The sequence below is a fragment of the Plantibacter sp. MDV22-iso1 genome, assembly GCF_058408345.1.
This window is the reverse complement of the sequence record NZ_JBZVDY010000003.1, coordinates 199,613-257,283: the sequence shown is the minus strand read 5'-3', so window position 1 is coordinate 257,283 and position 57,671 is coordinate 199,613. Positions and strand designations below refer to the sequence as shown.

At 70.7% G+C, this 57,671-nt stretch carries 48 protein-coding genes and 1 tRNA gene (1 of these 49 cut by a window edge); 30 read left to right on the top strand and 19 right to left on the bottom strand.

All coding sequences use genetic code 11. The features are described 5' to 3' along the window. The 3 genes from AC4PMY_RS16055 to AC4PMY_RS16045 form a co-directional block, all read left to right on the top strand. Window positions 1-828 carry the 3' portion of a glycosyltransferase 87 family protein gene (locus tag AC4PMY_RS16055; protein WP_491623188.1) on the top strand. It extends 402 nt beyond the left edge of the window, so only the last 828 of its 1,230 coding nucleotides appear in the window; its start codon lies beyond the left edge, outside the window; it ends in the stop codon at window positions 826-828. 2 nt (window positions 829-830) lie between these two features. Further along, entirely contained in the window at window positions 831-1,139 is a 309-nt protein-coding gene (locus AC4PMY_RS16050; RefSeq protein ID WP_064295260.1) for a thiamine-binding protein, read from the top strand. A 75-nt stretch (window positions 1,140-1,214) separates the two neighbouring features. After that, complete coding sequence (locus tag AC4PMY_RS16045; protein WP_491623187.1) at window positions 1,215-2,516, top strand: MFS transporter; 1,302 nt, start codon at window positions 1,215-1,217, stop codon at window positions 2,514-2,516. Between the two features lie 213 nt (window positions 2,517-2,729). On the opposite strand, the gene AC4PMY_RS16040 is transcribed toward AC4PMY_RS16045, so the two are convergent. From AC4PMY_RS16040 to AC4PMY_RS16020, 5 genes are all read right to left on the bottom strand, one after another. Then, window positions 2,730-3,380: a response regulator transcription factor gene (locus tag AC4PMY_RS16040; RefSeq protein ID WP_056012577.1), complete on the bottom strand. Its 651-nt coding sequence runs from the start codon at window positions 3,378-3,380 to the stop codon at window positions 2,730-2,732. Further along, complete coding sequence (locus tag AC4PMY_RS16035; RefSeq protein ID WP_064295262.1) at window positions 3,377-4,609, bottom strand: hypothetical protein; 1,233 nt, start codon at window positions 4,607-4,609, stop codon at window positions 3,377-3,379. The genes AC4PMY_RS16040 and AC4PMY_RS16035 overlap by 4 nt, the downstream gene beginning before the upstream one ends. Next, entirely contained in the window at window positions 4,606-5,763 is a 1,158-nt protein-coding gene (locus AC4PMY_RS16030) for a sensor histidine kinase (protein WP_139205503.1), read from the bottom strand. The genes AC4PMY_RS16035 and AC4PMY_RS16030 overlap by 4 nt, the downstream gene beginning before the upstream one ends. Window positions 5,764-5,852: 89 nt before the next feature. After that, window positions 5,853-7,058: a homoserine O-acetyltransferase MetX gene (metX, locus tag AC4PMY_RS16025; RefSeq protein ID WP_064295264.1), complete on the bottom strand. Its 1,206-nt coding sequence runs from the start codon at window positions 7,056-7,058 to the stop codon at window positions 5,853-5,855. 285 nt (window positions 7,059-7,343) lie between these two features. Next, the gene (locus AC4PMY_RS16020; RefSeq protein ID WP_064295265.1) at window positions 7,344-8,669 is read right to left on the bottom strand and encodes a bifunctional o-acetylhomoserine/o-acetylserine sulfhydrylase; all 1,326 of its coding nucleotides are present in this window, start codon (window positions 8,667-8,669) and stop codon (window positions 7,344-7,346) included. A 204-nt stretch (window positions 8,670-8,873) separates the two neighbouring features. Here AC4PMY_RS16020 and AC4PMY_RS16015 point away from each other — a divergent pair, with 204 nt between their 5' ends. Next, window positions 8,874-9,650: an SDR family oxidoreductase gene (locus AC4PMY_RS16015; protein ID WP_491623186.1), complete on the top strand. Its 777-nt coding sequence runs from the start codon at window positions 8,874-8,876 to the stop codon at window positions 9,648-9,650. A gap of 51 nt (window positions 9,651-9,701) precedes the next feature. Here the strand turns inward: AC4PMY_RS16015 and AC4PMY_RS16010 are convergent, their stop codons facing one another. Further along, a complete protein-coding gene (locus AC4PMY_RS16010) occupies window positions 9,702-11,240 on the bottom strand; it encodes an MFS transporter (protein ID WP_064295266.1) in 1,539 nt (512 codons plus the stop codon). A 45-nt stretch (window positions 11,241-11,285) separates the two neighbouring features. On the opposite strand from AC4PMY_RS16010, the gene AC4PMY_RS16005 reads away from it, so the two are divergent. From AC4PMY_RS16005 to AC4PMY_RS15950, 12 genes are all read left to right on the top strand, one after another. After that, on the top strand, window positions 11,286-11,783 hold the full coding sequence (locus AC4PMY_RS16005) for a phosphoribosyltransferase (RefSeq protein WP_071262460.1): 498 nt from the start codon (window positions 11,286-11,288) through the stop codon (window positions 11,781-11,783). A 40-nt stretch (window positions 11,784-11,823) separates the two neighbouring features. Beyond that, window positions 11,824-12,561 (top strand): Type 1 glutamine amidotransferase-like domain-containing protein, encoded by a 738-nt coding sequence (locus AC4PMY_RS16000; RefSeq protein WP_064295268.1) that lies wholly within the window; start codon window positions 11,824-11,826, stop codon window positions 12,559-12,561. Window positions 12,562-12,564: 3 nt separating this feature from the next. After that, window positions 12,565-13,284, top strand: coding sequence for a uracil-DNA glycosylase (locus tag AC4PMY_RS15995; protein ID WP_071262459.1), 720 nt, complete (start codon window positions 12,565-12,567; stop codon window positions 13,282-13,284). Window positions 13,285-13,349: 65 nt separating this feature from the next. Next, window positions 13,350-13,931, top strand: coding sequence for a GNAT family N-acetyltransferase (locus tag AC4PMY_RS15990; protein WP_064295270.1), 582 nt, complete (start codon window positions 13,350-13,352; stop codon window positions 13,929-13,931). A 109-nt stretch (window positions 13,932-14,040) separates the two neighbouring features. Next, entirely contained in the window at window positions 14,041-15,471 is a 1,431-nt protein-coding gene (locus tag AC4PMY_RS15985) for an amidase (RefSeq protein WP_121291836.1), read from the top strand. Between the two features lie 117 nt (window positions 15,472-15,588). After that, window positions 15,589-17,106 carry an NtaA/DmoA family FMN-dependent monooxygenase gene (locus tag AC4PMY_RS15980; RefSeq protein WP_491623185.1) on the top strand — a complete coding sequence of 506 codons (1,518 nt, stop codon included), beginning with the start codon at window positions 15,589-15,591 and terminating at the stop codon, window positions 17,104-17,106. A gap of 90 nt (window positions 17,107-17,196) precedes the next feature. Further along, window positions 17,197-18,819 (top strand): ABC transporter substrate-binding protein, encoded by a 1,623-nt coding sequence (locus AC4PMY_RS15975; RefSeq protein WP_491623184.1) that lies wholly within the window; start codon window positions 17,197-17,199, stop codon window positions 18,817-18,819. Between the two features lie 72 nt (window positions 18,820-18,891). Further along, a complete protein-coding gene (locus AC4PMY_RS15970) occupies window positions 18,892-19,983 on the top strand; it encodes an ABC transporter permease (protein ID WP_491623183.1) in 1,092 nt (363 codons plus the stop codon). Further along, on the top strand, window positions 19,980-20,852 hold the full coding sequence (locus AC4PMY_RS15965) for an ABC transporter permease (protein ID WP_285039456.1): 873 nt from the start codon (window positions 19,980-19,982) through the stop codon (window positions 20,850-20,852). The genes AC4PMY_RS15970 and AC4PMY_RS15965 overlap by 4 nt, the downstream gene beginning before the upstream one ends. Next, window positions 20,849-22,567 carry a dipeptide ABC transporter ATP-binding protein gene (locus tag AC4PMY_RS15960; protein ID WP_491623182.1) on the top strand — a complete coding sequence of 573 codons (1,719 nt, stop codon included), beginning with the start codon at window positions 20,849-20,851 and terminating at the stop codon, window positions 22,565-22,567. The genes AC4PMY_RS15965 and AC4PMY_RS15960 overlap by 4 nt, the downstream gene beginning before the upstream one ends. Window positions 22,568-22,602: 35 nt before the next feature. Further along, window positions 22,603-23,367, top strand: a complete 765-nt coding sequence (locus AC4PMY_RS15955; RefSeq protein ID WP_491623181.1) for a class I SAM-dependent methyltransferase — start codon at window positions 22,603-22,605, stop codon at window positions 23,365-23,367. 129 nt (window positions 23,368-23,496) lie between these two features. Continuing rightward, complete coding sequence (locus AC4PMY_RS15950) at window positions 23,497-24,450, top strand: oxygenase MpaB family protein (protein WP_491623180.1); 954 nt, start codon at window positions 23,497-23,499, stop codon at window positions 24,448-24,450. A 133-nt stretch (window positions 24,451-24,583) separates the two neighbouring features. Here AC4PMY_RS15950 and AC4PMY_RS15945 read toward each other — a convergent pair whose 3' ends face one another. The 5 genes from AC4PMY_RS15945 to AC4PMY_RS15925 are packed head-to-tail and all read right to left on the bottom strand — an operon-like array spanning window position 24,584 to window position 29,519. Continuing rightward, complete coding sequence (locus AC4PMY_RS15945) at window positions 24,584-25,369, bottom strand: ABC transporter ATP-binding protein (RefSeq protein ID WP_491623179.1); 786 nt, start codon at window positions 25,367-25,369, stop codon at window positions 24,584-24,586. After that, window positions 25,362-26,150, bottom strand: coding sequence for an ATP-binding cassette domain-containing protein (locus tag AC4PMY_RS15940; RefSeq protein ID WP_491623178.1), 789 nt, complete (start codon window positions 26,148-26,150; stop codon window positions 25,362-25,364). Before AC4PMY_RS15940 ends, AC4PMY_RS15945 begins: the two co-directional genes overlap by 8 nt. After that, window positions 26,147-27,058, bottom strand: coding sequence for an ABC transporter permease (locus AC4PMY_RS15935; protein WP_491623177.1), 912 nt, complete (start codon window positions 27,056-27,058; stop codon window positions 26,147-26,149). The genes AC4PMY_RS15940 and AC4PMY_RS15935 overlap by 4 nt, the downstream gene beginning before the upstream one ends. Further along, window positions 27,055-28,014 (bottom strand): ABC transporter permease, encoded by a 960-nt coding sequence (locus tag AC4PMY_RS15930; protein WP_079002777.1) that lies wholly within the window; start codon window positions 28,012-28,014, stop codon window positions 27,055-27,057. The genes AC4PMY_RS15935 and AC4PMY_RS15930 overlap by 4 nt, the downstream gene beginning before the upstream one ends. After that, window positions 28,011-29,519, bottom strand: coding sequence for an ABC transporter substrate-binding protein (locus AC4PMY_RS15925; protein ID WP_491623176.1), 1,509 nt, complete (start codon window positions 29,517-29,519; stop codon window positions 28,011-28,013). The genes AC4PMY_RS15930 and AC4PMY_RS15925 overlap by 4 nt, the downstream gene beginning before the upstream one ends. A gap of 273 nt (window positions 29,520-29,792) precedes the next feature. Between AC4PMY_RS15925 and AC4PMY_RS15920 the strand changes: the two genes are divergently transcribed. Further along, window positions 29,793-30,248, top strand: a complete 456-nt coding sequence (locus tag AC4PMY_RS15920) for an SIP domain-containing protein (RefSeq protein ID WP_159453431.1) — start codon at window positions 29,793-29,795, stop codon at window positions 30,246-30,248. Between the two features lie 46 nt (window positions 30,249-30,294). Here AC4PMY_RS15920 and AC4PMY_RS15915 read toward each other — a convergent pair whose 3' ends face one another. The 5 genes from AC4PMY_RS15915 to AC4PMY_RS15895 all read right to left on the bottom strand — a co-directional run bounded on the left by AC4PMY_RS15915 (window position 30,295) and on the right by AC4PMY_RS15895 (window position 35,932). Then, window positions 30,295-30,705 (bottom strand): Fe-S oxidoreductase, encoded by a 411-nt coding sequence (locus AC4PMY_RS15915; protein ID WP_491623175.1) that lies wholly within the window; start codon window positions 30,703-30,705, stop codon window positions 30,295-30,297. Next, complete coding sequence (locus AC4PMY_RS15910) at window positions 30,702-32,117, bottom strand: dihydrolipoyl dehydrogenase family protein (RefSeq protein ID WP_491623174.1); 1,416 nt, start codon at window positions 32,115-32,117, stop codon at window positions 30,702-30,704. The genes AC4PMY_RS15915 and AC4PMY_RS15910 overlap by 4 nt, the downstream gene beginning before the upstream one ends. Further along, window positions 32,114-32,974 carry an arginase family protein gene (locus AC4PMY_RS15905; RefSeq protein ID WP_064295283.1) on the bottom strand — a complete coding sequence of 287 codons (861 nt, stop codon included), beginning with the start codon at window positions 32,972-32,974 and terminating at the stop codon, window positions 32,114-32,116. Before AC4PMY_RS15905 ends, AC4PMY_RS15910 begins: the two co-directional genes overlap by 4 nt. Before the next feature lie 79 nt (window positions 32,975-33,053). Continuing rightward, window positions 33,054-33,827, bottom strand: coding sequence for a PspA/IM30 family protein (locus AC4PMY_RS15900; protein ID WP_491623173.1), 774 nt, complete (start codon window positions 33,825-33,827; stop codon window positions 33,054-33,056). Window positions 33,828-33,901: 74 nt separating this feature from the next. After that, entirely contained in the window at window positions 33,902-35,932 is a 2,031-nt protein-coding gene (locus AC4PMY_RS15895; RefSeq protein ID WP_491623172.1) for a TPM domain-containing protein, read from the bottom strand. Between the two features lie 294 nt (window positions 35,933-36,226). On the opposite strand from AC4PMY_RS15895, the gene AC4PMY_RS15890 reads away from it, so the two are divergent. Beyond that, on the top strand, window positions 36,227-36,973 hold the full coding sequence (locus AC4PMY_RS15890; RefSeq protein WP_064295286.1) for a gamma-glutamyl-gamma-aminobutyrate hydrolase family protein: 747 nt from the start codon (window positions 36,227-36,229) through the stop codon (window positions 36,971-36,973). A 119-nt stretch (window positions 36,974-37,092) separates the two neighbouring features. Next, on the top strand, window positions 37,093-37,923 hold the full coding sequence (locus AC4PMY_RS15885) for a DUF3097 domain-containing protein (RefSeq protein ID WP_064295287.1): 831 nt from the start codon (window positions 37,093-37,095) through the stop codon (window positions 37,921-37,923). A gap of 230 nt (window positions 37,924-38,153) precedes the next feature. On the opposite strand, the gene AC4PMY_RS15880 is transcribed toward AC4PMY_RS15885, so the two are convergent. Continuing rightward, a complete protein-coding gene (locus tag AC4PMY_RS15880; protein WP_491623171.1) occupies window positions 38,154-39,497 on the bottom strand; it encodes an aminotransferase class III-fold pyridoxal phosphate-dependent enzyme in 1,344 nt (447 codons plus the stop codon). 159 nt (window positions 39,498-39,656) lie between these two features. On the opposite strand from AC4PMY_RS15880, the gene AC4PMY_RS15875 reads away from it, so the two are divergent. Then, window positions 39,657-43,661, top strand: coding sequence for a Pls/PosA family non-ribosomal peptide synthetase (locus AC4PMY_RS15875; protein WP_491623170.1), 4,005 nt, complete (start codon window positions 39,657-39,659; stop codon window positions 43,659-43,661). Continuing rightward, the gene (locus AC4PMY_RS15870; protein WP_064295290.1) at window positions 43,661-44,995 is read left to right on the top strand and encodes a M1 family metallopeptidase; all 1,335 of its coding nucleotides are present in this window, start codon (window positions 43,661-43,663) and stop codon (window positions 44,993-44,995) included. Before AC4PMY_RS15875 ends, AC4PMY_RS15870 begins: the two co-directional genes overlap by 1 nt. Window positions 44,996-45,001: 6 nt before the next feature. On the opposite strand, the gene AC4PMY_RS15865 is transcribed toward AC4PMY_RS15870, so the two are convergent. After that, window positions 45,002-45,670, bottom strand: coding sequence for a 4'-phosphopantetheinyl transferase family protein (locus tag AC4PMY_RS15865; protein WP_491623169.1), 669 nt, complete (start codon window positions 45,668-45,670; stop codon window positions 45,002-45,004). A gap of 55 nt (window positions 45,671-45,725) precedes the next feature. Further along, window positions 45,726-45,800: transfer RNA gene (locus tag AC4PMY_RS15860), tRNA-Arg, on the bottom strand. 90 nt (window positions 45,801-45,890) lie between these two features. On the opposite strand from AC4PMY_RS15860, the gene AC4PMY_RS15855 reads away from it, so the two are divergent. From AC4PMY_RS15855 to prfA, 9 genes are all read left to right on the top strand, one after another. Then, window positions 45,891-46,724: a transglutaminase-like domain-containing protein gene (locus AC4PMY_RS15855; protein ID WP_491623168.1), complete on the top strand. Its 834-nt coding sequence runs from the start codon at window positions 45,891-45,893 to the stop codon at window positions 46,722-46,724. Window positions 46,725-46,784: 60 nt separating this feature from the next. Next, window positions 46,785-48,455, top strand: a complete 1,671-nt coding sequence (locus AC4PMY_RS15850) for an arginine--tRNA ligase (RefSeq protein ID WP_079003965.1) — start codon at window positions 46,785-46,787, stop codon at window positions 48,453-48,455. A gap of 118 nt (window positions 48,456-48,573) precedes the next feature. Beyond that, on the top strand, window positions 48,574-49,155 hold the full coding sequence (locus tag AC4PMY_RS15845; protein WP_071262440.1) for a hypothetical protein: 582 nt from the start codon (window positions 48,574-48,576) through the stop codon (window positions 49,153-49,155). Window positions 49,156-49,192: 37 nt separating this feature from the next. After that, the gene (locus tag AC4PMY_RS15840) at window positions 49,193-49,960 is read left to right on the top strand and encodes an LmeA family phospholipid-binding protein (RefSeq protein WP_491623167.1); all 768 of its coding nucleotides are present in this window, start codon (window positions 49,193-49,195) and stop codon (window positions 49,958-49,960) included. Window positions 49,961-50,282: 322 nt separating this feature from the next. After that, the gene (gene lysA, locus AC4PMY_RS15835; protein WP_491623166.1) at window positions 50,283-51,689 is read left to right on the top strand and encodes a diaminopimelate decarboxylase; all 1,407 of its coding nucleotides are present in this window, start codon (window positions 50,283-50,285) and stop codon (window positions 51,687-51,689) included. Beyond that, window positions 51,686-53,005 carry a homoserine dehydrogenase gene (locus AC4PMY_RS15830; protein ID WP_079002763.1) on the top strand — a complete coding sequence of 440 codons (1,320 nt, stop codon included), beginning with the start codon at window positions 51,686-51,688 and terminating at the stop codon, window positions 53,003-53,005. Before lysA ends, AC4PMY_RS15830 begins: the two co-directional genes overlap by 4 nt. Window positions 53,006-53,070: 65 nt before the next feature. Further along, window positions 53,071-54,027: a homoserine kinase gene (thrB, locus tag AC4PMY_RS15825; protein WP_064295297.1), complete on the top strand. Its 957-nt coding sequence runs from the start codon at window positions 53,071-53,073 to the stop codon at window positions 54,025-54,027. A 232-nt stretch (window positions 54,028-54,259) separates the two neighbouring features. Then, window positions 54,260-56,464 carry a transcription termination factor Rho gene (gene rho, locus AC4PMY_RS15820; RefSeq protein ID WP_064295298.1) on the top strand — a complete coding sequence of 735 codons (2,205 nt, stop codon included), beginning with the start codon at window positions 54,260-54,262 and terminating at the stop codon, window positions 56,462-56,464. A gap of 109 nt (window positions 56,465-56,573) precedes the next feature. Beyond that, window positions 56,574-57,653 (top strand): peptide chain release factor 1, encoded by a 1,080-nt coding sequence (prfA, locus tag AC4PMY_RS15815; protein WP_071262434.1) that lies wholly within the window; start codon window positions 56,574-56,576, stop codon window positions 57,651-57,653. Window positions 57,654-57,671 lie beyond the last annotated feature (18 nt).

The following is a 57,671-nucleotide window of genomic DNA, read 5'->3' as shown; positions in this document are numbered from 1 at the left end:
GCGATCGTCGGGCTCCTCTGGGTCGCCGGCCGCCCGCGGGTCGCCGCCGTCCTCCTGACGCTCGCCGCCTGGATGAAGATCTGGCCGGCGGCCCTGATCGGCGCGATCGTCCTGGCGCACCGCCACCGCGGACAGGTGCTGATCGCGGCGGCGGCGACGTCGGTCGTGGTCCTCGGGGTCGGCCTCGTGCTCGGCGGCGCGAACGCGGTCAGCTTCGTGACGGAGCAGACCGGACGCGGTCTCCAGATCGAGTCGCCCATCGGCAACGCCTACCTGTGGCTCGCCGTCCTGGGGGTCCCGCAGAGCTTCGTCTACTACGACCGCGACATCCTGACCTTCCAGGTGACGGGCCCGGGCGTCGACACGGCGATCGCCGTCATGACGCCGCTCCTCGGTCTCGCCGTCGCCGGCGCGGTGCTCCTCGGGGTACTCGCAGTGCGGTCCGGGCGCCCACTCGTGCAGGTGCTCGCGCCGTTGTCGCTCCTCTTCGTCCTCACGCTCATCATCTTCAACAAGGTCGGGTCGCCGCAGTTCGCGATGTGGTTGGCTGCACCGGTGATCCTCGGGATCGTCCTGCAGCGTCGGCGTTTCCTCGCGCCGGCCGTCCTCGCGTTGATGATCGCCGCGCTCACGCAGCTCGTCTACCCCTACTTGTACCTGTGGTTGCTCAACGTCGACCCGGTCCTCGTGACGGTGCTGACGGTCCGTAACCTCGCCTATCTGGTCCTCGCCGGCTGGGCCGTCCATGCGTTGTTCTCGCCGCACCACCACGACGAGGACGTCTCCTCGGTCTCCATCCCCGTCCCCGCTCGAACCCACAAGGAGTGACCATGCTCGTCGCCTTCTCCGTCGCCCCCAGCGGCACCGGCAACTCGGACGGTTCCGTCCACGACGCGGTCGCCGCGGCTGTGCGGATCGTCCGCGAGTCCGGCTTGCCGAATCGGACCGACTCCATGTTCACGACCATCGAGGGGGAGTGGGACGAGGTGTTCGCGGTCATCAAGGACGCCACCGAGGCGGTCGGCGCCTACGGCAGCCGGGTCTCGCTTGTGCTGAAGGCCGACATCCGTCCCGGCTACACGGGTGAGCTGACCGCAAAGCTCGACCGGCTTGACGCCGCGCTCGAAAACGACGGCTGAGCCCATCGGGCAGCGGTCGTCGGGTTTCGTCCGTCGGGACTCGAATCGATTCGAGGATTCCCGTACACTCGATCCATGCCCACCATCCTGGACGGGTCGACGCAGCTGTCGCCGACCCGTGTTCGTCTTGCCATCCTCGCGCTCGCCGTCGGGGCCTTCGGCATCGGCACGACCGAGTTCGTGGCGATGGGTCTGCTGCCGAACATCGCGACCGACCTCCTGCCCGAGCTGGCCGCTCGCAGCCAGGAGCAGGCGAACGCGCAGGCTGCGTGGTTGATCACGGCGTACGCGCTCGGCGTCGTCGTCGGTGCGCCGACGATCGCCGCGCTCGTCGCGCGGTACCGGCGCAAGACCGTCCTGCTCTGGTTGGGCGTCGCGTTCACCGTCGGCACGCTCGCGTCGGCGGTCCTGCCGAGCTTCGGCCTCGTCCTGCTCGCCCGGTTCGTCGCGGCGCTGCCGCACGGCGCCTACTTCGGCATGGCCGCCCTCGTCGCCGCGAGTCTCATGGGGCCGGGGAAGCGCGGCAAGGGCGTCGCGCTCGTCATGACCGGGCTGACGATCGCGAACGTCGTGGGCGTGCCGTTCGCGACCTGGGTGGGCCAGGAGTTCGGGTGGCGCTCCGCCTACCTCATCGTCACCGGCATCTTCGCGCTCGCGACCGTGACCATCTGGTTCGCCGTGCCGGTGCAGGCGGGCAATCCGCAGCAGACGATGCGTCGTGAACTCCGCGTCTTCCGGCGCGGCCAGGTGTGGTTCGTGCTCGGGTTCGGGTCGATCGGGTTCGGCGGGCTCTTCGCCGTGTACAGCTATCTCGCGCCCCTCGTGACCGAGGTCGCGGGGGAGTCGGCGACACTCGTCCCATGGGCGCTCGCGACCATGGGGGTCGGCATGACGATCGGCAACCTGGTCGGTGGGCATCTCGCGGACCGTGGGGTGAGGCGGGCCCTGATCGTCTTCTTCGCGCTCATGATCGTGGTCCTGACGGCCCTGGCACTCACCGCGACGTGGACTCCGACGATGTTCCTGTTCGTCTTCGCCGTCGGCTTCGCGTCGCAGGGCCTCGGCCCGGCCATCCAGACGAGGCTCATGGACGTCGCCGGCGACAGCCAGTCCCTCGCTGCAGCGCTCAACCACTCGGCGCTCAACATCGGCAACGCGCTCGGGGCCTTCCTCGGCGGTGTGGTCATCGCCGGTGGCCTCGGCTACCTCGCTCCGGTCTGGACCGGTGTGGTGCTGACCGTGATCGGCCTCGGGATCGTCATCACGAGCTTCACGGTCGAACGTCGGCAGCTTCGTCGCGAACTCCTGCGGGCGAACGTCGCCGAGGAACGCCGGATCGCGGACCGCAACCCGCCGACGGCTCCGATCCCCGTCTGACCGATACCCGTCGCCCATCCCGGCCCGTGGGGTGCGGTCTGGCGTAGTGCCAGCGCGGTGCGCTCACGCGAGCGCGCCCCATACGCGTGAGCGCGGGTCTCCGGAGACCCGCGCTCACGTATCCGAGTGGCGCTCACGCCGCACCGTGCGGTCTCGCGTCAGCGCACCGCGCTGACGCCGACACCCGCGCGCTCGCGTCAGCGCACCGCGCTGCTAGTCGACGATGATGCCGTCGAGGATCGCCCGCTTGCGCAGGGCGACCTTGGTACCGACGTCGATGCCGGCGTTGCGGTACTTCTCGCGGATGCGCTTGAGGTAGCTCTTCGCGGTCTCGTCGGAGATGCCGAGGCTCTCGGCGACCATCTTCACGGGCTCACCGGCGGCGTACAGCGCCATGACACGACGCTCCTGCGCGCTGAGGCGGGGGCCGGTCCCGGAGGCTCCGCTCGCGAGGGCGAGGTCGAGCTCGGGGGAGATGTAGGACTCGCCGCGTGACGCCGCACGCAGGGCGTGCACGATGGTCTCGGCGTCCTCGCTCTTCGCGAGGTAGCCCAGAGCGCCCGCGGCCAGGGCTTCACGGACCACTGCCGGGTCGCTGTAGGTGCTCATGAGGACGGTCGTGACGCCCGTGGTCTTCAGCGTCGCGAGCTTCACGGCGACCGGCACATTGTCCTTGAGGTCGACGTCGAGCAGCAGGACGTCGACGGGGAAGGCGGGGTGCGTCAGCAGCTCCGGCCAGGACGGGGTCACGACGACGAGTTCGATGTCGTCGGCGACGCTCCTGATCCACTCGGTGAGCGCACCGAGCAGCATCCGGTGGTCATCGACGATGCCGACCCTGATGCGAGACTCCTGTGACGTCATTGACGTTCCCCTTTCCGCTGGCCCGCAGCAGGATTGTCGACGGTGCTGTCGATCTCGATCCTGATCCGGGATTTCTGGTACGTGTCCGTAGAGCTGCCCACTCGTCCGAGCGCTTCCCACACCGCGGGATCCACCTTGGCGCGTTGCACTCCGACCGCTTCGAGGACGATCGGGATGACGAGCGCACCTGATCGGCCCGGTCGTTCGGAGCGGTCGACCGGTCCGAGCGTCAGCACAGCTCTGGCACTCTGCGCATCTGCTTCCCCGAGGAGCAACCATACTGCAGAGAGCAGTCCATCCCGCTGATCCGTTGCGAGATACGTCGCGAGTCGCTCGGGGTCGCGGAGGGTGGCGCTGTCCGACAACACGGACGACTCCTGGAACGCGTGCTCGAGCCAGGACTCCTTGCCCTCGGACATGAGGTGACGCCGGAGCTCGGTCGCAAGGCGGGAGGCGCGCGCCGCGAGCTCGGGGCTGAGCGGGAGGTCGACCGAGCCGTCGGCGACACCGACGAACAGCTCCTCCGCTTCGAGGTCGAGGGTCACGAGTTCCTCCGAGTCGAAGAACCCGAGTGCGTCCCGGACGCTCGCGACGGTGGAGGCGACCATGACCCGGTCGAGTTCGAGGCGGACGATCCGGCGGTACTGGGAGACGATCGCGCAGGCGATGAGTGGTGGGACGACGGCGACCGCGGCGAAGAGCAGCTCCGCACCGAGGGTCGCGGTCTGGGTCCGCGTGACGGTGAGGATCGAGCCCACGAGCATCAGCCCGAGCACCACGGTCGCGGCGGCGACGTCGCGCACCGGGCGGAGGGTGACGACCGCGAGCAGGACGCCGCCGACCGCCGCGGCCGCCGTCGGATAGACGCCCACGGCGTCGCGACTCCAGACGCTCGCCAGGTCGAGCGCGGCGACCACCACCAGCTGGATCAGCAGCGCGACGAACAGCCGATCCGAGAGGTGGAACGCGGAGCGGCGGAGGAGGAGGAAGGTCGACACGATCGCCGCGGTGAGCAGCAGCCAGGCGACGACGCTGAGCAGTGGTCGCGGGTAGTGGTGGACCGAGCTGACGAAGCGGATCGCGGCGTAGACGACGAGGATGACGCCGGACACCGAGAGACCGATGCCCAGCTGTGTCGTTCCGAGTGACGAACGCTGCCGGTCGATGGCGCGACGATGACGGTAGCGACGGGTCGGTCCGGTGGCCTCCTCGAGGGCGTCGACACTCATGCTTGCGGGACCTCCAGGATGACCGTCGTCCCGGCCCCGGGGGCGGAGAAGACGCGCGCCTGTCCGCCGACCTCCTGAATGCGCGCGACGACCGATTCCGCGACGCCGAGATGGCCGTCCGGCACTGCCGACGGGTCGAACCCGGTGCCGGTGTCGGTGATGAGGAGTCGGGCCGTCAGCTCGTCGATCGACACCGTGACGTCGGCCGAATCCACGCCGGAGTGACGCCGGACGTTCTCCAGGCACTCCCCGAGAGCGAGGAGGAACGCCTCGCGCACGCGTGGGTCGAGGTTCGCCTGTCCACCGCCGTAGACGTTGACCGTGAGGCCGAGCCCGGCGAACCGGTCCGTCACGGCCTCGATCCCTTCGTCGAGGGTGAAGTCGACACCGCGCTGCAGGATGTACGAGCCGGAGGAGACGGGGGTCAGCTCCTCGCCGAGGCGGAGGCTGCGGAGCAGATGCGCATCGTTCCCGGCCTGCGAGCGGAGGGCGGCGCCATCGACGCCCCGACCGGAGTGGGCGAGCATGGTGAGGGTCGCGAGTGCGGTGTCGTGCAGGAGGCGTGCGTCCTGTCGCCGTTGCGACTCGGCCTGACTCGCGAGCCGCTCAGCGTTGTAGGCGTTGCCGATGGTGTCGACCCGACGGATGAGTCGGGGGATGCTCGTGTCGAGCCACCCGCCGAAGGCGCCGATCGCGATCCACACGACCGCGGTCAGGCCGATGGTCGGGATCGTGAGCGCGGTGGGCCCGGTGACGACGACGATGGTGACCGCCGTCACGACGAACGCGGTCAGGAGCAGCGGCCAGGTGCGACGGATCGGCACCAGTCGGGCCGCGACAGCACCCATCCCGAGGGAGGTGATCGCGGCGATCGCGCTCGCGGAGCCGACCTGGCCGGTGTTCCCGTCGGACAGACCGATGACGACGACGACGCCGACACCGACGAGGAACACCAGCAGGACCCACCGCTGACCGTCGTACTGCTCGGCGGCCACGTGGGTGAGGGCGAGGACGGCGACGAGGACGAGGAGGACGGCGTACCGACCGCCCGAGACGACGCCCGGGACGCTGAGGATCATCGCGGCCGTGACGCAGCCCGCGAGCCCGAAGAGGCGCGTCGTACGCAGCAGCAGCCGTCGCTGGGTCCTCGCCACCCGATCCATGCTCACGCTCCTCTGAGGAGTCACCTTATCGGGTGACACGGGCGCCACGGAACGGTTGTCGGACAGACGGAGCGCGGCTGTCAGACGGCGAGGAGCCGGCTGAGATGCGGCGCGACCAGCGCGTTCTCGATGAGGAAGCCGTCGTGGCCGAAATCGGACCGGAGGACCGACGGTCGGGTGCCGTCGAGGTTGCCGGCGAGGTGGAGGGCGATCTCCTCCTGCCCACTGACCGGGAAGAGCCGGTCGCTGTCGATCCCGAGCACGAGCGACGGACCGGCGTAGGCCCGCAGCGCCGCGCCGACGCCGCCGCGATCGCGTCCGACGTCGTGCGAGTTCATCGCCTCGACGAGGGTCACATAGCTCCCGGCGTCGAAGCGTCGGGTGAACTTATTGCCGTGGAAGTCGAGGTAGGACTCGACGGCGAAGCGTCCACCATGCCCGAGCGGGCTCACACTCGACTGCCAGCTGCGTTCGAAGCGGGCGTTCAACTCACCCGGGCTGCGGTAGTTGAGCAGAGCCATCCGTCGGGCGAGGGCGAGGCCGCGGTGCGGGCCCTCACCGTCCGGGGCGTCGTAGTAGTCGCCTCCCTGGAAGTGCGGGTCCGTCCGGACCGCTTCGAGCTGCACGAAGTTCAGGGAGATCTGGTCCGCCGTCGTGACCGGGGGTGCGGCGATCACGGCCAGTCGGTCGACGAGCTCGGGGTGGGTGGCGGCCCACTCGAGTGCGTGCATGCCGCCCATCGACCCGCCGATCACCGCGGCCCAGCGGTCGAGTCCGAGGTGGCCGAGCAGTCGGTGCTGGGCCTCGACCTGGTCGCGGATCGAGGTGTACGGGAACCGCGAACCCCACTCGACGCCGTCGGGCGCGAAGGAGGAGGGGCCGGTGCTGCCCTGGCAGCCGCCGATCATGTTCGGCGCGACGACGAACCAGCGGTCCGTGTCGACGGCGAGTCCCGGACCGACGATGCCGGCCCACCACCCGGCGGTCGCATGCCCGTTGCCGGCGCCACCGAGGACGTGGCTGTCTCCCGTGAGCGCATGGAGGACGAGGACCGCGTTGCCGCCGTCGTCGTCGAGCGTGCCCCAGGTCTCGTAGGCGAGTCTGGCGTGCGGGATGCTCCCGCCGTGCTCGAAGTCGAGGCGGCCGAGTGGGGCGAAGAGTCGGTCGCCCGGCCGATCGCCGTCGCGCCAGGCGCCGCTCGAGGGCGGGTTCGCGAGCAGAGCGCCGACCTCGGCTTCGGTCACGAAGCGGGAGGGCACGCTGTCTTCCGGGGTCTGCCAGTCCATAGGTCTCCATTGTGGCGTGCCCGCGAGCGTCGACCGGCCGTGTTACGTCACCCGATCGGTCGAGGTCAGCGCGGTGCGCTGACGCGAGTGTGCTCCCGTCGGCCTCGGCGCGCCGGAACGGGCTCGAGTGACGGGGAACGGGCTCGAGTGACGGGGAACCGGCCCGACTGCGCAACGAACGACGCGAGCGCGGGTCTCTGGAGACCCGCGCTCGCGGTCGTGGGGTGCGCTCGCGTCAGCGCACCGCGCTGGCGCAACCCGGGAGGGAGACGCCTCGGGACGGGCTCAGACCCGGGCGGCCTCGACGACCTGCTTCGCTGCGGTCAGACCGGCCTGGAGGTCGGCCGTGATGTCGTCGATGTTCTCGAGTCCCACCGAGAGCCGCACGAGCCCGGGGGTGACGCCGGCCGTGAGCTGCTGCTCCGGGGTGAGTTGCGAGTGCGTCGTCGACGCCGGGTGGATGACGAGCGAACGGACGTCGCCGATGTTCGCGAGGTGTGAGAACAACTGCAGGGAGTTCACGAAGGCGCGGCCGGCGTCGACCCCGCCCTTCAGCTCGAACGACAGGACCGCTCCGACGCCCTTCGGCGCGTACTGGTTGGCAGCCGCGTACCAGGGGCTGGACGGCAGCCCCGAGTAGTTGACGCTGGCGATGTCGGGGTGGGCGTCGAGCCACTCGGCGACCTGCTGGGCGTTCTGCACGTGGCGCTCGATGCGGAGGCTGAGCGTCTCGATGCCCTGGATGAGCTGCCAGGCGCTCGCCGGGGCGATGGCCGCACCCAGGTCGCGCAGGAGCTGCACGCGCGCCTTGATGATGTAGGCGAGCGAGTCGCCCACGGCGTCGGTGTAGACCGCCCCGTGGTACGAGGGGTCCGGCGTCGTGAGGCCTGGGAACTTGTCCGCGTGCCCGGTCCAGGAGAAGGTGCCGCCGTCGACGATGACCCCGCCGATGACCGTGCCGTGACCGCCGAGGAACTTCGTCGCCGAGTGGACGATGATGTCTGCTCCGTGCTCGAAGGGTCGGATGAGGTACGGCGTGGCGATCGTGTTGTCGACGATCAGCGGGACGCCGGCCTCGTGTGCGACGTCGGCGACGAGGCGGATGTCGAGGATGTTGATCTTCGGGTTGCCGATGGTCTCCGCGAAGAACAGCTTCGTGTTCGGGCGCACCGCACGCCGCCACTCCTCGGCGTCGTCCTGGTTCTCCACGAAGGTGGTCTCGATGCCGAGCTTCGCGAGCGTGTACTTGAAGAGGTTGTACGTGCCGCCGTAGATCGACGAGGACGACACGATGTGGTCGCCCGCCTGCGCGATGTTGAGGACCGCCGAGGCCTCCGCCGCCTGCCCGGAGGCGAGGAGGAGGGCGCCGCTGCCGCCCTCGAGCGCGCTGAGGCGCTCCTCGACGACGGCCTGCGTCGGGTTCTGGATGCGCGTGTAGATGTTGCCGAACTCCGCGAGGGCGAAGAGGTTCTTGGCGTGGTCGGCGTTGTCGAACACGTAGCTCGTGGTCTGGTAGATCGGCGTGGCCCGAGCCTTCGTGACCGGGTCGGGCGCTGCTCCGGAGTGGATCTGCTTCGTCTCGAACTTCCAGTCGTTCGTGGCATCGCTCATGGTGGATGGTCCCCTCTGCTCGGGTGGTCGGTGCTGCTCGGGTGATGGGTGCCGCCGGTGAGGCCGCTCGGTCCGACAGCGATGTCGCCGGGCGTGGCTCCGGGTGGTGCTCCGTCGTGACCCCGAGGCTACCGGCCCTGCCTGCACGCGCCAACCGCGCGGACACACGGCGTAACGGCTCGGCCCGGTGGCTACCCTGGAGGCATGACGACGAGACGTGTGGCGGTGACCGGTGCGAGTTCAGGGATCGGGGAGGCGACGGCGAGGCGTTTCGCGGCCGACGGTTGGGAGGTCGTGGCGGTGGCCCGCCGTGCGGAGCGGCTGGAGGCGCTCGTCGCGGACATCGGCGGCACCGCGGTCGTCGCCGACCTGACCGTGCAGGCGGACGTCGACGCGCTCGCCGCCCGGGTGGAGGAGCTCGGCGGCGCCCAGGCGCTCGTCAACAACGCGGGCGGCGCCTTCGGCCTCGCGTCCGTCGAGGACGGCGACGCGGAGGACTGGCGGCGCATGTTCGACATCAACGTCCTCGGCACGAAGCGCGTGGTCCAGGCGCTCCTGCCGATCCTCCGTCGGAGCATCCCGGAGGGTGGTGCCGCCACCATCGTCGGTGTCACCTCGATCGCGGGCCACGTCGCCTACGTGGGTGGCGGCGGGTACAACGCGGCGAAGTTCGCGGAGCGCGCGCTCTTCGAGGTGCTGCGGCTCGAGCTCAACGGCGAACCGATCCGGGTGATCGAGGTGGCGCCGGGCATGGTGCACACGGAGGAGTTCTCGCTCGTGCGCTTCGGTGGCGACCAGGACCGCGCCGACGCCGTCTACGAGGACGTGCCGGATCCGCTCTCGGCCGACGACGTCGCCGAGGCCATCGTCCACGCGACCTCGCTGCCGCCGCACGTCAACCTCGACCTCATCACGATCAAGCCGGTCGCCCAGGCCGCCCCGTACCGCCTGGCGAAGGGGCCGTTGCGCGTCGCGGAGTAACCGTTCGACAGGCTCAGGGACCGGTCGGGGGCTCAGGGACCGGTCGGGAGGTCAGTGACCGGTCGGGTGCTCAGCAGCGGGATCGATGCGTGGCTCGGGTCCCGTGTCGACCGGGGCCGCGTCCGCGAAGGCGAGTTTCGGGACGAAGCAGAGCAGGACGGCGGCGACGAGCGCGCCCGCCCCGCAGATCGCCCAGACCGTGAGATAGCCGGACAGGCTCGACGCTCCGGCCGTGACGGCCTGCGCGGCGCCGGCGAACAGGACCACGCCGAAGACGGCCGAGGCGAAGGAGCCACCGATCGTCTTCGTCGTGTTGGTCAGTGCCGACGCGACGCCCGTCTGCCCGCGCGGTGCGGCGGCCGCAGCCGCAGCCGGCATGGCGCCGACGAGGGCACCGGAGCCGAGACCCGCGATCGCCATGTTCAGGAAGACCTGCCACGTCTCGAGGTGGAACGGGAGGAACAGCAGGTACCCGACCGCGACGAGTGAGGCGGCGACGATGAGCGCGATCCGAGGCGTCGCCCAGCGCGACACGAGTGGGAACAGGAGCGCACCGACGATCATCGAGATCAGGTAGGCGCCGATGAGCGTGGAGATGTCACCGGCGTCGAGCCCGAGGCCGTATCCGTTCTCCCGCGGTGTCCCCGCATAGGTGCTGAGCGGGGCCTGGGCGCCGAGCAGGCTGATCCCGATGAGCCCCGCGGTCAGTTGCACCGGCCACATGTTGGGTTGCCGGAGCACCCGGAGGTCGATCGCCGGGTCGGGCTGCCGCAGTTCATGCCGCCCGAACGGCAGGAACGCGAGCACGCCGATCGCGATGAGCCCCCACACCCACCACGTCTGCGGACCGTTGAGTCGCAGGAAGGTGAGCCCCGAGGTGATGAGGAGGAGCGCGAGGCTGAGGAGCACGAAGCCCGCGAAATCCAGGGTCCTGCCCGGCAGGGGTTCGGACTCGGGGACGCCGAACAGGATGGCGAAGAAGACGAGGGTCACCGCGACGGCCGGCAGCATCATCGTGAGTGGGATGTCGCCGCCGAGGGCGGTGAGGATGCGTCCACTCGACAGCGCACCGATGATGGCCCCGGCCTCGAGCGCCACGACGAGGAGGCCGGCGGCCCGCCGGGTCTGCGAGGCCCCGGTGCCGGAGCGACGGCCCCGCTCGAAGATGAGTGCGATCTCGAGGGGCAGCCAGACGACGTAGAAGCCCTGCAGCGCCCAGGCCGCGAGGAACGACCAGAAGTCCCCGGCGACGACGAGCCACCAGCTGGCACCGGCCGTCAACACGGTGGAGACGAGGAGGACCCGCTTGTGTCCGAACATGTCGCCGAGCTTCGCGAGGATAGGGACGACGAGTGCCGACAACAGCAGCTGCGCGGCCTCGAACCAGTTGAAGTCCGCGTCGTGGATGCCCAGGTGCTCGACGAGGTCGGGGATGAGTGGGACGTAGTAGCCCTGCAGGACACCGCTCGTGATCTCGACGAGGAACAACCAGCCGATGAGTCCTGCGGTGATACCAGCTGCCGACCCACGGATCGACGTCCGCCATCCGGTCGCCGAGGCTCCGCCGGTCGTCGTGCTGTCTCGCGCCATGTGGGGATGGTACAGGCGGCCCGGCCGGCAGGATAGCGTTGGGGGATGTCGACCGAGAACCCCAGCGCAGCGTCCCCGGAGCGAGAGGTCCTCGACTGGCCCACGTTCGGTGACGCGGCCCGCGAACTGTCCAGTGCGATCGTCGCGAGCGGGTTCCGGCCCGACTCCGTCGTCGCGATCGCGCGCGGGGGGCTCCTGCTCGCCGGTGCCATCGCCTACGCCCTCGACGTGAAGGCGTGCGGCGCGCTGAACGTCGAGTTCTACACCGGGGTCGACGCGCGTCTCCCCGAGCCCGTCGTGCTCCCGCCGCTGCTCGACGTGGCCGGGTTGCCGGGGAGCCGGGTGCTGCTCGTCGACGACGTGTCCGACTCGGGTCGCACGCTCGCGATGGTGCTGGAACTCATGCAGGCGAGCGGCGCGGAGGTCCGCACGGTGACGCTGTACGAGAAGCCGCAGACGGTGCTCCGTCCCGACTACGTGTGGAAGCGCGTCGACCGCTGGATCTCCTTCCCCTGGTCGACGCTGCCGACGATCACGGCCTGATCGTCCCCGCCTGATCCGGGGTGCCGGGTAGGGTCTCAGGGTGAGTGTTTTCCTCCTCGGCGGTCCGGCCGCCCCAGAGACCGAGTCGACCGTCTACGCAGCGTTCATCGCCGAGGCGGCCGCGCTCGCGGTCGTCGCCGGTCGGTTGGCCCCGCGCATCGCGATCGTCGTCGTGCACGACGGCGACGGGCTCGAGCAGTCCGCGGCCCTGGAACGCGCCGTGGCACGCTCCGGTGAGATCGAGGCGATCCGCGTGGTCGTCCGCGAGGGCGGCGTGGTCGCGCAGGCTCAGCTGGCCGAGGTCGACGGGATCGTCGTCGGCGGCGGGCTGCCCTCGGCCTACGCGGAGGCGGTCGCGCCGGTCGCCACCGACATCCGACGCCTCGTCGCGTCAGGTCTGCCCTACCTCGGCATCTCGGCCGGCGCGATGATCGCGGCCGAGCACGCGATCATCGGTGGATGGCGTGTCGGCGAGGTCCCCGTGAGCCCCGAGGCGGCGTCCGAGGAACTCGACGAGGTCACGATCGGCGACGGTCTCGGGCTCGTCGACATCGCGGTCGAGGCGCATGCCGCTCAGTGGGGCACCCTCGGGCGGCTCGTCGCTGCGACGGAGGCCGGGGTCGTGGACGGCGGTGTCGCGATCGACGAGAACACGGCGCTCGTGGTCGGGCAGGGGGCGCTCTCCGTCCTCGGTGGCGGCAGCGTCTGGCAGGTCTTCACCGCCGAGCACGGGGTCGTCGTCCGCACGATCGGTGCCGAGCAGCCGCAGCAGCAGTAGGCCATGACGAACGGGATCCTCGGCGGTAGCCCGGCACAGCTCGCCGCGGCGGGGTCGATGGACGAGGGCTGGGCCGACGCGCTCGCGCCTGTCGCCGACCGCCTTGCGACGATCGACCACTGGCTCGCGGCGCAAGCGGCGGACGGTGCCCGATGGTTGCCGGCCCCCGAGCTCGTCCTGCGGGCCTTCCGCACGCCGTTCAGCGCGGTCCGGGTCCTCATCGTCGGGCAGGACCCGTACCCGACACCGGGTCATCCGATCGGCCTGTCGTTCGCCGCGGACCGGGATGTGCGCCCGCTGCCACGCAGCCTCGCGAACATCCACCGGGAACTCCGCGACGACCTCGGTGTCCCGACGCCGGAACACGGCGATCTCAGTCCGTGGACCGGACAGGGCGTGCTGCTCCTCAACCGCGTCCTCACGGTCGAGGCGGGTTCCGCCGGTTCCCACCGCCGACACGGCTGGGAGGCGGTCACGGAACAGGCGATCCGGGCGCTCGCCGCACGCCCCGCACCGCTCGTGTCCATCCTCTGGGGCAAGGACGCCGAACGACTGGCCCCGCTGCTCGAATCATCGAGCGACCCCGACCGTCACGTCATCGTCTCGGCGCACCCGAGTCCGCTCTCCGCCTCACGCGGGTTCTTCGGCTCGAAGCCGTTCAGCCGCACGAACGACTTCCTCGTCTCCCGCGGCGTGGACCCGATCGACTGGTCGCTCGACTGACGACCGGGTCGTGGGGTCGACCGCAAGGGCTGTCCGCCGACCCACCCCCTCGTTAGGCTTGGGGGATGTTGGAAGAGGAGTACGAGCCGAGGCGACGGCTGCCGCCGCACCTGCGCAAGCCGCCGACCCCCGAGACCCCTTTCGCATTCACGATGCGCGACGCCACTGCGGCCGACCTTCCCGACGTCCGGGCGATCTACAACCACTACGTCGCCAACAGCATGGTCACCTTCGACGAGGACGCGATGACCCTCGCCGAGTGGCGCTCCAAGTTCGCCTACCTGCAGCGGCTGCAGCTCCCGTTCATCGTCGCCGTCAACCCGACCGGACAGATCCTCGGGTACGCGCTGTGCGCGCCGTGGAAGCAGAAGCGCGCCTACCGCTTCACCGTGGAGAGCTCGATCTACCTCGGAGCCGCGGCGACCGGCAAGGGCCTCGGCACCGATCTGCTCGGTGAGCTCATCGAGCGCTCGAAGGCCGCCGGGCTCAAGGAGATGCTGGCCGTCATCGCCGACAAGGGCGCCGAGTCGTCGATCGCCCTGCACGAGAAGTTCGGGTTCACCGAGGTGGGCCGCATGGGTCGTGTCGGGTTCAAGTTCGACCGCTGGATCGGCACGGTCCTCCTCCAGAAGTCCCTGAAGCGCTGAGCCGGTCGACGCCCTTCGGCAGGCTCAGGGACCGGAACGGACAGGGAACAGGGACCGGAACGGCCGGAGAACGGAGACCACGGGAGAGCGCCGCCTCTAGGCTGGTCGCATGGCGGAACTCCACGAGCTGACGGCGCTCGAGCAGTGGCAGGCGTTGCAGCGGGACGAGGTCTCGCCGACGGAGCTCGCCCGGCACTACCTCGACCGCATCGAGCGGCTCGACGATGCGATCGGCGCCTTCACCTCGGTCGCCGCCGGATCGCTCGCGGAGCGGGTGGAGGCGGTCGAGGCACTACCTCGGACCGCACCGCTCTGGGGACTCCCGATCGGCGACAAGGACCTCGTGTCCCGTGCCGGTCAGCCCGTCCGCTTCGGGTCGCGGCTCACAGCGGATCTCGTGGCGACGACCGACGACGAGCTCGTCGGCGTCCTCGACCGGGCCGGTGCGGTGAGCCTCGGGAAGACCGCGACCCCGGAGTTCGGGCTCTACGGCTACACGGAGCCGCTCGACGGGACACCGACCCGGAACCCGTGGGCCCTCGACCGTGGGGCGGCCGGGTCGAGTGGCGGGGCCGCAGCCGCCGTCGCCGCGCGGCTCCTCCCGTTCGCCCCCGGCTCCGACGGCGGCGGCTCCGTCCGCATCCCTGCGGCCGCCTGCGGGCTCGTCGGTCTGAAGCCCACGCGGGGGCTCGTCCCCGCGGGCTCCGGTGTCGACCGACTCGCCGGCCTCGTCGTCCCCGGGCCGATCGCCCGGACCGTCGCCGACGCGGCCCTCCTGCTCGACGCGATGATCGAGCGCGTCCACGGACGCATCGACCACCACTTCACGCTGCGCGCACCCGACGCCGACGACGGACCGCTGCTCGGGCACGCCGTGCGCGGCGAGGGCCGGTTCCAGCTGGCGGTCCTCGCCGGCTCACCCTGGGACAGTGCCTTCGAGCTGGCGGTCGACCCTGAGGCCCTCGCGGCCGTCGACGTCGCCACCCGGGCGTTCGCCGCGATGGGGCACGGCCTGGAGGAGCTCACCCTCCGCGACGCCGAACGGTACCCGGCCGACTTCACGACGATCTGGCAGGCCTCGGCGGCCGGTGTGCCGGCGACCTCGGAGGCGGAGCTGACGCTCCTCGAACCCATCACGAGGTCCCTCGTCGAGCGCGGTCGGGCGCTGCCGGCGACCCGGCTGATGGAGACGCTCGCCAGTCTCCACCGGTTCGAACGCAGCGTCCTCGCGCAGTTCGCGCCGTTCGACGCGATCATCACGCCGGCCCTCGCCCAGACGCCACGTCCCATCGGGTGGTACGACCAGGACTCGCCCGAGCTGAACTTCGAGCAGCAGGTGCGCTACGCGCCCCACACCTCCTTCGTGAACGCGACCGGCTTGCCGGCCATCACGCTCCCGGTGCACGAGACGTCCGAGGGGCTGCCGATGGGTGTCCAGCTGATCGGGCGTCCCGGAGGCGAGGCGACCCTGCTCGCCCTCGGTGCGCAACTGGAGCGGCGCCTGCGCTGGCAGGACCGCGTCCCGTCCGTCGCCCGCTGACCCGTCGCCCGCTGACCCGTCGCCCGCTGACCGATCGACGTGAACCCCGCGTCGCAGCGCTCCGTATGACGTGATGTGACACCGCGGCCGGACCTCGCCCCTCCCGCTGCGCCTAGGGTGCTCAGACGGCCCGGTCCGGACGGACCGATCACCGCCGCACCGGAGGAGTCGATCATCAACGCACCGTCCAGCCCGACGCAGTCCCACCCCAAGCAGCTCATCCTCAACCTGTTCGAGATGAACTGCGTGAGCCACATCACCCACGGCCTCTGGCGCCTGCCGGACAACCGACGCGACCAGTACACCGACATCCGGTACTGGACGACGCTCGCCCGGACGGCGGAGGCGGGCGGGTTCGACGCGATCTTCATCGCCGACGTGGTCGGCGCCTACGACGTGTTCCGTGGCGGCCCGGCCGACGCCCTGCGCGAGGGCCTGCAGATCCCGAACAACGACCCCCTGCTCGTCGTCCCCGCGATGGCCGCCGTGACCGAGCACCTCGGCTTCGGCATCACCTTCTCGACGAGCTACGAGCCGCCGTTCGCCTTCGCCCGTCGCATGAGCACCCTCGACCACCTGACGAACGGCCGCGTCGCGTGGAACATCGTCACTTCGTACCTGCCCAACGCCGCACGCAACTTCGGCCTCGCCGAGGAGATCCCGCACGACGAGCGGTTCGCGATCGCCGAGGAGTACCTGGACGTCCTCTACAAGCTCTGGGAGGGGTCCTGGGACGACGACGCCGTCATCCGTGACCGGGAGGCCGGCGTCTACTCGGACCCCGACAAGGTGCGGTACATCGACCACGTCGGGCGCTACTTCCAGGTCGCCGGACCGCACCTGTCCGAGCCCAGCGCGCAGCGGACACCGCTGCTCTACACCGCGACCGCCTCGCCGGCCGGCATCGCGTTCGCCGGACGGCACGCCGAGGCGGTGTTCACGGGCGTACGGGGTCCCGGTGGTGCAGGACCGCTCCTGGAACGGTTCCGTGCGGCGGCGGCCGACAACGGACGCGACGGGGCCGCGCTCAAGATCGTCGTCCAGGCCGCCGTCATCGTCGCGCCGACGCAGGAGGAGGCCGAGGCGAAGGCCGCGCAGTACCGGGAGCACGCGAGCATCGTCGGCCGGTTCGTCCACGCCGGGCTGCCGTTCGACCCGGAGGCGCACCCGGCGGACCGGACGGTCGCCGAGGCGCTCGCCGCAGAGGGGGTCCCGGCCGACGCGCTCCCGCCCCAGGTGACGGCCGGCACCGTCGGCGAGTTCATCAGCCGGGTCGGCAGCGACCTCGAGCGGGATTTCTTCGCCGTCGGCACCCCCGAGGTCGTGGCCGACGAGATCGAGCGATGGTTGGAGGTCGGTATCGACGGCATCAACCTGCGGCAGTACCACAGCCTCGACACGCTCACCGATTTCGTCGAACTCGTCGTGCCGGAGCTGCGTCGCCGAGGGCGGCTGCGCGACGCGTATCGACCGGGGGAGACGCTCCGCGAGCGCCTGACCGGCGGGGCGGCCCGGCTCCCCGACGACCACCCGGCCGCACGATACCGCGGAGGACGGAACCTCGGCGACCGGCACGAGGGGACCATCGACGGTCACACGGCGTCATCGAGGGAACCCGCGGGAAACCTGTCGTAACAGAGCAGCGGGGTGGCCCGGTGCGCCGTCCAGGATGGGCAACCACGCCGGCGCAGCACCGGACCACCCCGACCCACAGGAGTACCCGTCATGACTCGAACCACCAGACGGCGAGCACGACTCGCCGCCGCAGCCCTCGTCGCCGTGAGCATCGCGCTGACCGGCTGCTCGGCGGCGTCGGCCTCGTCCGACGCGGACGGTGGCAGCCTCACCTACCTCGATGCGGAGATCCCCACCTCGGCGCAGGTGCAGGAGGCGGGCACGTGGCAGACCCGTGCGCTGCAGCAGAACATCACCGACCGCCTGCTCTACCGGAACGCGGAGACGGGCGAACTCGAACCGTGGATCGCCGACTCCTGGACCGTCAGCCCCGACGGTCTCACGTACACCTTCGTGATCCGTGACGGCGTCACCTACAGCGACGGCACCGCCGTCGACGCCGCGAGCGTCGCGAAGAACCTGAACTGGCAGTCGACCGGCGACGAGGCGAAGGGGACGACCCCGAACGCACAGTTCCCGTCCGGTCTCGTGGCGACGCCGGACGACGCGACCAGCACCGTCACCGTCGTCCTCGCCGCACCCTACGCGCCCTTCCTCAACGTGCTCACCGGGTGGGGATCCGGGCTCGTCGCCGACGCCACGATCGACGCGAGTAAGGAGGAGCAGTCGAAGTTCGTGAACCTCATCGGCTCCGGTCCCTTCGTCGTCGCCTCCGAGACCTACGGCAAGGAGATCGTGCTCGACCGTCGTGAGGGGTACGCGTGGGCCCCGCCGTCCTCCCCGAACCAGGGCGAGGCGCACCTTGCCTCGGTCACGGTCATCCCCGTGCAGGAGGACAGCGTCCGGCTCGGCACCCTGAAGTCGGGCGAGGCGGACGTCATCCGCTACGTCCAACCGAGCGAGGAGCAGGGGCTCGTCGACGCCGGCTACGACATCGTGTCCAAGACGGGTGTCGGTCTCAGCAACCAGTGGTTCCTCCGCAGCCAGGCGCCGTTCCTCGACGACGTCGACGTCCGCAAGGCGCTGCTGCACGCGATCGACCGTGAGCAGATCATCGAGACGCAGTACACCGACAGCTGGACGCCCGCGACGTCGGTCCTGTCGCCTGGCACCTTCGGCTACGTCGACGAATCGGCGAAGTTCGCCTACGACCCGGATGCGGCGAACCGCCTCCTCGACGGCGCCGGCTGGACCGAGCGCGACGCGGACGGCTACCGCACGAAGGGCGGCGAGCGGCTCACGGTGAAGACCTACATCGACGTCTACGACAACACGGCGAAGAGCCTCTTCCAGCAGATCCAGAACCAGTTCAAGGACGTCGGGATCGAGCTGTCACTCAACGAGCTCGACTACTCCACCTACTGGGCGACCGCGTTCGCGGACCCGGAGGTCGGAGCGCTCCGAGTCGGTTGGCCGCACCCTGACCCCTCGAAGGGCCTCAGCGAGTACTACAGCAAGGACGGGTCCGACCTCCTCGGTCTCGCCGGCTCCGACACGACCCTGCAGTCGCTGCTCGACGCGCAGAACGCGGCGACCGACGACGACACCCGTGCGGCGATCCTCGGACAGATCCAGGACCACCTGATCGACCAGGCCTACGTCGTCCCGATCCTCAACGACAGTCAGGTGTTCGTCACCCAGCAGCGGGTGAAGGGCTTCTCCCTCACCGACGGCGCCCTGCCGGAGTTCTACAACACCTCGATCGAGGACTGAGCGAGCGGGAGGGCCGTCGACCGGACGGCCCTCCCGTCTCCGGTCCCGTCCCTTTCCGAGAGGAGGCCCCACATGTCCAACCAGCATCCGAACGCCAGCGCGGCGGACACGCGACGCCGGCAGTACCGCGAGTACGTGATCAGGCGCGTCGCCCAGGCGCTCCTCGTGATCGCCCTCGTCTACACGCTCGTCTTCTTCACCCTCTTCGTCCTGCCCGGCGACCCCATCGAGAACAAGCTGACGAGCCCGCTCAACCCACTGCCCCCGTCCGCCGGCGAAGCACTGCGGGCCTACTACCACTTCGACCTGTCGCCGATCGAACAGTTCGCGCTGACGGTGAGCCGACTCTTCCAGGGAGACCTGGGGTACTCGCTGGTCAGCGGTCGTGCCGTCTCGGACCTCGTCGCGCAGGGCTTCTCGGACACCATTGTGCTCGCAGGCGTGGCGTTCGTCATGACGATCGTGCTGTCGCTCGCCATCGCACTCACCGCCGTGTACGCCCCCGTCAGGGCGATCAGGAGCATCGCGGCCTCAGCGCCCATCGCCTCGATCTCCGCGCCGAGCTTCCTCATCGGCTTCGTGCTCCTCGCGATCTTCTCCTTCCAGCTCGGCTGGGTGTCGTCGGTGCGCGATCAGGGCTTCGTGTCCTACGTGCTCCCGGCACTGACCCTGGCGCTCGCCGTCAACGGTCCGTTGACGCAGGTGTTGATCCAGGGACTCCGGAAGGCTGCGGACGAACCCTTCGTCACCGTGCTCCGCGCGAAGGGGACGAGCGAGGTCCGGATCGCCCTCGGCCACGTCCTGAAGAACGGTGCGATCCCGTCGATCACGATGCTCGCCCTCGTCGTCGGAGAGCTGCTGGCCGGTGCCGTCGTCGTCGAGGCCGTGTTCACCCGCACCGGCCTCGGATTCATCACCTTCGAGAGCGTGCGCGATCAGGACACCCCGGTGATCCTGGCCGTCGTCATCCTCATCTCCTCCATCTACGTCGGCATCAATCTCGTGACCGACCTCGTCTACCCCGTCCTCGACCCGCGCATCGTCCGCCCGGGGCATGGGCGGTCCCGACGCTCCCGCCTCGCCAGGCCGACGGTCGCGACAGCGGCGGCGACGGGGACGGCGGTGCCCGACGGTATCCCGACGAAAGCGAGCGTGGACGCATGAGCCTCCGACTCCGACCGGACCGCGACGTCACCGCGGCCGACGACGGACCGGACGCGTTCCGTCGACTCCTCGGCCGCCTCGGGGTCGCTGACGTCCTGGCGATCATCGTGGTCGGTCTCGTCCTCGTGTCCGTGGTCGCACCCGGCCTCCTCACGCCGTACGACCCGCTCGAGCCCGATGACGCCAACGCGCTCGCCGCTCCATCGGTCGCGCACTGGTTCGGAACCGACTCTCTCGGTCGCGACCTGCTGTCGCGGGTGATCCACGGCACCGGTCGGACCCTGCTCGGCTCGGCGGTCGCCGTCCTCATCGGTCTCGGCGCCGGCACGGTCCTCGGGCTCGTCGCCGCGTCGTTCGGCGGTCTCGTCGACGCCGTCATCAGCCGGATCGTCGACGTGCTGCTCTCGATCCCCGGGCTGCTCCTCGCGATGGTCGTCGTCGTGGCGCTCGGCTTCGGCACCCTGAACGCGGCCGTCGCCGTGGGGATCTCCTCGATCGCGGCGTTCACGAGGATCATGCGCTCCGAGGTGTTGACGGTGAAGGACCTGCCGTTCGTCGAGGCGAGTCACCATCTCGGCGGTTCGCGGGCGTACGTCCTCGCCAAGCACGTCTTCCCGAACTCCTACTCTGCGGTGCTGTCGCTCACGGCCCTCCAGTTCGGACTCGCGATCATCTGGATCTCCTCGCTCAGCTTCCTCGGGTACGGAGCTCCGCCGCCCGACCCGGAGTGGGGTCTGCTCGTCTCCGAGGGTCGTCAGTACGTCGTGTCCTCGCCGTGGCTCGTCGTCGTCCCGGGCCTCGTGATCGCCGTCACCGTGCTCGCCATCAGCCGTCTCAGCCGACTCACCCGCGAGAGGACCACCGCATGAACCAGGCAGCCCTGCAGCACAGCGCACTCCACGTCGTCGACGCGGCTCCGGTGCCGTTGCTCGTCGACGGACTCGCCGTCGGGTACCGGACGCGCGGCTCGAGGGGGCCGACCGACACGGTGCGCGACGTGTCGTTCCAGGTGGGACGCGGCGAGACGGTGTCGCTCGTGGGTCAGTCCGGTTCGGGGAAGAGCACGATCGCCCGGGCGGTCGCGGGGCTCCTCCCCGGCAACGGCTCGGTCACCGCCGGTCGGGTCACGGTCGCCGGACACGAGGTCGCCGATTTCTCCCGGAAGCAGTGGCGCCCCCTGCGCGGCTCGACGCTCGGTTTCATCCCGCAGGATCCGCTGAGTTCACTCGACCCGCTGCAGCGGATCGGCGTGCAGATCGCCCAGGCGGTCCAGGTGGCGGGCGACACCCCACGCTCGGAGGTCCCCGCGCGCGTGATCGAGTTGCTCGAGCACGTGGGCATCCGTCAGGCCTCGGCCCGCGTGCGGTCCTACCCGCACGAGCTCTCGGGCGGGCAGTTGCAGCGGGTGCTCATCGCGATCGCCATCGCGGCGAGGCCCAAGCTGCTCATCGCCGACGAGCCGACGTCCGCGCTCGACGTGACCGTCCAACGGCGCATCCTCGACCTCCTCGACGGCCTCCGGCAGGAGCTCGGGCTCGGGATCCTCTTCATCACCCACGACCTGGCGCTGGCGCAGGAGCGCAGCGACGCGATCGTGGTCCTACAGGACGGGAACGTCCGTGAGTCGGGCCCGGCCGAGGAGGTGTTGCTCGCACCGCGGCACCCCTACACGGTGGGGCTGCTCTCCGACTCGCCCGCGTCCTCGCCCTTGCGCTACCGGGAACGCATCCGCGCTGCGGCCGAGCAGGTGCAGGCGGAGCAGCGCGGCGAGACGAACGCGGCGCCCGCGGTGGTCGAGGTGTCGCACGTGTCCAAACGGTTCGCACGCGATCCGCAGGCGCCGCCCGCACTCGACGGCGCGTCGCTCGTCCTCCGTCCGCGTTCGATCCACGCGCTCGTCGGCGAGTCCGGGTCGGGCAAATCGACGCTCGCGCGCATCGTCGCCGGGCTCAGCTCCTTCGACGACGGCTCGGTGCGTGTCGTCGGCCGGGAACTCCCGCGGGACAACGCCGTCGCCAACCCCTTCGCGCGCGACCTCCAGCTGGTCTACCAGAACCCGCTTTCGGCGGTCGATCCGCGGTACACCGTCGGACAGATCATCGAGGAGCCCCTGCGGATCCACGGGGTGCGGAGCGCCGCCGAACGCCGGCGCCGCGTCGCGACCATCCTCGACCAGGTCGCCCTCCCCGCGAGTGCGCAGGGGCGTCGTGCACGGGAGGTGTCGGGCGGTCAGCGCCAACGGGTCGCACTCGCGAGGACGCTCGTCCTCGCGCCGTCGGTGCTCGTCCTCGACGAGCCCACCTCGGCGCTCGACGTCTCGGTGCAGGCGCAGATCGTCGAACTGCTCCTCGACATCCGGGACGAGCACGCGCTCAGCTACCTGTTCATCTCGCACGACCTCGGTCTCGTCAGGCAGATCGCCGACGAGGTGACGGTGCTGTCCAACGGGCGCGTCGTCGAGTCGGGCCCGGCCTCGGCCGTCCTCGGGCATCCGCAGCACGCGTACACTCGGGAGCTGCTCGACGCGGTGCCGCGGTTCGACGTCGAGCGGCTCGATCCGAGCCGGTTCGAGGCCGTCGGATGAGCGCACCGAGCACGGAGCCGCGCACGGAGGAGACCATGTCACGATCGTTCGACGACCTCGTCGCCGAGGCCGACGCCGCCTCGGTCGACGGGTGGGACTTCTCCTGGCTCGACGGCCGGGCCAGTGAGGAGCGCCCCTCCTGGCGGTTCTCGGAGTTGCTCGGGAGACGTCTGGCCGACGTCCCGTCCTCGCTCGACCTCGAGACCGGCGGGGGAGAGGTGTTGGACACGGCGCCGGTGCTTCCACCGCTCGCCGCCGCCACCGAGTCCTGGCCACCGAACCTCGCCCGAGCCGCCGCCCGCCTGCACCCGCGCGGCGTCGTCGTCGTTCGCACAGAGGAGGGTGCTCCATTGCCGTTCGCGGACGACTCGTTCGCGCTCGTGTCGAGTCGGCATCCCGTCGCCGTGGACTGGACCGACGTGGCTCGGGTGATCGCCCCGGGCGGCAGCTACCTCGCCCAGCACGTCGGACCGGCGAGCGTGTTCGAACTCGTCGAGGCCTTCCTCGGCCCACAGCCCGAAGCGGTCCGTCGCGCGCGTCATCCCGACGACGAGGCCGCCGCCGCCCGTGCCGCCGGGCTCGAGATCGTCGAGTTGCGGACCGAACGGCTGCGCATCGAGTTCCATGACGTCGGTGCGATCGTCTGGTTCCTGCGCAAGGTGATCTGGATGGTGCCCGGATTCACCTCCGCGCGCTACCTCGACCGCCTGCAGGAGCTGCACCGTTCCCTGCAGGGGGACGGCCCGTTCGTCGCGCACTCCTCCCGAACCCTCATCGAAGCGCGCAAGCCCATCCGGTGACCGGGGCCCTGCCGAGGCGCCCTTCGACAGGCTCAGGGACCGCGATGGAGGAGATGATCCCCCTACGGGTGGGGCCGCCGGCATCCCGACGTAGGCTCGTCGTGACGGCGAGTGGAGGACGATCGAGTGGTGGATGTCGGCACTGGACGGCGACCGGTCTCCCGCCTGCGCACCCGCCTGCTCGCCGGGCTCCGCTCACGCATCCTCGCGGTCTTCGCGGTGGAGCAGGACCGCCCGCCGCAGTGGACGCTCGATCTCGAGGACGGCACCGACGCGGGGTTCTTCACGCCCGACTCCGCGGCCTGGACGGTGCACGGCGGTGTCGAGACCATGGTCGCCGGCATCCGGGCGCTCCTCCTGCAGGCGGCCCACCCCGGGGCGCTCGCCGGCGTGCACGACTGGTCCCGGTACCGGGAGGACCCGCTCGGACGGCTCGACGGCACCATCCGCTGGATCTTCACCGTCACCTACGGCGACCGCGACACGGCCCGTCGGACGAGCGACTACGTGCTCAAGCTCCACGAACGCGTCGTCGGGGAATACCTCGACGCCCATGGCGTGGTGCGCCCGTACGCGGCCAACGACCCGGACCTCCTGCGCTGGGTGCACCTCGCGTTCACCGACGCCTTCCTGAGCGTGCGACAGACCTGGGGTGGCCGGATCCCCGGTGGTGCGGACGCCTATGTGGCCGACTGGGCACTCGCGGGTGAGCTCATGGGCGTCGTCGACCCGCCCCGCTCCGAGGCCGAGCTGGCCCGACAGCTGCGCGGATACCTCGACGCGGGCGAGCTGACCGGCGGCCCGAGGGTGGACGAGACCCTGGCGTTCCTCCGGCGTCCGCCGCTCGACCGCTCGCTGCTCCCCGCCTACGGGATCCTCTTCGCGGGAGCCGTCGCGACGATCCCAGCCGAGTACCGCCGCATCCTCGGGCTGCGCACCGCGCACCTCGGTCCGATCCCGCTGCCGGTCGTGACGGCGACGCGGGTCGTCCTGTGGATCGTGGGGCTCGTCCTGCACGGTGAGTCGCCGAGCCAGCGCGCGGCGCTGCGCCGGCACCGGCGCCTGGCGGAGCCGTCCGCCTGAGGCCGTTCGACAGGCTCAGGGACTGGATGGTGTCTGAGGGACCGGATGGTGTCTGAGGGACCGGGGATGGTCGCTGAGGGACCGGGGGATGGTGGCTCAGGGACCGAGACGGTGGCACGGGAGCTGGGCGGCGTCAGAGGCGGGGGACCGAGGCGAGCAGCTGGGTCGTGTACGGGTGCGAGGGCCGACTGAGGACCTTGGCGACCGGACCCTCCTCGACGATCGATCCGTCGCGCATGACGACGACCCGGTCGCAGAGATGCTGCACCACGCCGATGTCGTGCGAGACGAGCACGATCGCGAGCCCGAGCTCCTGCCGCAGCCCGCCGAGCAACTCGAGGATCTGCGCGCGGACGGTGACGTCGAGCGCGCTGAGGGGTTCGTCGCCGACGAGGAGGCGAGGGCGGTGCACGATCGCTCGCGAGAGGGCGATGCGCTGGCGCTGACCACCGGAGAACTCATGCGGGAAGCGGTCGGCCGCGTCGGCGTCGAGACCGACGAGCCGGAGTACCGCGCGCACCTTGGAACGGTGGTCGCCGTCGATCCCGAGCGCGGAGAGCGGCTCGGCGACGATCCGCCCGATACTCATCCGCGGGTCGAGCGACGCGTACGGGTCCTGGAACACCACACCTGTCTGTCGACGGAACCAGTGCAGACTCCTGGCGCTCGCCGCGGCGCTGACCGGACGGCCGTCGAACTCGACCGTGCCGGAGCTCGGGGCGTCGAGCGCGAGCAGGAGGCGGACGAGCGTCGACTTGCCCGACCCCGATTCGCCGATGATTCCGACGGCCTCACCCGGGGCGACGACGAGGTCGCTCGGGTGGAGCGCGGCGGTGCGGCTCGGGCGCTGGAAGACCGACTCCCGCGGGTTCGTGTAGACCCGTCCGAGGCCCTTGGCGCGGAGCAGCGGCTCAGTCATCGTCCTCGCCCTTCCAGCTCATGGTCTTCGCGGCGGCCAACAGCCGCTGCGTCACGGGCGACACCGGCGTCGAGAGCAGCTGTGCGACGGGCCCGGCCTCGACGACCTTGCCCTGCGCGAGTACCACAGCATCGCTGGCGATCCGGGAAAGGACCGCGAGGTCGTGCGTGATGAAGACGAGGGACGCCCCGGTCTCGCTCACGAGACGTTCGAAGAGGCCCAGGATCTCCGACTGGATGGTGACGTCGAGCGCCGTGGTCGGTTCGTCCGCGATGAGCAGGGAGGGTCCGCAGGCGAGGGCGATGGCGGCCGCGACCCGCTGGCGTTGCCCGCCGGACAGCTGGTGCGGGTACCGCCGGACGATGCGCTCGGGGTCGGGCAGACGGACCCGCGCGGCGAGTTCGACGGCCCGGTCGAGTGCTTCCCGTTTCGACAGCCCCTCGTGGATGCGCAGTGACTCGCCGATCTGACGTCCGATGGTGCGGATCGGGTTGAGCGCCGTCCGAGGTTCCTGGAACACGATCCCGATCTCACGCCCGCGGATCCGCGCCAGTTCGCGGTCGTCCCGGCCGAGGAGTTCCTCGCCCTGCCAGCGGATGCTACCGCTCACCGACGCGCCGTCGGGGAGGAGGCCGAGGATCGCCAGCGCCGTCAGCGACTTCCCGGAACCGGACTCGCCGATGAGGCCGAACCGTGCGCCCGCCGGCACGCTGAAGCTCACGCCGTCGACGACCCGGCGACCACCGAGCGTGACGACGAGGTCCTGGACGTCGAGACTCATGCGGTCACCCCCTGGGGCGAGGTGGGCGTCGAGGCGGGGGCCCGGCGACCGAGGGTCGGGTCGGTCGCGTCCCGGAGGGCGTCGCCCAGCAGGTTGAGGGCGAGGACGGTGACGGTGATGGCGAGCCCCGGCCACAGCACCGACAGCGGGTGCACGGCGAGGTAGGTCTGCAGCTCACTGAGCATCCGACCCCACGACGGGACGCTGGAGGGGGCGCCGTAGCCGAGGTACGACAGGCCCGCCTCGGCGAGGACCGCGACCGCCATCGACCACGACAGCTGGACGATGAACACCGGTGCGATGTTCGGCAGCAGATGCCGCGTCAGGTTCCTCACCGGTCCGAGACCGGCGGCCTTGCCGGCGAGCACGTACTCGCTGTGCGAGACCCGGCGGATCTCGGGGCGGGTCACCCGGGCGATGTTCACGCCGAAGCTGATGCCCACCGCCCAGATGACGACCCACAGCGAGCCGCCGAAGACCGAGGCGATCATCATGGCGATCAGGAGGGTCGGGAACGCGATGAGGATGTCGATCAGTACCGCGACCGTCTCCCGGACCCAGCGCCGCGTGAGTGAACCGAGGGCGGCGAGGGCGACCCCGATGACCGTCGAGACCACGGCGGAACCGATCGCGACGGCCACGGTCACCCGAGCACCGACGAGCAGCAGGCTGAAGATGTCGCGTCCGACCTCGTCCGTGCCGAGCAGATGGGCCGGCGACGGAGCCAGCCACTTCGCGAACGGATCGGTGAGCTGGGGGTCGTAGGGCGTCCAGAGGAAGGAGACGCCGGCGCTCAGGAGGAGCAGGGTGACCACGACGAGCCCGAACACGCCGGCCGGGCCGGACACGAGGGTGCGGAGTCCGCCTGATGCCGTGCGCCGACGGGCGTGATCCTGACGAGCGGTCATGCGCTGCGCTCCCGTTCTCGGAGTCGCGGGTCTGCGAGACGGTGGACGACGTCCACGACGGCACCGATCACGAGGACCACCCCGGTGAGGACGAGAAGCTCGCCCTGCACTTTCACGAGGTCGCGGTTGCCGACGTCGGCGACGAGCATGCGCCCGATGCCGGGCAGGGTGAAGAGCTGTTCGATGATGACGCTGCCGACGATGAGCCCGGCGATCTGGAGCCCGAGCACGGTGACGACCGAGAGGGCCACGTTCGGCAGCCCATGGCGGATGAGTGCTTGCGAACGGGTCAGCCCCTTGGCCGCCGCCGTCCGGACGTAGTCCTGGCCGATCGCGTCGAGGGCGGCGGAACGGACGAAGCGCAGCAGGACCGCGCCCTCGACGACGCCGATCGTGAGTGCCGGGAGGAGGAGGGCGCGGATCGCCGCCAGCGGATCGTTCCAGCCCGCGCGCGGGAAGCCCTGCGCCGGGAGCCAACCGAGCACGACGGCGAAGAGGAGCACGAGCATCATGCCGGCCCAGACGACCGGGACGGCGGCGAGCCCCTGCGACGCGAAGGAGATGACGACGCCCGTCGCGCGGGTACGCCGGACGGCGGCCAACACCCCGAGCGGCACGCTGAACGCGAGCGCGATCACGAGCGCCATGATGCCGAGCGGAACGGTGACCTGCGCCTTCTGGGCGAGTTCGCTGGCGACGGGGGTGCCCGTGATGAGCGAGTTCCCGAGATCGCCGCGGAGCAACCCGCCGATCCAGTCGAGGTACTGCAGGAGGACGGGCTGGCCGAGTCCCAACTGTTCGCGGATCGCGGCGACCGCCTCGGGCGTCGCGTCCGTTCCGGCGATGACCTGGGCGACGTCGCCCGGGAGCACCCTGATGGTGAAGAAGATCAGGGCGCTCGCGGCGAGCAGCCCGACGAGGAGGAGCACCAGCCTCGTCAGGATGAAGCGGGTCACCCGGTCACGGCGACCTTCGCCAGGTTGATGCGCGAGTTGACCGAGTCCACGGGGAAGCCGGTCACACCGTCGCGCACCACCGTGAGGGTGATCGCGGTGTAGAGCCAGTCGGCGGCGTTGTCCTTCGACACGAGGTACGCCGCCTCCTTGAGCTTCTGGGCTGCGACGGCCGGGTCGGTCGCCGCTACGGATTCAGCATAGAGCGACTGGACCTGCGCGTTGTCGTAGCCGAAGTAGTAGTTCGGGTTCGCCCAGTTCTGGAAGTCGCGCGCCTCGACGTGGTTCACGTAGCTGAGGTCGTAGTCCTTGTTCGTGTAGACGTCGTTGAGCCAGGTCGGGAACTCGACGCTCTTCACGGTGAGGGTGACGCCGATGGCCTTGAACTCGGACACCAGGACGTTGGCCACCGAGGTGCCGTAGAAGCTCGGGATCGTGAGCGTCAGCGACAGGTTCTCCTGGCCGGCCTGGGCGAGCAGCGCCTTCGCCTGGTCCGGGTCGTACTTCACGAGCTCGCTGAGGTTCTCGTAGCCCGGGTCGAGCTCGGGGATCGGACCGTACTGCTCGACCGCGGCGCCGCCGACGGCCTCGACGATCGCGGCGTGGTCGATGGCGGAGCGGAGCGCCTGCCGGACGAGGGGGTCGTTCAGGGGAGCGCGCTGGTTGTTGAAGGCGAGGGTGTACTTGTCGGTCGTCTTGCCTTCGGTGATGCTGAACCCGTCGGCGCGGGTGATCTGGTCCTTGAGGTTCGCGTCGAGCGCCGTCTGCACGTCGAGTTCGCCGGCGAGGGTGGCGTTGACGGCGGAGGAGGCGTCGGGGATGTAGCTGAAGACGACCTCCTTGACCTTCGGAGCGTCGCCCCAGTACTTCGCGTTCCGGTCGAAGGTGATGCTGTCGCCCTGCTTCCAGGTCTTCAGGGTGAACGGCCCGGTGCCGTTGGCGGTCGTCGACAGGTCGTTGGTGGCGCCCGACTCCAGCACGAGTCCTGCGCGACCGGTCAGGGTCCACAACAGGTTGGAGTCGGGCGAGGTGAGCTGCAGCTGCACGGTCGAGTCGTCGACGGCCGTGATCGAGGCGACCTTCTGGAGCGCCACGTTGTCGACGAAGGTCGGGTCCTGCTGCACCTGGGTGATGGAGTCGACGACGTCGGCCGCGGTCAGGGCGGCGCCGTCGTGGAAGGTCACGTCGTCGCGGAGGACGAAGGTGTAGGTGAGACCGTCGGCGCTGATGTCGTGGCTCTTGGCGAGCGTGTCGACGATCTGGTTGTCCTCGGTGCGGGACACGAGGCCCTGGTAGACGTTGTCGATGAGGATCTGGTCGAGCGCGGCGCCTGAGGTGGTGCGGATGTTGAGGTCGGAGGGCTCCAGGACGAGACCGACCCGCAGGGTCGCGTCGGCGTCGGGCGTCGGCGTCGCGGCCCGGCCTGCGCAGCCGGTGAGGACGAGGGCGGCGCCGGTGACCGCGATCGCGGCGGTGAGGAGCTGACGACGCAGCTGACGATGACGCATGGAGGTCCTTTCGGGGATGCTGGAGTGGCCGGCATCTGGAGACGCACAACCGGTTCCGGGCAGCGGGCATTCCCGCCTGGGCCGCGTGAATACTGGACCGCGTCCGGAAAGCCGCATCGCTGGGGCTCCAGCGAGCGTACCCAGTCGACGTGTGTGGTGCCAGCCACGGTGTCAGGGGGCGTCACAGAGTGATCGGATCGTGATGTGCTGCGTCGCCTTGGAAGACCCTGCGCAGGGGATCGAAGTGAGCTTAGGCTCGCCTATACTGTTCGCGTGAGCTATTTCGAGGATCCGGCGGAGTTCGCCGTCGCGGACGCACGCCACGTGCTGCTCGCGGGCGACGAGTCGTCGGTCGGCGAGCTGGCCGAGGTCCTCGCGCTGCTCCCCATCTGCGCCCGCGGTCAGGTGTTCGTCGAGGTCGACGACGCCGCGTCGATCACCACCCTCGACTCGCCGGGACGCGTCGTCGTGACGTGGCTCGTCCGCGCAGCGCGTTCGGGGGAACCCGGAACGGGCAGCCGGTGCGCACGCGGTCAGGCCGTCGCGCGAGCGACGCGGGCCTGGGCGAGCGAGATGCTCGACGTCGACGGACACGACGCGGCCGACTACCACGTGTGGATCGGCGGCGAGACGGAGCACCTCACGGGCCTCCGGAACGACCTCAGGATGACCCTGGCGAGCATCGGTGCGCGTCAGCGCTCGAGCTCGGTCGAGCGCGCATCGCACTGACACGCCCCCGCTCCGGCACGGCATCGCACAGACGCCGCGACGCTCGTCAGCGGCGTTTCGGCAGGTAGCCTCCCGCTTCGAGCCCGGCTTCGATCTCGAACCGGTTCCGGAGCGGATCTCGACCGGCGATCGCGTACATCAGCGGGAAGAGCATGCCGTACCGCTGCCACTGCCGTTTGTGCACCGCCTCGTGTTCGAGCACCCGGGTCGACACGTTCCGGTCGGTGAGGTACACCCCGCCGACGCATGAGCCACCTCGGCCGAAGGTCCACGACGGCATCCCGCGGAAGACGACCATCCCGCCCCGCCGTTCGACCGGACCGGTGCTCCAGAGTGCGCCCCAGACGAGCCCGGTGAGCGTGGCGTACCAGTACCCGATCCGGCTCAGGGGTGAGTCGAGCCACGGGCCGCCGGAACGACGGCTCCGCGGCTCGTCGACGTGGCCGGGACGGGTCACGCACCGCTCCGGTAGGTCTCGAGGAGTCGCAGCCAGATCTCGCTCATCGTCGGGTAGGACGGCACCGCGTGCCAGAGGCGGTGCAGCGGCACCTCACCGACGACGGCGATCGTCGCGGCGTGGACGAGTTCGGCGACGTCCTGACCCACGAAGGTCATCCCGATGATCACGCCGCGCTCCTCGTCGACGACCATCCTCGTCCGCCCGGTGTAGCCGTCGGCGTGGAGGCTCGAGCCCGCGATGCCACCGAGGTCGTAGTCGACCACCCGGTGGGCGATCCCCGCCGCCTCGGCCTGCGCGGCCGTGAGTCCGACGGCTGCGACCTCGGGCTCGGAGAAGACGACCTGCGGCACGGCACGGTGGTCGGCGGTCGCCGCGTGGTCGCTCCACGGGCTGGTGTCGACGTCCTCGCCGTTCGCCCGTGCTGCGATGACCGCTCCCGCGGCGCGTGCCTGGTACTTGCCCTGGTGCGTCAGGAGAGCCCGGTGGTTGACGTCGCCGACGGCGTAGAGCCAGTCGCTGCCGTGAGCGAGGAGCTGATCGTCGACCTCGATCCAGGCACCCGGTTCCAGGCCGACGGTCTCGAGCCCGAGGTCGTCCGTCCGGGGCGTCCGGCCGGTGGCCACGACGAGTTCCGCCGTCGTCACCGCGTCCCGGTCGTCGAACTCGAGCGTGACGGCGCCGTCGGCGGCCCGGGAGACGGCGGTGGGGGAGGCGTGCACGATCGTCACGCCGAGTTCACGCAGGGAGGACTCGACGAGCTCGCCGGCGAACGGCTCGGTGTTGCCGAGTAGGCCGCTGCGGGCGACGAGGGTGACGTCGACCCCGAGCGAGCGGTAGGCGGTCGCGAGCTCGACGGCGACGACGCCGCCACCGAGGAAGGCGACGGACTCGGGCAGGGTCTGGACGCTCGTGGCCTCGCGGCTCGTCCACGGCTCCACCGCCGACAGCCCGGGGATGTCGGGGAGGAGCGCCGCGGAGCCGGTGCAGACCGCGACGGCGTGCGTCGCCGTGAGCACCGTCGTCGAGCCGTCGGCGGCCGTCACGGTGACCTCGCGCTCGCCGGTCAGGCGACCGTGCCCACGCACCAGCTCGATGCCGGCGCCCTCGAGCCACTCGACCTGGCCGTCGTCCGACCAGTCGCTCGTGAACGAGTCCCGTCGCGCGAGGACCTTGAGCGGATCGAGCGCGGTGTCCTCGGGGATGGCTCCCCCCGTGCGCTTGGCGGCCCGCAGGGCGGCTCCCGAGCGGATGAGGGCCTTGGACGGCATGCAGGCCCAGTAGGAGCACTCACCGCCGACCAGTTCGCTCTCGACGATGACGACGCTCAGACCGCTCTTGTGGGCGTAGTCGGCGACGTTCTCGCCGACGGGTCCGGCTCCGATGACGACGAGATCGACGGTACGGCTCATGGGGTGACTCCTGTCGGGTTGGTGCTGTCGGGTTTCGGTTCGCGACTGATCGCGCCGATGATGCGGAGGATGGTGCCGAGGTCGTCGGCTGCGGCGTCGGGGGAGCCGGGCGAGAAGCCCGTGACCCCGGCCCCGGCGAAGCCGAACCGTGCCCGGAGGGCGGTGATGCAGTCGAGCAGGGTGCCGAGTTCGAGACCGAAGGGGACGGCCGAGCTGACGCCGGCGATGACCGCGGGGTCGAGGACGTCGACGTCCACGTGCAGGTAGACGCGGTCGGCGCCCGTCGCCTCGACGGCCGCGACCACCTCGGCGGCGCTCGTCATCACCGAGGAGACCATGGGGATGCCACGCTCCTCGATGTGGGCGAGTTCACCGTCGTCGAGGTCGCGCACCCCCACGAGGACGAGTCGGGCGGGATCGAGTGGGGCCTCGGGCAGCAGCATCGCGGCGCCTTCGCCGGTGAGCGCCCGGGCGACCATGCCGCTGAACGACCCGGACGGCGAGCTGAGCGGGGTGTTGAGGTCGCCGTGGGCGTCGAACCAGACGACGGCGATGCCGGGGTCGCGTCGGAGGGCCTCACCGACCGAGGCGAGTTCGACGCCGCAGTCCCCACCGATGGTGATGACGGGCTCGTCGATCCCGACGAGCGCCTGACGTTGGAGTTCCGCGGTCGTCACGAGGGAACTGGCGCGCCGGATGTCGGTGTCGAGTGCCTCGCCGGCCTCGGTCGGCACGTGGACGAGTGTCGTGGCCGCCGTCGGCAGGTCGCCACGGATCGCCTCGGCTCCATCGATCAACTGCATGGCCCTGGACGAGCCGGAGCCCTGCCACTGGGGGACGACGACGAACTTCGTCATGCGGTGCCTTCCTGGAGATGGTGCGAGGGGGCGAGGTCGACGGGCCCTCGGGAGGTCCCGAGGGCCCGTCGGATCGGTACTACTGTCCGGCGTTCGGGGTGTACTCGGGGCCGGAGGACTCGATCGCGGGCGACGCGGAACCGCCGCCCTTCAGCGCGGCGAGGCGGGCCTCGACCTCGGTCAGCTCGCCGAGGTCCTCGAGGTCGTTGAACTGCGCGTCGAGACTCGAGGCGGCGAGCTCCTGCTGGCCGAGCACCTTCGCCTCCTCGCGACGGATCTTGTCCTCGTAGCGGCTGAGGTCGCTCGTCGGATCCATGATGTCGATGCTGCCGACCGCGTCCGCGACCTTGCGCTGCGCCTCGGCGGTCTTGGCCCGGGCGACCAGCTCGCTGCGCTTCGTCTTCAGCTGCTCGAGCTTCGTCTTCATGCCGTTGAGGCCGTTCTTCAGCTGTTCGACGACCTTCGTCTGGGACGCCAGCTGCGGCTCGGCCTGCTTGGCCTCGTTCTCGGCGCCGATCTGGCGCTGGAGCGCGATCTTCGCGAGGTTGTCGAACTTGTCGGCGTCTGCGGCGTTGCCCGCCTGACGGTATTCGTCGGCCTTGCGACTCGCGGCCAGCGCCTTGGTGCCCCACTCGGAGGCCGCCTCGACGTCCTGCCGGTGGTCCTGTTCGAGGAGCCGGAGGTTGCCGATCGTCTCGGCGATCGCGCTCTCGGCGTCGGCGATCGAGTTCGTGTAGTCCCGGACCATCTGGTCGAGCATCTTCTGCGGGTCCTCGGCGGAGTCGAGCAGCGCGTTGATGTTGGCCTTGGTCAGCTGGGCGATGCGTCCGAAGATGGACTGCTTCTCTGCCATGGTGTGGTTCCTCTCTCGTGTCCTGCTGGGTCGTGTCGGTCGGTGTCTGGTGATGAGATGGGTGGTGCAGCGGATCAGAAGCGACCGCCGCCACGTCGGGAACGGGTGCCGCCGCCACCGAAGCTGCCGGCGCTGCGTGAGCGACCGGAGCCGCCGCCGAACATGCCGCCGCTCGATCCGCCGCCGCCGAACATGCCGCCGCCGGAACGGGACCCGCCGCCGAGGACGGAGTTGATCAGGATGCCGCCTAGGACCGCACCGAGCATCCCGTTGCCGCCCTGCTGACCCTGGCCGCCGCCGAACATGCCGTCGAGTCCGCCCGCCGACTGGCTCTGGAACTGCCCGAGGTCGGCCTGGGCGAGCTGCACCGCTTGACTCGCGAGCGAGTTGGCGCGCTGGGCGAGGGGGAGCGCCTGCGTCGGGTCGGTGGCGGCAAGGCCCTGGGCCTGCACGAGGGTTCGGCCGGCCTCGGCGAGGCGCGTCCGGGCCTCCGGGCCGACGGCTCCGCGCCGCGAGACGATGAAGTCCTCTGCAGCAGACACCTGCGCGCCCGCCGTCTGCAGGGTCTGTCCGAGGGCGGCCGCGGCGCGTTGTCGCTGCTCCGCCGCGGTGCGCACCCCCTGGAGAGCGCCGTCGATCTGCGTGTTCGCCGCATCCAGGCGGGCGAGGAGGGCGATCGGGTTGTTCGGTGCGCCGAGCGCGCCGCGCACCTGGGAGACCGTCGCGGTGGTGCTCGCGACCGCTGCGGCGAGGGTGCCGGTCGGGTCGGATTGGCCGCCCGCCGCGGCGACGTCCCCGTCCAATTCGGCCAGTCTGGCGGCGAGGTGCTGCTCGGCGGTCGTCAGATCCGCCTGCAGCCGCTTCACGGCCCCGGTGAGCTGGGTTGCCTGGTCGAGCGCTTCCTCCGCGGCGCGGATGCCGACGGCGGCCTCGCCCGAGTCTCCGGCGGCGAGCCGCGCAGCTGCGTCCGAGATCGCCGCGGTGGCGAAGGCGAGTCGCTCGGTCGCCTCCGCCGGGTTGTCGATCACGGTGATGAGGGCGTCGGGGCTGTAGCGCGTCTGCAGGGCGTGCACCGCGTCTTGCGCGGCTGTCACCGTCGGTCCGGCTGCGGCCGCCCTGGCTCGCAGCTCCTCGACCGCCGCGGGCGCGTTCTTCTCGAGCGCGCGGAGCTCGTCGAACGAGGCGGCCTGTTCGTCGAGCACGTGGTTCGCGTGCTCGCAGAGCCGGATGATCTGGAGGTTCCAGTCGCGTTGTTGCTGCTCCGTGTCCGGCTCGGCGTCGTCGAGCCGCTGCTTGAGTGCGAAGGCGTGCGAGAGGTCGTCCTTCGCTCCGGCGAGGGCAGCGGTGAACGCGGCCGTGGCCGGTTCGCCGTAGGAGGCGGTCGCGAAGCCGAGCTCCTCCTCGCTCGTCCGGAGCGCGTCGTCGGTCTGGACGAGCGCACTGCCGGCGAGTCGTTCGAGCTCGGGGATCGGGGCGATGGTCAGCGGGTCGACCGGCGCCCCCTGTCGGCCCGCGGTCACCGCGCCGTCGCCGTTCGCAGCGCGGCGCCGGCGGAGGAAGACGACCAGGAGGACGACGGCCACGACGGCGACGACCACGATCAGCAGGATGGTCAGCCACCCGGTCGAGCCACCTGATCCGCTATCGGTGCCCCCGATCGACCCGCCGCCGACGGCGGCACCCAGGCCTTCGGCGGCAGCGACGCCGGCGCCGGTCCAGTCGTCATCACGCAGCTGCGGCAGGATCCGCTGCTGCTCGATCTCGGTCAGCTGGTCACCGCTCACCGGTCCGCTGGAGTCGCCGGAGAGGTAGTAGGCGCGGTCCTCGGTCGCCACGGCCAGCAGGTACTGGTTCGGTCCGAGGTTGTTGTCCTTCGCAGTCTGGTTCGCCCAGGACTCGGCGTCACTCGGGTCGGTGAAGGTCGGCACGTAGACCACCCAGAGGTCGACGCCGTGATCCGCGGCCAGCTCGTCGACGGCCGTCGTGATCTCGGTGACCTCACCGCTGCTGAGGACACCTGCGCTGTCGGACACACGCCCGGCCCCGAGCTGCACCGGGCTCTCCGCCCAGGCGGCGGTGGCTCCCACTCCGAGGAGCACGGCCACGCAGCAGGCCCAGATCGATACCGCCCAGCGAACCCGCATCGGCCACCTCGTCACTCGTTCGGACCCTGGAGCCCCACCCCGCGGCTCGATTCCGAGTCTAGGTCCGGGCCCTCGACATCTCTACAGCGGGCTCCCAGCGAGCGTGCCGAACCACAGCTGTGCTATACGGCGGTGACCGGGCTTCACCGACGCCCACCGGGACTCTGTTACCGACCGTGACGCGGCAGCTCGCGCGAGGGCATCCGCCCGGCGAGACTGGTGGAGTCACCTCACGGAACCCCTGGAAGGAGCATCATGCAAGGACACGTCTCACCCATGCTGGCGCTCGTCGAGGTCACCAGGTTCCGTGAGGACGACCAGGCGTACCACGAGTACGTGCAGATCCTCGTCGGACGGACCATCGCCGCCGCCGAACGGGCAGGCTGGCGCGTGACCCGGTTGGCCGCGCACGACCTCGGCACCGATGCGCTCCTCGCCTCGACCGACGGGGCCTCCGCCGTCGTCATCATGGGCGGAGCCGACATCGATCCCGCCCAGTACGGCGGCACCACCGGCTACCGCGCCGAAGGCCAGCACTTCCCCGAGGCCGACCGCGCCCAGCTCGCGGTCGCCCGTCGCGCCGCCGAGCGAGGCACGCCGCTGCTCGGAATCTGCCGCGGTCACCAGATCATCAACGTCGCCCTCGGCGGGACGCTCGTGCAGGACCTCGGTGAGCACAGCGCCCACCGCAACGAGGGCGTCCCGGTCGATGAGAGCATGACCCCGCACGAGGTCGAACTCGACCCCTCGAGCGCCCTCGCATTCCGACTCGGCGCCCGTCACCTCCAGGTGCAGAGCGCCCACCACCAGTCGGTCGGCGAGCTCGGCGAGGGTCTGCGTGCCGTCGCCTGGGCCTCCGACGGCACCGTCGAGGCGATCGAGCACCGCACCCTGCCGATCACGGGCGTGCAGTGGCACCCGGAGGACCCCGGCACCGTGGACGACCAGCTCGGGCTCCTGCTCGGCGGTCTCGCCCGCGAGGCCGAGCGCGCCGCAGCCTGAGTACCGGCGCGGTTCGCAATTCAGGACGACCTCGGAGTGTCGTCGGCCCGAGGCGGCAGGTGCCGCCGCCACGCCGCGGTGATCCTGAGTTGTGAACGGTGCTGTCGTAGCGTTGACGGGTGTTCGAAGACAGGTACGGTCAGGACGTCCTCGCGGGGGACTGGCGGAAGAAGAACCGCGTGGTGGCCCGTGAGGTCGAGGCGGTGACCGACCTCGTGGTCGAGGAACTCGGCGGCTTCTGCGGCGCGATCACACGCGTCGAGGTGAAGACGGTCGAGCTCGAGGACTACCGCGGCAAGCGGCGCGTGTTCCCGATGGGGGCGGGGTTCCTCCTCGAGGGTGAGCCCGTCGTCCTCGTCGTGCCGAAGCGTGCACCGACCGGGCGGGCGCGCACCGCTTCCGGCTCCTTCGCGGTGGAGACGACCGCTCGGGTGGCTCGCGCGAGCCGGATCTTCGTCGAGGGCCGCCACGACGCGGAACTCGTCGAGCGGGTCTGGGGTGACGACCTCCGCGTGGAGGGCGTCGTCGTCGAATACCTCGCAGGCGTCGACCACCTCGACGCCGCGCTCGCCGAGTTCCGGCCCGGCCCCGACCGTCGTGTCGGCGTCCTCGTCGACCATCTGGTCCCCGGCTCGAAGGAGCAGCGGATCGCCGACGCCGTCATGGCCGGACCGAACGGCCGGAACGTCCTCATCGTCGGACACCCGTACGTCGACGTCTGGCAGGCCGTGAAGCCCGCAAGGGTCGGCCTGCGCGAGTGGCCGACCATCCCTCGCTCCATCGAGTGGAAGAAGGGCATCTGCCAGGCCTTCGGCTGGCCGCACGACTCGCAAGCCGACATCGCCCGTGCCTGGAAGCGCATCCTCGGTCAGGTCCGGACCTTCAACGACCTCGAGCCGGAGCTCCTCGGTCGCGTCGAGCAGCTCATCGACTTCGTCACCGTCGACTGACCCGCTCGTCGGTTGCGCCAGCGCGGTGCGCTGACGTCACCGCGGGGCACAGCCGCGAGCGCGCCCCTCTGGAGACCCGCGCTCACGCGCGCGGGCCGCGCCCGCGCCGATTCGGGCGGGTTCGCGTGAGCGCACCGCGTTGGCGGAAGGCCCCAGCGCGCAGAGACCCGCGCTCGCGTCAGCGCACCGCGCTGGCCGAAGGGTTCCGTGCGCAGAGACCCGCGCTCGCGTCAGCGCACCGCGCTGGCGACCTGGCCCAGGGCGTTTTCGAGGACGGACACCGCGTCGCGGAGGAGCTCGTCGGACATGACTGCGCTCGGAAGGAGTCGCAGCACCGAGTCCCAGGAGCCGGCGTCGAGCACGAGCACGCCCTGCGCGATCGCCGCGTCGATGAGGGTCTGCAGTGCCGTGGGGTGCGGTTGCTTCGTGCCGGGGACGACGAACTCGACGCCGGCCATCGCACCGATGATCCGGACCTCGCCGACGATGTCGAAGCGCTCGGCCCAGTCACCCATGAGCGATCGCAGGGTCGCCTCCACCCGACGGGCCTCGCCCAACAGGTCCTCGCGCTCGATGACCTCGAACGTCGCGAGCGCGGCCGCCGTGGACACCGGGTTGCCACCGAAGGTGCCGCCGATGCCACCGGGCTGGACGGCGTCCATGATCTCGGCGCGCCCGGTCACGGCCGACAGCGGGAAGCCGCCGGCGATGCCCTTGGCGCTCGTGATGAGATCGGGTACGACACCGTGGTGCTCGATCGAGTACCAGGCCCCGGTGCGTCCGATGCCGGCCTGGATCTCGTCGGCGACGAACACGATCCCGTTCTCGGTGCACCATTCGCTGATGCGCGCGAAGTAGCCGGGCGCGGGGATGACGATGCCGCCGTCGCCGAGGACCGGTTCGGCGAAGAACGCGGCGACCTCACTCGCACCGATGTGCCGCTCGATGTAGTCGATCGTCACTTCGGCGGCCGCCGGTCCGTCGAGTCCGTCGCGGAAGGGGTAGGAGAGCGGGACGCTGTAGATCTCGCCGGGGAACGGACCGAACCCGAGGCGCTCGGGCGCCGGCCGGTAGGTCATCGCCATCGTCAGGTTCGTGCGTCCGTGGAAGGCGTGGTCGAGGGCGACGATCGCGCGGCGACCGGTGTACTTCTTCGCGATCTTCACGGCGTTCTCGACGGCCTCGGCGCCGGAGTTCAGGAGGATCGATCGCTTCTCGAAGTCGCCCGGCGTGATCTCGGACAGCTTCTCCGCGACCCGCAGGTAGTTCTCGTACGGCGTCACGGTGAAGAGCGTGTGCGTGAGCTTCGTGGCCTGCTCGGCCGCTGCCGCGGCGACGTCGGGGTTGGCGTGTCCGATGGTCGTCACACCGATGCCCGTTCCGAGGTCGATGATGTGGTTGCCGTCGACGTCCACGAGGATGCCACCGGAGCCGTGGTCCATCCACACCGGCGCGAGGTTGCCGGCACCGCGTGACACCGCCCGGCGGCGCCGTTCCGTGAGTGCGAGCGATCGGGGGCCGGGGATGGCGGTCACGAGCTGGCGTTCCTGGGGCACGGAGTAGTCGATGGTCATGCAGGCCATGGTAGGCGCGCGTCCTCCGAGGATGCCGGGGGTCGGCGGAGCGTCGCCGACGATTCCACGACATCTGGCGGTTGACTGGTGTTCACCAACCGTCCATGCGCGCTGCCTACCGTTGGCGGCGCTGAACAGCCGGACGACAGGGGATCGCGTATGGACGCCGACACCAGCACCGCCCTCCTCATCGAGCGGCAGTCCGTGCTGCTCGGTGGCGTGCGCGCACCGGCCGAGCGCACCCTCCTCGACGTCCTCCGTGACGTCGCCGCGTCGCACCCTGAGGCCTCGGCGATCGAGGACGCGGAGGGGGCGCTCAGCTACCGCGAGCTCGTCCTCAGTGCCGAGCGGGTCGCGGCCGGGCTGTTCGCCGCCGGGGTCCGCCGCGGCGACCGGGTCGGTGTCCGGATCGCCTCGGGCACCCGCGACCTCTACCTCGGGATCCTCGGGATCCTGTTCACCGGAGCGGCCTACGTCCCCGTCGACGCCGACGACCCTGAGGAGCGGGCACGACTCGTGTTCGGTGAGGCGGCCGTCGTCGGCGTCCTGGTCGACGGCGGTGTCTTCGAGCGCTCGCGCCGCGGAACGGAGGACCCGGCCGATGACGCCGCCGACCCCGACCGGGTGCAACTCGCGACGGGCGCGGCACCCCACCCGGGCACCCGGGCGATCCCGGTCCTCGAACCGCCGCGACCGGGCGACGACTCCTGGATCATCTTCACCTCCGGCTCGACGGGCACGCCGAAGGGCGTCGCCGTCTCGCACCGCTCTGCCGCCGCGTTCGTCGACGCCGAGGCGCGGATCTTCCTCCGTGCGGAACCGCTCGGCCCCGGTGATCGTGTGTTGGCCGGCCTGTCCGTCGCCTTCGACGCGTCCTGCGAGGAGATGTGGCTCGCCTGGGGACACGGCGCGTGCCTGGTCCCGGCGCCCCGCTCGCTCGTCCGCAGCGGGATGGACCTCGGACCCTGGCTCACCGCGAAGGGCATCACCGTCGTGTCGACGGTGCCGACGCTGGCGGCGATGTGGCCCGCCGAATCCCTCGAGAACATCCGCATGCTCATCTTCGGCGGCGAGGCCTGCCCGCCGGAGCTCGCCGCCCGGCTGGCCGTGGACGGCCGAGAGGTCTGGAACACCTACGGACCCACCGAGGCCACCGTCGTCGCCTGCGCCGCGCTGCTGACCGGCGAGCAGCCCGTGCGGATCGGACTGCCGCTCGACGGCTGGGACCTCGCCGTGGTCGACGCCGAGGGCGTCCCGGTCGAGGAGGGCGGCGTCGGCGAACTCATCATCGGCGGCGTCGGACTCGCCCGGTACCTCGACCCAGCCAAGGACGCCGAACGGTATGCGCCGATGCCGAGCATCGGGTGGTCGCGGGCGTACCGGAGCGGCGACCTCGTCCGTTACGAGGCCGCAGGACTCGTGTTCCAGGGGCGCGCGGACGATCAGGTGAAGATCGGCGGTCGGCGCGTGGAACTCGGGGAGATCGAGGCCGCCCTGCAGGCGCTGCCGGGCGTCTCGGGTGCGGCAGCAGCCGTCCAGCGCACCGCCGCCGGGAACGCCGTCCTCGTGGGGTACCTCGCGGTGCCCGACCGCGAGGGGTTCTCGCTCGAGCGGGCGCTCGACACCCTCCGTGAGCAGCTCCCGGCACCGCTCGTCCCGCTCCTCGCCGTCGTCGGCGAGCTGCCCACCCGCACCTCCGGTAAGGTCGACCGAGCCGCGCTGCCGTGGCCGCTCGACGCCGCCGACGGGGAGGACGCCTCGACCCTGTCGGGCACCGCCGCGTGGCTCGCCGAGCAGTGGACGGCCGTCCTCGGGGTCCGGGTCACGGCCGAGAGCGACAACTTCTTCAGCCTGGGCGGCGGGAGCCTGGCGGCCGCGCAGCTCGTCTCGCTCATCCGCACCCGCGATGCCGAGTTCACCGTCGCCGACATCTACGGCCACCCCCGACTCGGCGCGATGGCCGCCGAACTCGACGGCCGACGCCCCGAGCGTCGCAGTCGGGCGGCCGTCGCGGACCCCGTGCTCCCGACGCCGCTCGCGACCCAGTGGGCACAGACCCTCCTGGGTGTCCCGCTCCTCATCCTCGTCGGACTCCGGTGGCTCGTGTACCTGCTCGCCGGCAGTCGGGTCCTCGGCCTCGTCGCGGACGTCCCGTACCTCCCCATGGTCTCCTGGTGGTGGATCGCCCTCGGGTTCCTCGTGGTCATCACCCCGATCGGACGCATGGCGATCTCCGTCGTCGCGGCGAAGCTCCTCCTCGTCGGCGTCCGCCCGGGCGACTACCCGCGCGGTGGCTCGGTCCATGTGCGGCTCTGGCTCGCCGAACGCGTCGCCGACACGGTCGGCGCGGTGAGTCTCGCCGGTGCCCCGTGGATCTCGAGCTACGCCAGGGCGCTCGGCGCGAAGATCGGTGCCGACGCGGACCTCCACAGCGTGCCGCCCGTCACCGGGTTCCTCACCGTCGGGGCGCGCGCATCGATCGAGCCCGAGGTCGACCTCCGCGGCTACTGGGTCGACGGCGACACGCTCCGACTCGGCCACGTCCACATCGGCGCGGAGAGCACGGTCGGCGCTCGCAGCACCCTGCTCGCCGGCACCCGGATCGGCAAGCGTGCGGAGATCGCCCCGGGATCGTCCGTCTTCGGCCGCGTCCCCTCCGGACACCTGTGGTCGGGGTCGCCCGCCGTCCGAGTGGGCAAGGCGAAACCGGTCTGGCCGACCGAGCGACCCCCGCGTCGCCGACGCTGGCTGTTCGCGTACGGCGCGGGATCGGCGCTGCTGTCGGTGCTGCCGTTCCTCGCCTTCGTGCTGGCGGCGGCGGTCGTGGCGGCGGGCGCGTCGGGCGCGACCAGCCTGCTCGACTTCTCCTGGCGCGCGCTCCTCTGGGTGCCCATCGCCACCCTCGTGTGGTTCGTCGTCCTGGCGATCAGCACGATCGGCCTCGTCCGTCTGCTCGGCCTCGGTCTCAGCGAGGGCTACTTCCCGGTGCGCAGTCGGGTCGGTTGGCAGGTGTGGGCAACGGAGCGGCTCCTGGACGCCGCGCGCACCCTCCTCTTCCCCCTGTACGCGAGCCTCTTCACGCCCGTCTGGCTCCGTCTGCTCGGGGCGAAGGTCGGACGCAACGTGGAGGCCTCGACGGTCCTCCTCCTCCCGCGGATGACGACCGTCGGCGACGGCGCGTTCCTCGCGGACGACACGATGGTGGCCTCCTACGAGCTCGGTGGCGGGTGGATGCGGATCGCCGGTGCGTCCGTCGGCAAGCGCGCCTTCCTCGGCAACTCCGGCATGGCGGGCCCCGGCATGCACGTGCCGAAGAACGGCCTCGTCGCCGTGCTGTCGGCCGCACCGCGGAAGGCCAAGTCCGGCTCGTCCTGGCTCGGGAGCCCGCCGATGCGACTCCGGCGGCAGGTGTCCGACGCCGATCTCGACCGGACCTACGACCCGCCGCTCCGGCTCCGGATCGCCCGCGCGCTGTGGGAGCTCTGCCGCATCGTCCCCGTCATGGTGACGACCGGCATCGCGCTCCTGGTGCTCCTCGCGCTCGCCTGGTTCGCCGACACCTGGGGTCTCGGTGTCGCGATCGCCGTCAGCGGAGCCGTGCTCCTGGCGGCCGGCGCGGTCGCGGCGGGGATCACGACCGTCGCCAAGTGGGTGATCGTCGGACCGATCCGCACGGGGGAGCACCCGCTCTGGTCCTCGTTCATCTGGCGCAACGAGGTGTCCGACACCTTCGTCGAGATGGTCGCGGCGCCCTGGTTCGCGGCACCCGCCACCGGCACCCCCGCCCTCACCTGGTGGTTGCGCTCGCTCGGCGCCCGCATCGGTCGTGGGGTCTGGTGCGAGAGCTACTGGCTGCCGGAGGCCGACCTCGTCCGACTCGGCGACGGCGCGACGGTCAACCGGGGCTGCGTTGTGCAAACGCACCTGTTCCATGATCGAATCATGAGTATGGATCAGGTCGAACTCGCATCGGGCGCCACGCTCGGGCCGCACAGCGTCATCCTCCCCGGGGCGCGGATCGACGACGACGCGACGGTCGGACCGGCCTCGCTCGTCATGCGCGGAGAACGCGTCCCGGCCGGCACCCGGTGGAGCGGCAACCCGATCGGCCCGTGGCGCGAGGTGACGACGGCGGAGTACCGGGAGCCCCAGGTCGCGTCCTGATGGGGGAGGCTCTCGCCCGTCTGCGGAGCGCAGGCGACCCCTACACGCCCTCCAGCGGGAACCGTGGCTACCGCGTCGTCCGGTACGAGCTGGATCTCGACTACGACGTCGACCGCAACGCCCTGTCCGGGACGGCTCGACTCACCGCCGTCGCGACGGAGGAGCTCACACGGTTCTCGCTCGACCTCGCCGCGCTGCGCGTCACCCGTGTCCAGGTCGACGGGGCCGAGGCGAAGCGGACGCACGGCTCGGGCAAGCTCACGCTGACGCCCCGGAACACCATCGCGGACGGCGCCGAGTTCTCCGTGCTCGTCCGGTACTCGGGTGCGCCCCGTCCCGTGCGCAGCCCGTGGGGCGAGATCGGCTGGGAGGAACTCGAGGACGGCGTCATCGTGGCGTCCCAGCCGTGCGGCGCATCGAGTTGGTTCCCCTGCAACGACCACCCCTCGGACAAGTCGTCCTATCGGATCAGTGTCACGGCGTCATCGGCGTACACGGTCGTCGCCCCCGGGGAGCTGGTGTCGCGGGTCGCCCGCGCGAGCCGGACCACGTGGGTCTACGAGCAGCCCGAACCGATGGCCGCCTACCTCGCGACGGTGCAGATCGGCCGGTACCAGCGGCTCACCGTCAGCGCTCGGGTCGCGACGAGCACGGTGCCGGTCGTCGCACACCTGCCACGCGACCTCACCGCGCGGTTCCGACACGACTTCGCCGAGCAGGTCGACATGCTGGCGTGCTTCGAGCGCGCCTTCGGCCCCTACCCCTTCGGCGCCTACGGCGTCGTCGTCACCGACGACGTGCTGGAGATCCCCCTCGAGGCGCAGGGGATGAGCGTGTTCGGCCGCAACCACGTCGACGGCGTCAGCGGTTCGGAGCGGTTGATCGCGCACGAGCTCGCCCACCAGTGGTTCGGGAACAGCCTGACGATCGCCACCTGGCGGGACATCTGGTTGCACGAGGGCTTCGCCTGCTACGCCGAGTGGCTGTGGTCGGAGGAGTCGGGCGCTGAGACGGCCGACGCCTGTGCCCGGGCGCACTACGCGGCGCTCCGACGGGCACCGCAGGACCTCGTCGTCGGCGACCCGGGACCCGCGGACATGTTCGACGACCGGGTCTACAAGCGGGGTGCGATCGCCCTGCACGCCGTGCGCCGACTGCTCGGTGACGAGGCGTTCTTCGACCTCCTGCGTGACTGGGTGGCGTCCTTCCGGCACTCGAGCGTGTCGACGGACGACTTCGTCCGGACGGCTGATCGACATGCGCCGGCACCGGTCGAGCCGCTCCTCGACGCGTGGCTCTTCCAGGAGGCGCTCCCGCCGTTCCCCGTCGGCTGAACCGGGTCAGGGGAGCAGGAGGGCCGTCGCGACGACGAATCCCGGCGCACGCTCCTGGTGGTCGATGACGAAGCGGTGGCCAGCGGTCTCGGTGACGTGCGGTGCGGCATCCGGCCCGAGGTCGATCGTCGCGGGATCGGTCGTGAGGCCCGTACCGAGAGCCTTCGTCACGGCCTCCTTCGCCGTCCAACGCTCGGCGAGCGCCCGCAGGCGTCGTCGGTCCGGCAGGCGCTGCCACTGCTCCCGTTCCGCGGGGGTGAGGGCGACGGCTTCGACCCCGGCGAACCGGGCCGCGTCGAGCCGTTCGACGTCGACACCGACGGGGTGCTCGGTCGACACCGCCACCGCGGAGGCGTCGGCGGTGTGGGAGACGCTCACGTGGACGGTCCGGTCTCCGAAGCGCACCCGTGGTCGTCCGTGCGCGAGACCGCAATCCGGGCAGACCGCCGTGACCTCGATCCGCTCGGGGTCGGCGCCGATCGTCTCCGCGACGGTGCGCACGAGCAGTGCGCGACCGAACAGGAACCGCCGGGCCGAGGTCGCGGAGGAGGTGTCGAGGCGGTCTCGGGCGGGCGCGTCCAGCAGGGCGGCCGTGCCGGCGAGGTCGAGCTCGACGGCGCTGGCCCAGCGCAGGAAGCGGACCGTCGGCTGCGGCAGGGGATCGGCTCGGTGCATGGCCCCCGCGTCCCGGAGTCGGAGCGATGCGAAGCAGGACCTCGCGAGATGGTGATGGTGCCCTCGACTGGATTCGAACCAGCGACTTCTTCCTCCGGAGGGAAGCGCTCTTCCGCTGAGCTACGAAGGCGGAACACGTCCAAGCTACCAGAGTCGGGACCCACGCCGGTACCGGAGGCGTGCGGGATCCGCGTCGCCCGTCGCGTGGAACAATGAGGTCATGCAGCGCACCCTGACCGCGTCGCTCGATCTGCGGGTGCACGATCGAGCCGACCTCATCTTCTCCATCGCTGCAGCCGGCGGCACCCCGCTGGCGAGCGAGCGACTGCAGGTGTGCTCCTCGGACGGCCCGTGCGCCGTGACCGAGATCGCGGGTCCGGACGACACACGACTCCACCGGGTCATCGCCGAGCCCGGCCGATTGCAGGTCGACTACGAGGCGGTGGTCGTCGGGCAGGCCGTGCCGCGTCCCGTGGACGCTTTGGAGACCGTGACGTACCTCCGTCCCAGCCGGTACTGCGAGTCGGACGCGCTGTTCTCGCTCGCGCGTTCCGAGCTCGGTTACCTGCTCGAGCACCGTCGTCTGCACGAGGACGGCACGGTCTCCGGCGGTCTGCAGGTGCTTCCATGGGTGGCGGGCTGGGTCGGACGACACCTCTCCTACGTCTCCGGCTCCACGACCGTGTCGGACAGTGCGGTGTCGACCCTGGCCGCGGGGCGTGGCGTGTGCCGGGACTTCGCACACCTGACCATCGCGATGCTGCGGGCGCTCGACATCCCGGCCAGGTACGCCGCGGTCTACGCTCCGGGTCTCGTGCCCATGGACTTCCACGCGGTGGCCGAGGGCTTCGTCGACGGCGCCTGGCATGTGGTCGACGCGACGGGTCTGGCACCGCGCCAGTCGCTCGTCCGCATCGCCACCGGACGCGACGCCGCGGACGTTGCCTGGTTGAGCAACCACCACGGCAACGTGACCGTCGAAGACATGCGGATCGACGCCCTGATCGACGTCCTGCCCGCCGACGACCCGGCGCAGGCGGTCGTGCTCGCCTGACGGTCGCCCCCGAGGACCGCCGTGTCGCTGCTGCGACGCGCCCGGGTAGAATCGCTCCTCGTGACTCCTGAAGACCTCGCCTCCGCCCTGCACGCCATCGTCGTTCCGATCGTCGAACGACGACGCGAGGCGGCGGGCATCACCGACGAGGTCGCGGTGTCGGTCGACGACGTGGTGCTGGAGCGGCCGAAGAATCGCGATCACGGCGACTGGGCCTGCAACATCGCGATGAAGCTCGCGAAGCGGGTGGGCGCGAACCCGCGCGAACTCGCGCAGGAGTTCGCCGACGCGCTGGTGCAGGTCGACGGTGTCGCCTCGGTCGAGGTCGCGGGTCCCGGGTTCATCAACGTGCGCCTCGACGCCGCTGCCGCGGGTGCGCTCGCGAAGGTGATCGTCGACGCCGGTGACGCGTTCGGTCGCAACGACAGCCTCGCCGGTCAGACCATCAACATCGAGTTCGTCTCGGCCAACCCGACCGGCCCGCTCCACATCGGCCACACGCGCTGGGCCGCGCTCGGCGACTCCCTGGCCCGCGTCCTGAGCGCGTCCGGCGCGACGCTCGTCAGCGAGTACTACATCAACGACGCAGGCAACCAGATGGACACGTTCGCGGACTCGATCCTCGCCGCGGCCAAGGGGGAGCCGACGCCGGAGGGCGGCTATCCCGGGGCGTACATCGGCGACCTCGCGAAGACCGTGCTGACCGAGATCCCCGACCTCCTCGAGCGTCCGGACGCCCGCGAGGTCGCGCGGGAACGCGCCTACGCCCTGCAGCTCGGCGAGATCCGCGCGTCCCTCGAGCGCTTCAACGTCCACTTCGACGTCTGGTTCAGCGAGCGCACGCTGCACGCGACGGGCGAGGACGGCACGAGCCTCATCGACCAGGCCGTGGACCGGTTGCGCGAGCAGGGGCACGTGTTCGACGAGGAGGGCGCCGTCTGGGTGCGCACGACGGACTTCGGCGACGACAAGAACCGCGTCATCCGTCGCTCCAACGGCGTCTACACCTATTTCGCCGCCGACGCCGCGTACTACCTGAACAAGGGCGACCGCGGCTTCCAGCACAAGATCTACCTGCTCGGTGCCGATCACCACGGGTACGTCCACCGGCTGAAGGCGCTCGCGGGCGCGGCCGGAGACGACCCGGACCGCGACATCGAGGTGCTCATCGGGCAGCTCGTGAGCGTGAACGGCGCCCGGCTCTCCAAGCGGGCCGGCAACATCATCGAGCTGGACGACCTGCAGGCCTGGATCGGGACGGACGCCCTGCGGTACTCGCTCGGTCGCTATCCGGCCGATTCGCCGTTGGCCCTCGACCCGGAGCAGCTCCGCAGCCGGACGAACGACAACCCCGTCTTCTACGTCCAGTACGCCCACGCCCGCACGAACTCGGTGGCGCGCAACGCCGCCTCGGCCGGGGTCGACCGCAGCGCCTTCGCACCGGAGCTGCTCGTCCACGAGACGGAGTCGGCGCTCCTCGGCGTCCTCCAGGAGTTCCCGCGGATCGTCGCGCAGGCCGCACAGCTGCGCGAGCCGCACCGCGTCGCCCGGCACCTGGAGGAGACCGCGAGCCTGTACCACAAGTGGTACGACAGCTGCCGGGTCGTCCCGATGGGGGAGGAGCCGGTCACCGACCTGCACCGCACGCGTCTCTGGCTGAACGACGCGACCGGCACCGTCATCCGCAACGGGCTGGCGCTCCTCGGCGTCTCCGCGCCGGAGCGCATGTAGCGTCCCCGCAGCAGGAGATCCGCGCGAGCGCAGGACGGTTCCTCGGGAACGGTCCTGCGCTCGCGCCGATCTCCGGTGTGCGCTGTCCGAGCGGTGAGTCCTTCGGTAGCGTGACAGGATGCGCAGCCTCACGTCCCGCCCGTCCCTCGTCGTCGTCGTGATCGCGGCGGCCCTGTCGCTCTCGGGCTGTGTCGGCCAGGGCTCGGGCGTTCCCGGCACCGCGGCGCCGAGCGCGACCTCCGCGTCGGCCGTGGACCTCCGCGCTTTCGCACCGTTCGGAACGGAAGGGTCCGGCGTCTCGATCCGCCTGCAGTTCCCCGACGGCCTGCACGCCGGCAGCGTCGGCACCATGGACTACCTCCAGAACATCGTCTCGCCTCCGGTGCAGTGCGCGCCGTTCGAGATCGAGCTCGAGGAGGTGGGCACGAGCACGCTGCAGATCGACGGGGCACTCTCCGTCGTCGTCCGGGGCGAGGGCGGGAAGACGGTCGCGCCGGCGTTCGTCATCCCCGGTGACCCGGTTCGTGCGGCCTTCATCTCGCCGGACGTCCTGACGAAGAGTTCCCTGGAGGACTCGAACCTCACCGAGCTGGAAGGGTTCACGCTGGCGGCCTTGTATCCCACCTCGGCTGCCGACTGGGAGCGATTCAGCGGCAGGGTGCTCGACATGCCGGAGGTCGAGCTCGACCAGGTCTGCTGACGCGGCCCCGGAGACGACGGTTCGCTACCCTCGGAACATGAGTGAGCAGCAAGCGTCGGGCAAGCGCAGGCGTCCCTGGCTTCCGATCGTCATCGTCGTCGGGGTGCTCGTCGTCCTCGTCGGCGCGTTCCTGATCGCCGACACGATCGTGCGCGGCGTCGCCGAGGAGCGCGTCGCGACGCAGATCGAGCAGAGCCTGCCCGACGACGTCGACGCGGACGTCTCCGTGTCGATCGGCGGTGCCTCGGTCATCGCCCAGTACCTCACCGGAACGTTCGAGCACGTCGACCTGCGTGCACCGGACGCGAGCGTCGACGGCATCCCGCTGGATCTCCGGGTCAGCGCGGACCGGGTTCCCCTCGACCCGGAGCAGACCATCGGTCGGGTGGTGGCGACCATCAGGATCGATGCCGCCGGAGCGGCGGACCTCGCCAAGACGGCCGGGCTTCCTGGCACGCTCACCCTCGGCGCCGACGAGATCGGGTACGCGGGTGAGGCGACCGTCCTCGGGTTCACGATCCCGTACGACTTCTCCGTGGCGCCGACCACCACGGCCGACCGGGTGAACCTCATGCCGACGTCCGTGAACGTCGACACCGGGCTCCTCGGCGTCATCGACCTGCGGGCGCTCGTGACCGGCTTCCTGCAGGGCGACCCGCCGAGCATCTGCGTCGCCCAGTACCTGCCCGAGGGGGTCGACCTCGATGGACTCGCGGTGACGCCGGAGGCGGCGACCGCCACCCTGACGTCGACGACGCTCCGGCTCGACGAGGCGTCGCTGCAGGCGCTCGGCAGCTGCGACTGAGCCTCACCCCGCCACCCGGCGGGGGAGGGGAGCGGGCCGCCCGACGTCACGATGCTGCACGGTCACGCGCGTCTCGCTAGACTTTCCACACACCCACTGCTCCGACCGGGCGGTGAGGTGTGCCGTCGGGCCCTCGGGCCCGTGTTCCACCACAGTCGTTCCAACCGAGCGGCGATGGGTGCGGACGGCCGGGATCACCAACCACCGGGTCGTGCGCATCCACCTTCATCGGTGCTCTGCAAATCGGTGCTTCAGGGGCCAAACCGGGTCCGCTCGCCCAACGAGAACCTCCTTTTCCGCTCAACAGGACTCAGGACACCCCGTGGCCAGAAACCCCCTCGCCCCCGACTGGCTCGCCGAGCCCGTCGATCCGAACGCGCTCGATCCGGCCGTGTGGCCGGCCTCGGCCGCCCGCGACACCGACGGCCTCCTGCAGCTCGGCGGCGTCGACGTCCGCACGCTCCAGGAGCGCTTCGGCACGCCCCTCTACGTCGTCGACGAGGACGACGCCCGGGCCCGCGCCCGCACGCTGAGAGAGGCGTTCGAGCGTGAAGCGGCGGCCCGCGGCACGAGTGTCGCCGTCTACTACGCGGGGAAGGCGTTCCTCTCGGCCGAGGTCGCGCGCTGGATGACGGCGGAGGGCCTCCGCATCGACATCTGCAGCGGTGGAGAACTCGCCGTCGCACTCGCCGCCGGAACCGATCCGGCCCAGCTGGGCTTCCACGGCAACAACAAGTCGGTCGCGGAGATCGAGCGAGCCGTGGGTGTCGGGATCGGCGCGATCGTGCTCGACAGCCTCACCGAGATCGACCGCGTCGCCGCGGCGGCCGAGCGCGCTGGCCGGGTCCAGTCGGTGCGCCTGCGCGTGAACAGCGGCGTCCACGCCCACACGCACGAGTACCTCGCGACCGCCCACGAGGACCAGAAGTTCGGGCTGCCGCTCGAGGACGCCGCCGACGCCGTCGCGCGCATCCGGTCGCACGCCTCGCTCGACTTCCTCGGACTCCACTGCCACATCGGCTCGCAGATCTTCGGGTCCGACGGGTTCGCCGAATCCGCCGCCCGCCTGCTCGCCGTGCACGCGCGCCTGCTCGAGGGCGGCCCCGTGCCCGAGCTCAACCTCGGTGGCGGCTTTGGCATCGCCTACACCAGCGCCGACGACCCGACGCCGATCGAGCAGCTCGCGGCGGACATCCTCACCGGTGTCCAGGCTGCGGCAGACCTCCACGGCGTCCGGATCCCGAAGCTCGCCTTCGAACCGGGACGCGCGATCATCGGCGGCGCCGGCATCACGCTCTACGAGGTCGGCACGATCAAGGACGTCGTGGTCGCCTGGAACGACGAGGGCGAGACGGCCGTCCGCCGCTACGTCAGCGTCGACGGCGGGATGAGCGACAACGCCCGGCCGTCGCTGTACGGCGCGGACTACACGGTCCGGATCGCCGACCGCGTGAGTGAGGCGCCTCCTGCGCTCGTCCGGATCGCCGGCAAGCACTGCGAGTCGGGCGACATCGTCGTGAACGCCGACTACCTGCCGGCCGACGTCCGCGACGGCGACCTCCTGGCCGTCCCCGCGACCGGGGCCTACTGCTGGTCCCTCGCGAGCAACTACAACTACCTCGGTCGCCCGGCAGTCGTCGCCGTGTCGGGTGGCGCGGCCCGCGTCATCGTGCGGGGCGAGACCGAGCACGACCTCCTCAGCCGCGATGCGGGATTGGACACGGAATGATCGAATACCGCGGACTGAAGGTCGCCCTGCTGGGCGCCGGATCGGTGGGCTCGCAGGTGGCGCGTCTGCTGCTCGAGCACGCCGACGAACTGGCGTCCCGCGCCGGAGCGAGCCTCGAGCTCATCGGCATCGCCGTGCGCGACGTCGACGCACCTCGCGACGTCGACCTGCCGAAGGAGCTGTACACGACCGATGCCGAGCAGCTCATCCTGAGCGCCGACATCGTGATCGAGCTCATCGGCGGCATCGAGCCGGCGCGCAGCCACATCCTGCAGGCCATCAACGCCGGTGCCGACATCGTCACCGCCAACAAGGCGCTGCTCGCGACGCACGGCCCGGAACTGTTCGACGCCGCTGAGCAGGTCGGCGCCCAGCTGTACTACGAGGCGGCCGTCGCCGCGGCGATCCCGATCATCCGACCCCTGCGGGAGAGCCTCGCGGGCGACCGCATCAACCGGGTGCTCGGCATCGTCAACGGCAGCACGAACTACATGCTCGACCGGATGGACCGCTTCGGCGACACGATGGAGGACGCGGCAGCCGTCGCGAGCGAGCTCGGGTACCTCGAGGCCGACCCGACCCTCGACGTCGAGGGCTACGACGCGGCGCAGAAGGCGACCATCCTCGCGAGTCTCGCCTTCCACACCACCGTCCCCGTCGAGGCCGTCCACCGTGAGGGCATCACCGGGATCACGAAGGCGCAGGTCGACCTCGCCCGCAGCGAGGGATACGTCATCAAGCTGCTCGCGATCGCGGAGCGGATCGTCGATGAGACGACCGGCGAGGAGGGCCTCTCCGCCCGCGTCTACCCGGCGCTGATCGGTCGCGAGCACCCTCTGGCCGCCGTGCACGGCGGCAACAACGCCGTCTTCGTGGAGGCCGAGAACGCCGGGAGCCTGATGTTCTACGGCGCCGGCGCCGGCGGCAAGGAGACCGCCTCCGCGGTCCTCGGCGACCTCGTCTCCGCGGCCCGTCGTCACGTCGCCGGCGGCCCCGGTGTCGGCGAGTCCACGCACGCCGACCTGCCGGTCCTCGAGATCGGCCGCGTCACGACGCGATACCAGGTCACCCTCGAGGTGGCCGACGAACCCGGCGTGCTCGCCGCGGTCGCGGGGATCCTCAGCGACGGCGGCGTCTCGGTCGAGACCTTCCAGCAGTCCGTGGCCTCCTCGGACGGGACGCTGTCGACCGCTACCCTGGTCATCGGCACCCACCGGGCGCTCGAATCGGCCCTCGCGGCCACGGTCGAGCAGCTCGCCTCGAACGCCCACGTCGAGCGGGTCGTGTCCGTGCTCCGGGTCGAAGGAGCCGAGTAGGTGCCGAACCGCACGACCACCGACCGCGTCGCTCGCCGACCTCTCACCAGATTGCAGGCATCCCTATGAGTCACACCGAACCGCTTGCGATCGGACGCACCGTCACCGTGAAGGTGCCGGCGACCACCGCCAACCTCGGCCCCGGCTTCGACACGCTCGGTCTGGCGCTCGCCCTGTACGACGAGCTGACCGTCACGGTCCGCGAGGAGCCCGGCGTGTTCGTGGAGGTCATCGGTGTCGGCGCCGGCGAGGTGCCGACCGACGCCTCGAACCTCGTGATCACCGCGATCGCGCACGCTCTGCGTGCCTACGGCCACGACCTCCCCGGTCTCGACGTCGTCGCGCGGAACGTCATCCCGCACGGCCGCGGCCTCGGCTCCTCGGGCGCAGCGATCGTCTCCGGCATCATGGCGGCGAAGGGGCTCCTCGAGGGTCGGGTCGAGCTCGGTCCGGACGACCTCCTCCGGCTCGCGACGGAGATGGAGGGTCACCCCGACAACGTCGCTCCGGCGCTGTTCGGCGGCCTGACGATCGCGTGGACGACGGACGACGGCCCACAGCACAAGAAGCTCATCGTGCACCGCGGGGTCTCGCCGCTCGTGCTCGTCCCCGAGCACACGATGTCCACGGAACTCGCCCGCAGTCTGCAGCCCGCCAACGTGCCACACGCCGATGCGGCGTTCAACGTCTCGCGTTCGGCCCTCCTCGTCGCCGCGCTCACGCAGAGCCCCGAGCTCCTGCTCGCGGCCACCGAGGACCGGCTCCACCAGAGCTACCGCGCCGCCGCGATGCCCGAGACGAACACCCTCATCACGCTGCTGCGCGAGCGCGGCTTCGCCGCCGTCGTGTCCGGCGCCGGTCCGTCGATCCTCGTCCTCGCGGACGATCCCGGACGACGCCTCGAAGCCACCGCGCTGGTCGCCGAGCACGCCACCACCCCGTGGCAGTCGCTCATGCTCGCGGTCGACTTCAAGGGTGCTACAGTGGGAGGGCACCCGGCCCACCCCGCCTCTTCGGCGTAACCGGCTTCCGGGGCAATTCCGCACAATCATCGCTTTCGCACCAATTGATCGCGTCTGTTCGGGTCCCACCGTGTTTCCATCCTGCTGAGCAGCGCTCCGCCGGGTCGTCGCACCGGGCTATCCGCACAGGCTCTGCGTCGTGTGAACATCACCCACCCGCCGCACAGGATCCCGGTGCGATCGCCGCCTGCGCGAGACAGCTCTGTCTCGACGCAAGGGAAGGAAGACACACGTGACAGACGTCAACGAAGGCGCCTCGGGCGTCTCGCTGGATGCCGACCCGAAGACGCTCAAGGTCGCCGACCTGCAGCGTCTCGCCGCCGCTCTCGGAGTGGCCGGAGCCTCGAAGCTCCGCAAGGGCGAGCTGGTCGAAGCCATCCAGACCATCCAGAACAGCACCGACACCGACACCGACGCCGCGGCCACCGAGACCGCCGACGTCATCGAGTCGGTCTCCGCGCTCGAAGTCGCGCCGGAGGCACCGGTGCAGTCCAAGCTGCCCGAGCTCGACCTCGCGCTCGACCAGGCCTTCGGTGCCGAGAAGGCGGCCCCGCCGGCGCGACGCAAGTCCCGCCGGGCCACGACGGCCACCGTCGCCCCGAACGCGACCCCGATCGTCGGCGCCCCCGTCGTCGAGGCACCGGCTGCGCCGGCCGCCGCACCCGCCCCGGTCGAGGCCGAGGCGCCGTCCGCTCCGGCCGACGCGGCTCCCGCCGAGCAGTCCGACGACGCCGCCGCGACCGCTGCGTCGCAGAGCGCCGACGAGACGACCCCCGAGCAGACGCCCAGGCGTTCGCGCGGCAACCGCCGTGGTCGCGGACGCGATCGCGACCGCAACGCCGACGACGCCGAGCAGAACACGGCTGAGCAGGGCACCGGCGAGCAGGCCGGCGGCGAGCAGCGCCGCGCCGCACAGAACGCCTCCGAGCAGGACTCGAACGACGACGCCGCGAACACGGACGCCGACGACACCCAGGACGGCGAGCAGCAGGACGGCCAGTCGTCCGGCGGACGTCGCGGTCGCGGCCGTGGGCGCAACCAGAACAACGGTGGCCAGAACAACGGCAACCAGAACGCCGATGCCGGCCAGAAGGCCGACGCCAAGCAGGAGCAGCAGGGGCAGAACCGCGGCAACCAGGGCGGTCAGGGCAACCAGGGCGCACCGGGCGACGAGTCCGAGGGTCGTGGCGGCCGCAGCCGCTACCGTGACCGCAAGCGTCGCGGATCCGTGCAGAACGACGACGTCGAGCCCGAGATCGCCGAGGACGACGTCCTCATCCCGGTCGCCGGCATCCTCGACGTCCTCGACAACTACGCCTTCGTGCGCACCTCCGGCTACCTCCCGGGCACCAACGACGTCTACGTCTCCCTCGGCCAGGTGAAGAAGTACCACCTGCGCAAGGGCGACGCCGTCGTCGGGGCCATCCGTCAGCCGCGCGACAACGACAGCAGCAGCCGCCAGAAGTACAACGCGATCGTCAAGGTCGACTCCGTCAACGGCCTGTCCGTCGACGAGGCCGGCGCCCGCGTCGAGTTCGGCAAGCTGACCCCGCTGTACCCGCAGGAGCGCCTCCGTCTCGAGACGGAGCAGACGAAGCTCACGCAGCGCATCATCGATCTCGTCGCACCGATCGGCAAGGGTCAGCGCGGCCTGATCGTCGCCCCGCCGAAGGCCGGGAAGACCATCGTCCTGCAGCAGATCGCCAACGCGATCTCGATCAACAACCCTGAGGTCCACCTCATGGTCGTGCTCGTCGACGAGCGTCCCGAAGAGGTCACCGACATGCAGCGCACGGTGAAGGGTGAGGTCATCGCCTCCACCTTCGACCGGCCGGCCGAGGACCACACGACGGTCGCCGAACTCGCGATCGAGCGCGCCAAGCGTCTCGTCGAGCTCGGCCACGACGTCGTCGTGCTGCTCGACTCGATCACGCGTCTCGGTCGTGCCTACAACCTGGCCGCACCCGCCTCGGGTCGGATCCTCTCCGGTGGTGTCGACGCCGCGGCGCTGTACCCGCCGAAGCGCTTCTTCGGTGCCGCTCGCAACATCGAGAACGGTGGATCCCTCACGATCCTCGCGACCGCGCTCGTCGAGACCGGTTCCAAGATGGACGAGGTCATCTTCGAGGAATTCAAGGGCACCGGCAACTCGGAGCTCCGGCTCTCGCGCCAGCTCGCCGACAAGCGGATCTTCCCGGCCGTGGACGTCAACGCGTCCTCGACCCGCCGCGAGGAGATGCTGCTCGCCCCCGACGAGGTCAAGGTCACCTGGAAGCTGCGTCGTGCCCTCGCCGGCCTCGACCAGCAGCAGGCCCTCGAGGTCGTCCTCGGCAAGCTGAAGGAGACCACGTCCAACGTGGAGTTCCTCGTCCAGATGCAGAAGTCGATGCCCGCACCGACCTCGCACAGCCACGGACACGAGAACAACCACCGCTAGCGGTCCCGACCGACCCCATCCGTACCCGCGCCGCACCGGCACCGGGAACGGGTGGGGTCGGTCCCGTTTCGCCCCCGGTGCCGCATGATGGTGATGAAGGAAGAGAACGATGTTCGAATCAGTTGAGACGCTCGTCGCCGAGCACAAGGATCTCCAGGACCAGCTCGCCGACCCGGCGGTCCACGCCGACCCCGCGCGGTCGAAGAAGATCAACCGCCGCTACGCCGAGCTGTCGAAGATCATCGCGGCCTACCACACCTGGCAGGCGACGCAGGAGGACCTCGACGCCGCTCGGGAACTCGCCAAGGAGGACGAGGCGTTCGCCGAGGAGGTGCCGGTGCTCGAAGAGCTGCTGGTGACCAACCAGGAGAAGCTCCGCCGTCTCCTCATCCCGCGCGACCCCGACGACGGCCGCGACGTCATCATGGAGATCAAGGGTGGCGAGGGCGGCGCGGAGAGCGCGCTCTTCGCCGCCGACCTGCTCCGGATGTACCTGCACTACGCGGAGTCCAAGGGGTGGAAGACCGAGCTCCTCGAACGCACCGAGAGCGACCTCGGCGGCTACAAGGACGTCCAGGTGGCGATCAAGTCGAACGCGACCGACCCCTCGCAGGGGGTCTGGGCGCACCTCAAGTACGAGGGCGGCGTGCACCGCGTGCAGCGTGTGCCTGCCACCGAGTCCCAGGGCCGCATCCACACCTCCACGACGGGTGTCCTCGTCTTCCCCGAGGTCGATGAGCCGGAGGAGGTCGAGATCAGCCAGAACGACCTGAAGATCGACGTCTACCGGTCGAGCGGCCCCGGCGGTCAGTCGGTCAACACCACGGACTCCGCGGTGCGCATCACCCACCTGCCGACCGGCATCGTGGTGTCGATGCAGAACGAGAAGAGCCAGCTGCAGAACCGTGAGGCCGGTATGCGCGTGCTCCGCGCCCGAATCCTCGCGCGTCAGCAGGAGGAGCAGGCCGCTCTCGACAGCGCTGCCCGCAAGACGCAGATCCGCACCATGGACCGCTCCGAGCGCATCCGCACCTACAACTTCCCCGAGAACCGCATCGCCGACCACCGGACCGGGTACAAGGCCTACAACCTCGACGGCGTCATGAACGGCGCGCTCGGGCCGATCATCGAATCGGCGATCACCGCCGACGAGGAAGCGCGCCTGGCCGACATCGGCGACCAGGACTAGGACTCGAGAGCGCAGTCG

Excerpts from the sequence above, each read along its gene's own strand:
- AC4PMY_RS16050 (WP_064295260.1), top strand. The coding sequence starts at position 831 with ATGCTCGTCGCCTTCTCCGTCGCCCCCAGCGGCACCGGCAACTCGGAC.
- AC4PMY_RS16045 (WP_491623187.1), top strand. The coding sequence starts at position 1,215 with ATGCCCACCATCCTGGACGGGTCGACGCAGCTGTCGCCGACCCGTGTT.
- AC4PMY_RS16040 (WP_056012577.1), bottom strand. The coding sequence starts at position 3,380 with ATGACGTCACAGGAGTCTCGCATCAGGGTCGGCATCGTCGATGACCAC.
- AC4PMY_RS16035 (WP_064295262.1), bottom strand. The coding sequence starts at position 4,609 with ATGAGTGTCGACGCCCTCGAGGAGGCCACCGGACCGACCCGTCGCTAC.
- metX (WP_064295264.1), bottom strand. The coding sequence starts at position 7,058 with ATGGACTGGCAGACCCCGGAAGACAGCGTGCCCTCCCGCTTCGTGACC.
- AC4PMY_RS16020 (WP_064295265.1), bottom strand. The coding sequence starts at position 8,669 with ATGAGCGATGCCACGAACGACTGGAAGTTCGAGACGAAGCAGATCCAC.
- AC4PMY_RS16015 (WP_491623186.1), top strand. The coding sequence starts at position 8,874 with ATGACGACGAGACGTGTGGCGGTGACCGGTGCGAGTTCAGGGATCGGG.
- AC4PMY_RS16010 (WP_064295266.1), bottom strand. The coding sequence starts at position 11,240 with ATGGCGCGAGACAGCACGACGACCGGCGGAGCCTCGGCGACCGGATGG.
- AC4PMY_RS16005 (WP_071262460.1), top strand. The coding sequence starts at position 11,286 with ATGTCGACCGAGAACCCCAGCGCAGCGTCCCCGGAGCGAGAGGTCCTC.
- AC4PMY_RS15995 (WP_071262459.1), top strand. The coding sequence starts at position 12,565 with ATGACGAACGGGATCCTCGGCGGTAGCCCGGCACAGCTCGCCGCGGCG.
- AC4PMY_RS15990 (WP_064295270.1), top strand. The coding sequence starts at position 13,350 with ATGTTGGAAGAGGAGTACGAGCCGAGGCGACGGCTGCCGCCGCACCTG.
- AC4PMY_RS15985 (WP_121291836.1), top strand. The coding sequence starts at position 14,041 with ATGGCGGAACTCCACGAGCTGACGGCGCTCGAGCAGTGGCAGGCGTTG.
- AC4PMY_RS15975 (WP_491623184.1), top strand. The coding sequence starts at position 17,197 with ATGACTCGAACCACCAGACGGCGAGCACGACTCGCCGCCGCAGCCCTC.
- AC4PMY_RS15970 (WP_491623183.1), top strand. The coding sequence starts at position 18,892 with ATGTCCAACCAGCATCCGAACGCCAGCGCGGCGGACACGCGACGCCGG.
- AC4PMY_RS15965 (WP_285039456.1), top strand. The coding sequence starts at position 19,980 with ATGAGCCTCCGACTCCGACCGGACCGCGACGTCACCGCGGCCGACGAC.
- AC4PMY_RS15960 (WP_491623182.1), top strand. The coding sequence starts at position 20,849 with ATGAACCAGGCAGCCCTGCAGCACAGCGCACTCCACGTCGTCGACGCG.
- AC4PMY_RS15955 (WP_491623181.1), top strand. The coding sequence starts at position 22,603 with ATGTCACGATCGTTCGACGACCTCGTCGCCGAGGCCGACGCCGCCTCG.
- AC4PMY_RS15945 (WP_491623179.1), bottom strand. The coding sequence starts at position 25,369 with ATGACTGAGCCGCTGCTCCGCGCCAAGGGCCTCGGACGGGTCTACACG.
- AC4PMY_RS15940 (WP_491623178.1), bottom strand. The coding sequence starts at position 26,150 with ATGAGTCTCGACGTCCAGGACCTCGTCGTCACGCTCGGTGGTCGCCGG.
- AC4PMY_RS15935 (WP_491623177.1), bottom strand. The coding sequence starts at position 27,058 with ATGACCGCTCGTCAGGATCACGCCCGTCGGCGCACGGCATCAGGCGGA.
- AC4PMY_RS15925 (WP_491623176.1), bottom strand. The coding sequence starts at position 29,519 with ATGCGTCATCGTCAGCTGCGTCGTCAGCTCCTCACCGCCGCGATCGCG.
- AC4PMY_RS15910 (WP_491623174.1), bottom strand. The coding sequence starts at position 32,117 with ATGAGCCGTACCGTCGATCTCGTCGTCATCGGAGCCGGACCCGTCGGC.
- AC4PMY_RS15905 (WP_064295283.1), bottom strand. The coding sequence starts at position 32,974 with ATGACGAAGTTCGTCGTCGTCCCCCAGTGGCAGGGCTCCGGCTCGTCC.
- AC4PMY_RS15900 (WP_491623173.1), bottom strand. The coding sequence starts at position 33,827 with ATGGCAGAGAAGCAGTCCATCTTCGGACGCATCGCCCAGCTGACCAAG.
- AC4PMY_RS15890 (WP_064295286.1), top strand. The coding sequence starts at position 36,227 with ATGCAAGGACACGTCTCACCCATGCTGGCGCTCGTCGAGGTCACCAGG.
- AC4PMY_RS15880 (WP_491623171.1), bottom strand. The coding sequence starts at position 39,497 with ATGACCATCGACTACTCCGTGCCCCAGGAACGCCAGCTCGTGACCGCC.
- AC4PMY_RS15875 (WP_491623170.1), top strand. The coding sequence starts at position 39,657 with ATGGACGCCGACACCAGCACCGCCCTCCTCATCGAGCGGCAGTCCGTG.
- AC4PMY_RS15870 (WP_064295290.1), top strand. The coding sequence starts at position 43,661 with ATGGGGGAGGCTCTCGCCCGTCTGCGGAGCGCAGGCGACCCCTACACG.
- AC4PMY_RS15865 (WP_491623169.1), bottom strand. The coding sequence starts at position 45,670 with ATGCACCGAGCCGATCCCCTGCCGCAGCCGACGGTCCGCTTCCTGCGC.
- AC4PMY_RS15855 (WP_491623168.1), top strand. The coding sequence starts at position 45,891 with ATGCAGCGCACCCTGACCGCGTCGCTCGATCTGCGGGTGCACGATCGA.
- AC4PMY_RS15845 (WP_071262440.1), top strand. The coding sequence starts at position 48,574 with ATGCGCAGCCTCACGTCCCGCCCGTCCCTCGTCGTCGTCGTGATCGCG.
- AC4PMY_RS15840 (WP_491623167.1), top strand. The coding sequence starts at position 49,193 with ATGAGTGAGCAGCAAGCGTCGGGCAAGCGCAGGCGTCCCTGGCTTCCG.
- AC4PMY_RS15830 (WP_079002763.1), top strand. The coding sequence starts at position 51,686 with ATGATCGAATACCGCGGACTGAAGGTCGCCCTGCTGGGCGCCGGATCG.
- thrB (WP_064295297.1), top strand. The coding sequence starts at position 53,071 with ATGAGTCACACCGAACCGCTTGCGATCGGACGCACCGTCACCGTGAAG.
- prfA (WP_071262434.1), top strand. The coding sequence starts at position 56,574 with ATGTTCGAATCAGTTGAGACGCTCGTCGCCGAGCACAAGGATCTCCAG.